Origin of the sequence: Candidatus Palauibacter australiensis (assembly GCA_026705295.1) — a bacterium.
GTDB classification, from domain to species: Bacteria; Gemmatimonadota; Gemmatimonadetes; order Palauibacterales; family Palauibacteraceae; genus Palauibacter; species Palauibacter australiensis.
Map to the genome: position 1 here is coordinate 1 of JAPPBA010000023.1, position 42,010 is coordinate 42,010.

Sequence of the window (42,010 nt, forward strand, 5' to 3'; positions counted from 1 at the left end):
AGGGACTCGAACCCCCAACCGCCGGTTTTGGAGACCGGTGCTCTACCAATTGAGCTACGCCCCTCTGCCGCTTCCCGCGAACCGGCCGTCGGCGGCCCGTGGCAAATGGCTGGGGGCGGAGTCGAACCGCCGACACCGGCGTTTTCAGCGCCGTGCTCTACCGCCTGAGCTACCCAGCCCTTTGGCAGCCCGTGGCAAAGGCCCGGCTGCACTCCGGGGGTGGGATTCGAACCCACGACCTAGTGGTTAACAGCCACCCGCTCTGGCCACTGAGCTACCCCGGATCGTACCCCGATCCCGCAAAAAAGGGATCGGAGAGCAAAACGCCTCGCCCCGCAGCTTTGCGAGGCGAGGCGAGAGATAGCGGGGGCAGGATTCGAACCTGCGACCTTCGGGTTATGAGCCCGACGAGCTACCAGACTGCTCCACCCCGCAGCGCGACCCGCAGGATACAAACGCATCGGAAAAGTGTCAACCTGCCGTGGCCGATCCGCCGCCCCACCCGCGCGGGTCCGGTCCGCCCGACAGTCGCCCCGTATCCGGGTCGATTCCGACCGCGTGGAGTTGCGCGACGAAGGCGTCGTTCGCGACCTCCAGACCGCGTCCCTCCAGCTCCTCTTTCAAGTGATGGTACAGCTGCGGCTCCAGCTCGAGCAGGTGGTCCTCCCAGTGCCAGCGCGGGACGGAGACGGCTTCGAGCGCCGACATGCGGAAGTCGACCGTGTTGCTGATCGTGTGCTGGACGGCGCCCAGGATCCGCGTGCCACCGGCCGCGCCCGTCACCAGGATGGGCTGACCATCCCGGAGCACGATGGCGGGCGAGATCCCCGTGATGCGCGCCTTTCCGGGTGCGATGCTGTTGGGCCGTCCGGCCACCGGGTTGAACTGGAACATGCAGTTGTTCCACGTGAAGCCGAGGCCTTCGGTCACGACCCCCGAGGCGGATCCCAGCGTGTGCGTGAGCGCGACGCAGTTCCCGGCCCGGTCCGCGGTCGAGAGGTGCGTCGTGTCGGGCCCCTCCGGCGGCTCCTCCACGACATCGGGCGGGAGTTCGCGCCGGTCGATGAAGTCCCTCAGTTCGGCGGCGCGGTCTTTCGACACGAGGATGTCCGTCGGGTCGTCGATGAACTTCGGGTCGCCGTGGTACCGGCGCCGGTCGATGAAGGAGAGGATCTGGGCGCGGCCCAGGAGTTCGACGTGCTCCGCCTTCCCGTGTTCGAGACCCGGCACGTCGTATCCCTCGAGGAGGTTCAGGATCTCGATGACCTGGGCGCCGCTGCCCGGCAGGGCGTTCGAGAACACGTCGTGTCCGCGGTACGTGCCATGGACGGGATCGTAGACATCGGGCGTGTACGCCTCGAGGTCGGCCATCGTGAGGAGGCCCCCGTTGCGCTCGAAGTCCGCCGCGATGCGCTCGGCGATCTCGCCACGGTAGACCACGTCGGCACCGCCCTCGGCGATGAGTTCGAGCGTGCGGCCGTAGTCCCGCTGCACGAGCCGTTCCCCGGCCCGCCACGGCACGCCGCCGTTGAGGAAGATGCGCGCGGAGGCATCGGTGGTCCGAACCTTGGTGAAGAACGGAACGACGCCCGAAGACGATTCCGTCCGCGTCGTGAAGCCGCGCGCCAGGGCGCCGGGGATCTCGAACCCGTCGTACGCGAGCCGGATCGCCGGCTCGACCAGTTCCGCCCACGGTCGGGTCCCGAAGCGGCTCCACGCCTCCCACAAGCCGGCGATCGTGCCCGGGGTGACGACCGACTTGTAGCCGATCTGGTTGATGTCGCCGCGCACCTTCCAGCGGTCCGCGTGTCCGTAGATCCGCCCCTCGAGCGCGCTGCGGTAGATGTCAGGCGTGGCCCGACGCCCCGCGCGCCCGTGGAAGTCGATGGACGTGGCGCGCCGCGTGCTCGCCTCGTACACGACCATGCAGCCGAAGCCGCCCACGCCCGCCGAGAACGGCGTCGTGATGAACTGCGCGAACGCCGTCGCAACGGCCGCGTCGATCGCGTTGCCGCCGCGCCTCAGGGCTCCGACCCCGGCCTCGACGGCGATCGGCCCGCGCGCGACGACGATCCCGCCACCGGCGTCCCGCGCCCCGTCCGATGCGCTCGCGGTCCTCTCCTCACCACCCGGACTACACGCACCGAGCGAACCTGCCGCGACCGCGCCCACGCCAGCCGCCGCCGTCGCGATGAAGGCCCTTCGTGACTGCCCGTCTGCAGGCCGGACATCGTTTCGGTCGGTCTTCACGTCACGGCTCCTTGTTGGCGGCGCCCCGTGGCGGCGCCAGGTGGCGGCGTTTCGCCGCGGGCTGTTAAGGTTCGCCCATCAGCGTGGCGCAGGACGCGCGGCACGCGGCCAAACCCGATGATGGCCGATCCCGATTGAAGATATACACGAAAGGTGGGGACGGAGGGGAGACCGGTCTCCTCGGCGGCGCACGCGTCCCCAAGGACGACGCGCGGGTCGCGGCATACGGCACGGTCGACGAACTCAACGCCGCGGTCGGGGTGGCGCTCGCCCTCGACCCGCAGGGCGCGACGCTCGGCGAATCCGGGCCGGCGCTCAGGGCCGTTCAGGAGGACCTGTTCACGATCGGGGCCCGCCTCGCCGCCGCCAACCCCGACCGGTTGCTGCGGAAGGGCACGATTTCCGCGCTCGCCGCCGACCGGATCGACGCGCTCGAGGCCTGGATCGACGCGCTGGACGCCGAGCTTCCCGCGCTCGACGCCTTCGTTCTGCCCGGCGGGTCGCCCCTCGCCGCCCAGTTGCACATCGCGCGCACCGTCTGTCGGCGGGCGGAGCGGGGCGTCACCGCTCTCCTCGATGAGCACCCGGACCTCGCCGAAGTCGTCGTCCCCTACATCAACCGTCTCTCCGACCTGCTGTTCACCCTCGCCCGGGCCGCGAACCGGCGCGCCGGTCGCGAGGACGCCATGTGGCTGCCGCAGCGGCAGCGGGATGAAGCGGGATGACGGCTGGCGCAGAAGACGCGATGGAGACCGTGACGCGCACCCCGTTTCGACTCACGCCGCCGGGCGCGGAACTCCGCGGCGACTACTGGTCGACCGCTGCTCCCGCCAACGACGCCTCTCCCGCGGAAGACGTTTCCCCCTCGAGCGACGCGGCGATCGTCGTCTGCCACGGCTTCAAGGGGTTCAAGGACTGGGGGTTCTTCCCCCATCTCTGCGCACGACTCGCGGAGCGGACCGGGATCCCCGTCGTCTCCTTCAACTTCGACGGCTCCGGCGTGCGCGACTCGGACTTCGATGACCTGGAGGCCTTCAGCCACAACACCTTCTCCCGCGAACTGTGGGACCTGGAGGTCATCCTCGATGGGCTCGCGGCCGGCCGCCTTGGAGACATCGAGGTCGCCCACGCCACGCGCTTCGGCCTGCTCGGACACAGCCGGGGCGGCGCCACCTGCATCCTGAAGGCGGGTCTGCGGTCCCAGGTCCGGGCCCTCGTCACGTGGGCCTCGATCTCCTCGGTCACGCGCTACGAGAGCTTCGCCGACCGATGGGACGCCGGGGAAACCGTGATCATCCCCAACGCGCGCACGAAGCAGGACATGCCGCTCGAGCGGAACGTGCTCGACGACATGCGCGCGAACCGGGAGCGCCTCGACGTGCTCGCCAGCGCCGCGAGCCTGCGGATTCCGGTCACCGTGGTACACGGGGCGGCCGACGAGTCCGTGCCCTTCAGCGACGCCTGGCGGATCGCCGACGCGGTGGGAGACCTTGCGCGGCTCGTCGGGGTAGAAGGGGGTACGCATACGTTCCAGGCCGGACACCCGTTCGCGGGCACGACGCCGGAGCTTGAAGAGGCGATCGACGCCTCGGTCGAACTGTTCACGCGCGCACTGAAACGAGACGAATGACTCAAAGTCTGTGGATCGAGGGGCGAAGATCGAGACTCGCGGCGGCGACGGCGGCCGTCCTGGCCGCCGGACTCGTGGCCGGGGGCTGCCGCTTCGAGCGGCTGGACAGTAACGGCGCTCCGGTGGCGGACGAGGGGCCCGACCTCGCCGAGCAGGTCGCCTCCCTGCTCGACCGGCAGGCGGCAGCCTGGAACGCAGGCGATCTCGAGGATTTCATGAGCGCCTACTCCCCATCTCCGACGACGACCTACATCGGATCGACGGGGCTCATCGAGGGCTTCGACGGGATCCGGGAGCGATACGCCCCGGGGTTCGCGCAGGGCGCGGCGCGCGACAGCCTCCGCTTCGAGGGCCTGCGGGTCCGGGAAGTGGATGAGCGGGTCGGCGTCGCGACGGCGCGCTACGTCCTCGAACGCGAGGGGACGGTCACGTCGACGGGGCCGTTCACACTCGTCCTGCTGAACGTGGAAGGGGCCTGGCTCATCGTCCACGACCAGTCGGCCGAAGACGGCGGAGGCTGACGCCGGATGCGAACCTTCGACTACGTCATCGTGGGGGGCGGCCTCGCGGCGGTCTCGGCCGTGGACGGGATCCGCGACATCGACCGCAAGGGCTCGATCGCCATGTTCGCGGAGGAGCCGGACCCTCCCTATCACCGGCCTCCCCTGTCCAAGGAGTTCCTGCAGGCGGAAGGGGCGCCGCGTGATCTGCTGCACGTGAAGCCCGCACGCTGGTTCGAGGAGCGGGCGGACGGACTCACGCTGTTCACGGACGCGCCGGTGAAGCGTCTGCACGCTCGCGCCATGACTGTCCATACGGCCGAGGGTGACGCGATTCGAGGCGGCCGCATTCTGATCGCCACGGGAGGGCGGGCGAAGCGGCTCGAGGTTCCGGGAAGCCACCTTGCGGGTGTGGCAACCCTCCGCACCGCGTCCGACTCCGAGCAACTGCGCGAGATGGCCCGCGGCGCCTCGCGCGTCGTGCTCGTCGGCGCCGGCTTCATCGGGATGGAACTGGCCTCATCGCTGTCGAAGTTCGACGTCGATGCAATCGTCGTCGAGGTGGAGCCGCGGGTCTGGACTCGGGTCTTCCCCGAGGCGATCGCGGGGTTCCTCCGCCGCTACTTCGAGGAGCGGGGCGTGCGCTTCATGATGGGGTCGAGCGTGGCCGCCTTCGAAGGTGAGGGACGCCTTGCGCGGGTCGTGCTCGACAGCGGCGAGGAAATCCCCGCCGACCTTGCGATCGTGGGCGTGGGGATGTCGCCGAACGATGAACTCGGTGCCGAGGCCGGCCTCGCGGTCCAGGACGGGATCGTCGTGGACGGGTTCGCGGAGACGACGGCCGCCCACATCTACGCGGCGGGCGACGTGGCCCGCTTCCCGGACCCCCTGGTGGGCGGACTCTCGCGCCTCGAACACTGGGACCACGCCCGCGCCCACGGGCGCCACGCGGGCCGCAACATGGCCGGCGCCAGGGAGGCCTTCGACCACCTTTCCTATTTCTTCACGCACGTGTTCGATCTCAGTATCAACGTGTTCGGAGAGACGGCCGAAGTGGACCGCACGATCGTCTCCGGCGAACTCGGCTCCGGCCGCTCGATCGTGTACTGCGTGACGGACAACCGGCTCACCGGCACCATCCTCATCAACGCAACCGGCGCGATGGAGGACTGCCGGGCGCTGGTGCGCGCGCGTCCGACGGTGGAGGATCTGTTGAAGGAATTCGAGAAGCCGGGCGTGCGGCCGGGCGAGTTGGTCGGTTAGGCGAGTTGGTCGGATAGGGGCTGGGGCGAGGAAAACCGTCGAAAGGTGACGAAACAGATGGAATCGAAGGATACGAGGGACCCGATGGACGGCATGGGCTCGGCCGACGACGTGACGCCCGAGATCGAGGAGAAGGTGCGAACCGCGCTTCGCGCCGTGACGGATCCCGAACTCGGCATCAACATCGTGGATCTCGGGCTCGTGTACGATGTCGAGGTCGAGGGGAGCGAGGCGAAGGTCACGATGACGCTGACGAGCCCCGGCTGCCCCGCGGGCGGTCAGATTCTCGGGGGCGCGAAGGACGCGGCGGAGACGGTGGACGGGGTGGATGAGGCGGTCGTAAGCCTCGTGTGGAAGCCGTTCTGGACCCCGGAGAGGATCGACCCGGCCGTGCGGGCGATGATGGGCTTCTGACGGTGTCCGGATTCTGATGATGTTCGGGTTCTGATGATGTTCGGGTTCTGACCGTGCTTCTGCGGCTGTTCCTGCTGTTCACGATCGTTCCGGTCGTCGAACTCGCGCTCCTCATTCAAGTCGGAGGTCTGCTCGGACTCGGCCCCACGCTTCTCCTCGTCATGGGGACGGGGTTCGCCGGCGCCTGGCTTGCGCGGCGCGAAGGTCTGCGGGGCTGGCTGGCCGTCCGCGACGAACTCCAGGGCGGCCAGCTTCCGGGCGAATCGCTCGTCCATGCGCTCCTGATCCTCGTCGCGGGCATCGTGCTTATCACTCCAGGTGTTATCACGGACATCGCCGGGATCCTGCTGCTCGTCCCGCCGGTGAGGCGGAGCCTCATCGCCCGGGTCCGGGACCGGCTGAGCGCCCAGATCGAGCGTGGCACGATCCAGGTGATGAGCGGATCCGGCGGCGGGTTCAGCGGCCTGTACGGCAACTTCGGCACGCGCCCCGGGACCGGCGGATCGGGTCGCGGCGGGAGGCCGCGGTCTTCGCGGCGGGAGATCATCATCGAGGAGGGCGAGCCGGACGGCGACTGACGCCCGGGACGGGACCCAAAGACTCTGGAGGTGCGGCAATGGAGCACGAGGACATCGAACGGGGTCGGGTGCTGACGCGGCGCGAAGCTCTCGCCGCCCTCGGTGTCGGCGGCGGGGCGCTGGCGGCGGGCCCGTGGATCCTCGGGACGGGCACCGACGTGGCCCTCGCCGCCCAGGCGAACGGGGTCGCGCGCGCCCTGCCGGCTTGTGTGGCGAAGCCCGAACAGACCGAAGGGCCGTTCTTCGTCGACGCGCGGCTCGAACGCGCGGACATCCGATCCGATCCGTCGACCGGAACAGTGAGCGAAGGCGTACCGCTGACGCTCCGGTTCAACCTCTCGCGAATCTCCCGGGGCGACTGCTCGGCGCTGCCGGGCGCGCTGATCGACGTGTGGCAGTGCGACGCCGACGGCGTGTACTCCGGCGTGGAGGACGAGGGAGCCCCCGAATCGGCCAGGGAACGGCACTTCCTCCGGGGCTATCAGCAGACGGACGATAGCGGCGTGGCCCGATTCACGACGATCTATCCGGGCTGGTACCGCGGGCGCGCCGTCCACGTGCACTTCAAGGTGCGCACCGACATCTCCGGGCAGCCGTACGAGTTCACCTCGCAGCTCTACTTCGACGAGGCACTCACGGACAGCGTGCACGCACAGGCGCCGTACGCGGCGCGCGGACAGCGCCCCGTGACCAACGCGGACGACGGCATCTTTCGCCGTGACGGCGGCGAGAGCCTGATGGCGCAGGTGAGCGAGACGGACCACGGATACGCCGCCACCTTCGACCTGGGCCTCGATCTCACCGATGCCGAGACCGGTCAGCCCGACGGCCCTGGTGGCAGACGCGGGAGAGCCGGGCGGCCCGGGTCGGACTGATGGTCGATCGCCCTGCGCGCGCGCCCGCCCGCCGGTGCTTGCAAGGCGGGGCGCCGGAATCGACCTTTCGAGCATGAAGAGCATGAAACAGCCCGTCGGCACGGTCGGCGCTGCCGTCGGCTTCGTGATCGCCCTCGGCGCGCTCGTGTCGGGCGAGGCACGGGCCGCCGGGCTGAGCGACGTCCCGGCTCCGGTGGGGGCGGCGCCGTGGGTCGGCGCGATACCCCGGGTCGGCGCCTGCCTCGTCACACCCGAAGTGGTTCCGCTTTCGGGCACGCAGAGCGCGCCCGGGAGCCGCGGGTCGATGACGCTCACGCAGCCCGGCTCACCGTTCGAGATCACCGTGGACGACGGCGGCTTCCAGACCTTCGACCTCGAGATCCAGGTCGACCGGCTGCGCCGCCGCGGCGGGGCGGTCTACGTCGCGTGGGCCGCGAAGCCCGAACTCGACGAGTGGGTGCAGCTCGGCACGCTCAGCGAGGAGAACCGGCTCACGGCGCGCGTCGCGTGGAACCAGTTCCTCGTGTTCGTGAGCGAGGAGGCGTCGGCCGACGTCGAGCGCTGGCAGGGGCCGATCGTGCTCACCGGCCTCTCCCCCTCAGGCCGGCTGCACACCATGGCCGGCCACGGCCCGTTCGAGGCCATGAACTGCCAACTCTACTTCTGAGTCGGCGATAGCGAGCCGGCCGGGACCGTGATGCCGCGCGGTACGAAGAGCAGACCGGGCGGGCGGGCGGCCCGTCGCCTTGCCGCCGGAGCGGCCATCCAGGCGCTGGTGTGGCTGCCCGGCGCACCGGCATCGGGGCAGGAGCACGCGGGCCACATGATGGCGACCGACAGCATGGGGGCCGTGTGGCGCATGCCGCCGCAGCCGATCCCGATGCCGATGATGCTTCCGGGCCTGATGGGCGCCGTCCCCGGGGTGACCCCGTACCTGCCCGACCCCGGGCACGATCCCGCGATGCTCCCGGAGGCGGTCTTCCGCGAGGTCGTAGAGGTGGCCGACGGCGACACGCTCCGCCTCGAGGCCGGGTTCGTCCGGCGCACGATCGGGATGCGGACCTTCACGATGTACGGCTTCAACGGGCAGTACCCCGGGCCCCTCATCCGCGTCCCGCAGGGCGCGGAGATCATCGTCCTGTTCACGAATCACATCGACCTGCCGACGGCCGTCCACTGGCACGGCCTGCGACTCGAGAACGAGTTCGATGGCGTGCCCGGCGTCACCCAGGACCCGGTCGAACCGGGCGAATCGTTCATGTACCGGGTCTATTTCCCCGACGCCGGCCTCTACTGGTATCACCCCCACCACCGCGAGGACATCCAGCAGGACCTCGGCCTGTACGGGAACATGCTCGTCGACGCGCCCGCCGCGGACTACTACGGCCCGGCGAACGGCGAGGACTTCCTCATGCTCGACGACCTGCTCATCGACGACGGAGGACTCTTCCCCTGGGGGCGCGAAGCTGCCGTGCAGACGCTGATGGGCCGCTTCGGGAACCAGTTGCTCGTGAACGGCGAGCCGCGCTGGGAGGCGACGGTCCGCCGCGGCGAGGTCCGCCGGCTCTACCTCACGAACGTCGCCAACACGCGCACCTTCAACCTCGTCCTCGAGGGCGCGGAGATGAAGCTGGTGGGCGCCGACGTGAGCAAGTTCGAGCGCGAGAGCTTCGTCTCGAACGTCGTCCTCGCCCCCGCCCAGCGGTACATCGTCGATGCGCGTTTCGACGAGCCCGGCACGTACGCGCTCCTCAATCCGATCCAGGCCATCGACCACTTCAACGGCCGCTTCTATCCGCAGACGGACACGCTCGGGATCGTCACCGTCCTCGACGAGCCGGTGGCGGAGGACCACGGGGATGCGTTCTCCGCCCTGCGGGAACACGCGGACGTCATCGAGGACATCGACCGTTACCGCGCCGAGTTCGACCGGCCCGTCGACCACGAACTCGAACTCACGGCTCGCGTGGGGGACCTGCCCAGCGACATCGTCGCCGTGATGGCGATCGACACGCTGTACTTCCCGCCCGTCGAATGGACGGACGCGATGCCGATGATGAACTACCTTTCGACGTCGGAGAACCTGACGTGGATCATGCGCGACACGCGCACGGGGAAGGAGAACGGGGACATCGACTGGCGCTTCACGGAGGGGGACATCCTCAAGATCCGTATCCACAACCAGCGCCGCTCGTTCCACCCCATGCAGCACCCGATCCACATCCACGGGCAGCGCTTCCTGATTCTCTCGAGGGACGGAGTGCCGTCGGACAATCTCGCCTGGAAGGACACGGTCGTGATCCCGGTCGGATCGACGTTCGACATCCTGCTCGAGGCCTCCAACTCTGGCCGATGGATGGCGCACTGCCATATTGCGGAGCACTTGGAGGCCGGCATGTCCATGCTGTTCACGGTGGACCCCGGCTAGCCGCTCGAAACGGAGGAAAGAATGAAGGTTGGAAATCGGACCCTGACACTCTCCGCGATCGCCGTGCTCGGCGCGGCGTTCGTCGCCCCGGCGGCGCTCGGCGCCCAGGCGATCGACGTCGTGGAGCGCGGAAGCCGGAATATGGAAGTGCTCGGACACGTCCCGCTCGGCCCGCGGCTCAGCATCGCGGACATGGACATCGAGCAGGAGATGCACCGGCCGTACGCGTACGTGGCGCGCATGCAGTACGGACCGGTCGGTCCGAAAGGGCTGGACATCGTCTCGATCGAGGATCCGGAGAACCCCGAGGTGCTGTACGAGTGGCGGATCGAGGACCAGGATCTCCACCAGCGCACCGGCGGGATGGACGTGAAGCACTTCAAGTGGGGCGACCGCTACTACGTCGTGCAGTCGCTCCAATTCGGCCAGGGCGGCCCGGACTCCGACATGGGGGCCGTCGTCCTCGACGTGACGGGACTGCCGGACGCCTCGACGGTGCGTGAGGTGGCCCGCATCAGGGAACCCGATCTCCCCGGCGGCTTCCACAACATCTTCATCTACAAGCACTCGAACATGAACGTGTATCTCGTCGCCACGGTGTCGGGACCGTACGCGGCCGTCTACGACCTCGGCGCCCTCGTCGACGGGGGCGGCGACGCGATGGTGGCGCAGATCCCAGTCCCGGATCAGGGGATGCAGGGGAACCGCCGGCGGGGATACCACGACTTCTATCTCGGCTATCACCCGGAAACGGGGACGGACCGCTTCTACGGCGGCGGCACCGGCGGCTACTACATCTACGACGTGACGAATCTCGACAACCCGGAGCTGCTGACGCAGATCGTCGGGGTCTCCGGCATTCGCAGCGGACACACCTTCACGCCTACGCCGGATGGCAACTTCGCGATCGCGGAGACGGAGTATCAGTACGCGCCGCTCAGGATCTTCGACCTCAGGCCCGGACTGAACGGCGAGGTGCCGGCGATCAACCGCCCGATCGCGGCGTGGACGGCGAACTGGAAGAACCTCGTGCACAACCACGAGGTGCGTTGGCCGCTCGTGTTCGTGTCCGGCTACCTGGACGGCCTCGTCGTGTTCAACATGATGGACCCGGAGAACCCGATCACGGTGGGCCACTACGACACGTACCTCGGGCCGCCGAACGTCGATCGGACGCCCGTGTTCAACGGAACGTTCGGGGTCGACATTCGGAACGAGGACGGGCTCATCGTGGTGAGCGACATGACGACGGGTCTGTGGACCTTCCGGATGGAGGGCTTCCAGGGGTGGAACGGCGACGACTGGGGCGTGCCGAACGTCTCCAGCGCCCAGGACTGGGACAACGGGCCCGCCGGAGCGGCCGGGCGCATCACGACGGACCAGCAGCAGGGCGACTGACGCCCGCGGCATGAGCACCCGGCCACGGCTCCTCGTGGTCGGGAGCCCCTCTCTGGACCTCCTGCACTACGGCGGCCGCTCCGTGCGGTCCGCCGGAGGCGCGGGACTCTACACGGCGCTCGCGGCGCAACGGGTCGGGGCCGAAGTCACGGTCGTCGCGCCGCGGCCGGATCCCATGCCGGCGGAACTCGAAGCGGCGGACCGCCTCCTCGACTGGCGCGGGCCGCCCGTCCCGCCCTCCGCGCTCCCCCACTTCGAGATCGAATACTTCCCCGACGGCCGGACCGTCTATCGCCAAGCGGTGCGCGGTTCCGAGGGGGACATCCGCTACGGCGACATCCCGGACGCCGGGCCGGGGGCCTTCGCCTACGTCGTACCGCTCCTCGACCCGGAACTGCAGCTGGGGTTCGCTCGGCGGCTGGCCAAGGCGGGCGTGCGGGTCGGGTGCGGGACGTACGCGCCGGGGATCCGGGCGCACCAGGAGGTCGTCGCGCGGGTGGTGGAGGCGTCCCACTACTTCTTCTGCAACGAGGAGGAAGCCGGTCTCCTCTTCGGGTCGCTCGATGACGTGGCGGTGCCGCCGGGGCGCGTGGTCTTCATCACCCGGGGACCGCGCGGGGCTCGTGTCGTCCTGGGCGACCACGCGATTGACGTTCCGGCCCCCGAGGTCGAGGAGGTGGATCCGACGGGGGCCGGCGACACCTTCTGCGGGACGGCGCTGGCCCGGCTCGCGGCCGGAGACCATCCCGCCATCGCGGCGCGCGTGGCGGCGGCCTGTGCCGCGCAGACGGTGACGGGCATCGGTCCGGCGCCCCTCCTCTCGGACGACCCCCCGGCGGCGGCGGCGCGGGATGTCCGGATCCGCCTCGACCGGGACCGTATTCGGCGCGTGGCCGGGGTCATTGCGACCGCCCCGGAGGCCGTAGCCTTCGACTTCACCGGCCCGGGTTTCCCCGAACCCGGCGATCCGGCCGCGCTCGATCTCTTTTTCGCCGGGACCGTCCAGCAGTTCGGTTTCTGGCACGAGCGGGCGGGCCGCTACGGGGAACCCATGATCGCCTCTCTGGGGGGGCGGCCCCTCAAGGGCAGCGACTACCTGTGGGCCGCCTACCTGCGCTGGGCCCGCGAGGCGCCGCACGAACTCACCCCGGCGGGCCAGGCCGTCCTCGGCGACGCGGACTTCGACCATCGCCTCCGAGACGACGGCGGACACAACCCACTCCCGGCCGGCGCCCTCCATCCGGCGTGCGCGCGGGCGTACGGCCGCGACATGCTCGGTCTCGGCCTGACGCCGGCGTCGCTCCTGGCCGAAGCCAACGCCGCGGAGCGGCCCCTCGCCCGCTTTCTCACGCGCCTCGATGCGGTCGGCGGCTACAAGGAAGATCCGTGGCGGAAGAAGTCCGCCCTCCTCGCCGCGATCCTCGGCCAGCGGCCGGAACGCTTCCTGCGGCTCAGGGAGGGGGAGGACGTGCCGCCGATCGTCGACTACCACTGCCAGCGCAGTTGCCTCCGGCTCGGTGTCGTCTCCGTGACCGACGAGACGCTGGCCGCGAGGCTCGCGAAGCGGGAGGTTGTGGGCGCGGAAGAGGAGGGGGCCGTGCGCGCCGCCTGCCACGAGGCAGTGGGTGAGATCCGGCGCCTGAGCGGGCGCTCCATGGGGGCCGTGGACTGGTTCTTCTTTCAGAACCGGACGCGTTGCCCGGAGATGACGGAACCGGACTGTGCGGCGTGCCCCGCGGACCCGGTCTGCGCGCACCGCACCCGACTCTTTCAGCCCGTGTTTCGCACGACCGCGTATTGAGGCCGGGAAAGTCCATGACGACCGACCACAGGAATCGGGAGAATCTCATGAGAAAGTTCGGAGCGACGTTGCTTCTCGCCGCGGCGATCCTCGTCACGCCCGCGTACGCCGCCGCACAGGATGACGCCGAAGCGGGGGCGGTCGCTGCCGTGCAGGCGTTGTTCGACGCCATGGCCGCCCGCGACGGCGATGCGATCCGCGGTCTGCTGACCGAAGGCGCCACCTTCGTGGCTGCGGCGGAGACTCCCGACGGGGTGCAGGTGCGGGAGAGCACTGGCGCCGAGTTCGCCGCCTCCATCGGCCAGCCGGGCCCCGCCCTGCTGGAACGGATGTGGGACCCGCACGTGATGATCGAGGGTCCGATCGCCGTCGTGTGGACGCCCTACGACTTCCACGTGGACGGCCAGTTCAGCCACTGCGGCATCGACGCGGTCAGCCTCGTGCAGACGGGAGACGGCTGGAAGATCTCGAGCATCGCCTACACCCGCGAAACCGAAGGCTGCGACCCGAGCCCGCTCGGCCCCCCGCCGGGCGACTGACGGCTCGCCGTCCGGCGGGCCCTCACGCCTGAGAACCGGGTAGCACCGGTGCGCCCGCCATGCGCCGGAGCTGCGAGCGGCGCCAGAGCAGGTAGATGGCGGGGATGACGAGCAAGGTGAGTACCGTCGCGGACATCATTCCGCCGACCATGGGCGACGCGATCCGCTTCATCACGTCCGCGCCGGTGCCGGAACTCCACAGGATCGGCATCAGACCCGCAGTGATCGCCATCACCGTCATCACGACCGGGCGCAGCCGCTCCAGCGCCCCCTCGCGAACGGCCTCCGCCACGTCCGCGGCGGTCCGGATCCGGCCCTCGCGGCGGCGACGCGCGAACGCCTCGTCCAGGTAGATCAGCATCACCACGCCGGTCTCCGCCGCCACGCCGGCCAGCGCGATGAACCCGACCCAGACCGCAACGCTCGTGTTGTAGCCCAGGAGCCACAGGAACCAGATCCCGCCCACGAGCGAGAACGGGAGGGCCAGCATGACGATCAGCGACTCGGCCACGCCGCGGAAGTTGAGATAGAGGAGCAGGAAGATGATCCCCAGCGTGACGGGAATCACGACGCGCAGGCGCTCCTGCACCCGCTGCATGAACTCGTACTGCCCGCTCCACACGAGGGAATACCCGCTCGGGAGTTCGAGTTGGGCGGCGACGACGCGCCGGGCCACCTCCACGTAGCTCCCGACATCGACGCCCTCGATGTCGACGAAGATCGTGGTAACGGGAAAGGCGTCCTCGGTCTTCACGGCCATGGGCCCCTGGACGGCCGCCACGCGCGCCACCTGGCCGAGCGGGATCTGCGTGCCATCGGGGACGGGCACCAGCACCTCGCGCAGGTTCTGCAGATCGTCGCGCAACTCGCGCGGATAGCGGACGTTCACCGCGTAGCGCTCCCGCCCCTCCACCGTGACCGTCGCGTTCATCCCGCCGACGCTCGCCATGATCGCGTTGTGCACATCCCCGACGTTGAGGCCGTAGCGCGCCGCCTCCGGCCGGTCGACGTCGATGTCGACGTAGTAGCCGGAGACCCCGCGCTCCGCGAACGCGCTCCGCGTCCCGGGGATCTCGCGCACGATACGCTCCGCCTCCTCCCCGAGCGCCTGCAGCGTGTCGAGATTCGGGCCGAAGATCTTGATCCCCACCGGAGTGCGGACGCCGGTGGCGAGCATGTCGATGCGTCCCTTGATCGGCATCGTCCACGCGTTCGTCACGCCGGGGAGAGCCACCGCCTCGTCCATCTGCGACAGCAGCCCGGCGTAGGTGACCCCGGGCCGCCATTCCTCCCGCGGCCGCAGGGTGATCGTCGTCTCGAACATGTCGAGGGGGGCGGGATCCGTGGCGGTTTCCGCGCGCCCGGCCTTCCCCAGCACTGTCTCCACTTCGGGGAAGGACGCGAGGACGCTGTCCTGGTATCGCATGATCTCCCGAGCCTGGGCGATCGACGCCCCGGGGACGGTCGTCGGCATGAAGAGGATCGACCCTTCCTGGAGCGGCGGCATGAACTCGCTGCCGAGCCGTTGCCACGGCAGGATCGTCGCGCCCAGCACCCCCACGGCGGCCGCGACGACGAGCCACGGGCGGCGGAGCGCGAAGCCGAGGAAGGGTCGGTAGAGCCAGCGCAGGGCGCGATTCACCGGGTTCGCCCGCTCCGGACGGATCCGTCCGCGCACGAGATACCCCATGAGCACCGGAACCAGGGTGATCGCGAGGAACGCGGACCCCGCCATGGCGAACGTCTTGGTGAACGCGAGAGGTTTGAACAGCCGGCCCTCCTGCTGTTCGAGCGCGAACACCGGGAGGAAGCTGAACGTGATGATGAGGAGGGAGAAGAAGAGGGGCGGACCCACCTGCTTCGCGCTCTCGAGGACCACGTCCCAGCGCGAGGCGCCGGGGGCGGCGCGCTCAAGATGTTTGTGCATGTTCTCGACCATGACGATGGCCGCGTCCACCATGGCTCCGATCGCGATCGCGATCCCGCCGAGGCTCATGATGTTGGCGTTCACGCCGATCCAGCGCATGACGATGAACGAGATGAGGATGCCGAGGGGCAGCGTCACGACCGCAACGAGCGCCGAACGGAGATGGAGCAGGAAGATCAGCGCCACGGCGGCGACGATGAGCGATTCCTCCACGAGCTTCTCGCGGAGCGTGTCGATGGCCCGGTGAATGAGGTCGCTGCGGTCGTAGGCCGGCCGCAGCCGGGTGCCGGCCGGGAGTCCCGCGTTGATCTCTTCCAGCCGCTCCTTCACCCGCTCGATCGTCTCGAGCGCGTCCGAGCCGAAGCGCATGACGACGATCCCGGCCACGACCTCGCCGCGGCCGTCCAGATCCGCGACGCCGCGCCGGGGGGCCGGGCCCTCCTGCACCGTCGCCACATCGGCCACCCGGATCGGCGTGCCGTTCGGCGTCGACCCGACAGCCACGTTCTCGATGTCCAGCGTGCCCCGCAGGTAGCCGAGGCCGCGGATCATGTATTCGCGTCCCCCCATCTCCAGGACGCGCGCCCCGATGTCGATATTGTGATCCCCGATCGCCCGGGACACCCGCGTCACGGGGATGTCGAACGCGCGCAGCCGCTCCGGGTTCACCTCCACCTGATACTGCTTCACGAACCCGCCCAGGCTCGCGACTTCGGCCACGCCCGGCACGGCCGTCAGTTGGTAGCGGAGGTACCAGTCCTGGAGCGTGCGCAGTTCCGCAAGGTCGAGGCTGTCCGACTCGAGGGTGTACTCGTAGACCCAGCCCACGCCCGTCGCGTCCGGGCCGAGCACGGGTACGACGTTCTCCGGCAACTGCCGCCGGATTCCGCTCAGGTATTCGAGGACGCGCGAGCGGGCCCAGTAGATGTCCGTCCCGTCTTCGAAGATCACGTACACGAGACTGAGCCCGAAGAAGGAGAAGGCGCGCACGACGCGCGCGCCCGGCACCTTCAGCATCTCCGACGCAATCGGGTACGTGACCTGGTCCTCGACGATCTGAGGCGCCTGTTCCGCGAAATCGGTCTGGACGATGACCTGCACGTCCGACAGGTCGGGGATGGCGTCGAGCGGCGTCGTGCGCACGGCCCACAGGCCGGCGCCGACGATGGCGGCCGAGCCGAGAAGGACGAGGGATCGGTTCCGGATCGACCAGGCGATGACGCGGCCGATCATCGGCCCTCCTCGCTGTGGCCACCGTGCTGCATGCCGGGCATGCTCCCGCCCGTCGCACCGAGGCGGGATTCGGCGTCGATGAGGAAGTTCGCGGAGGCGACGATCGTCTCCCCTTCCGCGAGGCCGCTCAGGATCTGCACCCGGTCTCCGGCCCGTGCTCCCAGCACGACCTCGTGCGGCATCAGCACCCCCGCCTCATCGCGCACGAAGACGAGGTTGCGCTCCCCCGTGACGACGACGGCCTCCAGCGGCACCGCGATGTCGTCCCGGATCGCGGCGACCTCGAAGAAGACGGTGGCGAACATCCCGGGCTTGAAGCGAAGGCCGGGGTTCGGGACCGAGACCCGGACGCGGTTCGTGCGGCTTGCGATCTCGATGGTGGGATAGACGAAGCTCACCGCCCCCATCATGTGTTCGCCCGGATAGGCGGTAACCTCGATATGGGCCTGCGAGCCCACCTCGACGAACTGCAGGTCCCGCTCGAACACCTCCCCCTCCACCCACACGGTCGAGAGGTCGGCGATCCGGTACAGCCGCGTGCCGGACGTGACCCGTTGTCCCTCGACGACATCCTTCTCGAGCACGATCCCGCTCACCGGAGCGACGAGGCGCAGCGTCTTCGTCACTTCCCCGGTCCGCTCGAGCCGCTCGATCTGCTCGTCGGTGATATCCCACCAGGCGAGGCGGCGGCGACTCGCCTCGAGCATGGACTGCGCGCTCGACCACGCCTCGGTGGCGGCCGGGTCGACCTGTGCGGCGAGCCGGCGAGCCGTCAACAGTTCTTCCTGGGCCGCGACGAGCGCGGGGCTGTAGATCGTGAGCAGCGGCTGGCCGCGGCGAACGGCTTCTCCCGTGGTCGCGACCAGGAGTTCCTCGACGAAGCCGTCGGTCTTTGGCGTAATCTCGGCGATGTTGCCCTCGGGGGCATCGATGCGGCCCACGGTTCGGATCTCGCGTACCGCGGAGATCCTCTCCACGGTGGCATAGGTGACGCCGAGCGCCTGCTCCTGTTCCGACGTGAGCTGCACGAGACCGCGCCCGAGCGCTGGCGCCGTGTCGGTTTCCGCGGGCGCGACCATGGCGGGCATGTGCGCCGCGTGATCGCCTTCCATGCCGGGCATCTCCGCCATCTCGGAGCCGCCGCCGCAGGCCCAGAGCGCGGCCGCGACCGGAACGAGTCGGAGCCGGGCGCGCGCGAACGGGAAGAGGTTGCATCGTCTCATCGGATTACCTCCGTTTCGCCCCCCAGCAGGGCTTCGATCTCCGCGACGGCCGTGTGATACGCGGCGGTGAGCCGCACGCGTTCGATCTCGTAGCGGTTCACCGTGAGCTCGCTCTGCACGAGCGTCATGAAGTCCACCTGCCCGACGCGGTAGGCGGAGAGGGACGATTCCACCGCGGCGCGCGCCTGCGGGAGGATCGACGTGGCATAGAGGTCGTGGAGCCGCAGGGCGCGGTCGGACTCGGCCCGCGCCTCCGCGATCCGGGCGTAGGTCTCGTTCAGGAGTTCGAGTTCGGCGGCCTCCTCGGCGGCCTGCCGGGCGAACGCTTCGTCGCGCATGGCGAACTGGCGGGAACCCGCCCACAACGGGATGCTGACGCCCACGCTGAAGCTCAGCATGTCCGCGAACCGCGGCCGGTGCGCGTAATCCGCCCCTAACCACAGGTCCGGGTAGAGGGCGCGGCGGGCACCCTCGTAGGCCGACTCCGCCGCCCGGATCCGCTCGCGGGCGGCGCGCAGCGCGGGTCTTCTCTCGGCAGCCAGCGCCATGAGGTTCGCCACGCCGGGAAGGGGCTCGCCGGCGCCGGGCAGTTCGAGCGCCCCCACGTTTCGTTCGGGCCCGCGCCCCAGGAGCGCATTCAGCCGGGCCGCCATGGCGAGCCTGGTCTGTTCCGCCGCCGCGATGTCTTCGGTCATCGTGGCGACGGCCACCTGCGCCTGCAGGACGTCGTTCTGAAGGCCCGTCCCCACCGCGTAGAGTGTGTTGGAGACATCGAGGAACTCGCGCAGGAGGTCGCGCGTGTCGCGCATGATGTCCAGTGCCCGGTCCTCGAAGGCGAGTTCGAAGTACACCCCCTTCACGCGCCGGACCAGCGCGGCCTCCGCATCGAGGACCGCCAGTTCCTCGGCGCCCGCGAGGTGTGCCGCGCGCGCCTCCGCGAATCCGAGCTTCCCCGGCCAGGGCAGCGTCTGCTGCAACTGGAGCGTGTTCATCGTCATTCGCTCGCCGGCTCCGAACCCGTCGAGGGGACGGTTTCCGAGGCGAAACGAGACGACGGGGTCCGGCGGCGCGCCCATCTGCGGCACGCGGGCCCGGGCGGCGTCGGCCCGCAGGCGGGCGACCCGCAGCATCGGGTTGGCGCCGCGCGCGACGGCGACCGCATCGGACAGGTGGAGCGTATCGCGCTCCTGAGCCCGCGACGGGGACGCCATGGCCCCCCCGACCGCCACGACCCACGCGAAACACCGGATGCCCCGTCGGATCCCGCCCTTCAAGCGGGACCTGCGGACACGGGTTACGGCTGGCATTGGATGCCCCTCATCTGAACGGTAACAACTCGCCCGCGGACCGCCGTCGTCGAACGGAGACCGGGGCGCTCGTGTGGGTGAGTCCGTTCAGACGGTCTTGGGCGGAGGCGTGTCGGGAGAGGCTCTGGACCGCAGTTGGCATGCGGCGCCGGAGAGCGCGGCGTCCGAGTCGTGTGCGAAGGAGCGGAAGCCGGCCGTGCTCATCGGTAGCGAGGCGTGCAGCAAGACGGCGCAACCCATCAGCGAGTGACAGTCCGTTCCCGCGTCCGGGCCCTCCGCCGGAGGCTCGACGAGAGTCGGCAACCCCTCCATCGCGTGGTGCTCCCCGTGCTCGTGCGACCCCGCCTCGCACAGCGGGGCGCGCGCGTACGGAAGCACGAGCGTGGCAAGAAGCAGGGGAACGGTGAGCCGGTGCATGCTGCCAGTTTAGGCGGCCTCGTGCGCCGTGTCGATGCGGCGAGACGTTCCCGCGGGAACGTCTCAGTCGATGACCACCTCCACGTCGTTCTCGAAGAGGCTCTTGAGCGTCGCGATCCCCGATCCGGCCAGCACGAGGGTCAGCAAGGCGGCGATCAGGAGCAGGTTGAACTCATAGCCGCCCTGGCCCGGACCGACGACGTAGAAGCCGTTGGCCAGGTGCACGAGGAAGATCCCCGTCAGCATGTGCGCGGCGAGCAGCAGGGCGAATGGGGTCACGAACAGGCCGGCGATCAGGCTTGCGCCGCCAAGGGTCTCGGCGAGCGCGATCCCCCACGCCGCGATCCCGGAGAGCGGGATGCCGAGCGACGCGAGGAAGGCCGCGGTACCCTCGATGCCTCCGGCCAGCTTGGGACCGCCGTGCATAACGAAGATCAGTCCGATCACCACGCGGAGGATGGCCAGACCGAGGCCGGGGTTTCTTCCGCCGAGCATCGTGCCTCCTTTCGTGTGACACCACACCGGCTTACGCCGCCAGACCAGCAGCTACGCGGTCACCATGAGTGCGGTGCCGTACATGACCAGCAGGCCGAGGAGGAGGCCCGTGGCGTTGAGCGGGGTGAACAGGCCCTGCGGCCAGCTCTTCCGGATCAGCCGGGTGACTTCGACGATGACCTGCAGGATGGCTCCGGCGCCGAGGGCGAGGAAGAACGTCGCCAGCGTCGGGGAATAGGAGAATCCGCCCGCCCACGCTCCCAGGACGGTCGGGAGTCCGGCAATTCCGCCCATGAACGCGAAGTGCCGCAGCGCGGGCCGCCGATCCGCAACGGGCGCGACGATCGCCAGCCCCTCCGTCGTGTTGTGGAGCGCGAAGCCGATGACGAGGAAGCTCCCGAGCGCGATCTCGCCCAGGGAGAAGGCCGCCCCGATCGCGAGCCCCTCGCCGAGGTTGTGCAGCCCGATGCTGATGGCGATCAGGTACGCCACCGTGAGCCCGGGACTCGCCCCGCCGTCCCCCGAGCCCGCGGAGCCTCCGGCTTTCCGGCCGCGTCCGAGATTACCGAGGGCCCTGAGGCCGACGATGGCGCCGATCACGCCGACGGCGATGAGCCCGGCGGCCTGGAACCCCTCCGGCACGAGCGCCGACGCCTCGAGCGTGTCCTCGAACGCATCGACGACGAGGAAGGCCAGCAGGCCCACCGTGAGGCTGAGGTAGAAGTGGATCCACTTGCGGTCGATCCGGCGCAGGAAGGGATACCACAGCAGGCCCACGAGGACGGGGATCACGCCCGCGTAGAGGCCGAGGAGGCCGAAGGTCGTCAGGTAAAGGGCGTTGGGGCGCGGCGAGAGCGTCGCCACCGCGACCTCGCGGTCGAAGGTGAGCCCGGTGGAAGTCACCAGCCGGATGACGTGGAGTTCTCCCTCGACCCAGGGATAGTCCAGTTCGAGCGTGGCCCGGGCGAGACGCGGCAAGGTCGGATCGCCATCGATCTCGAACTGCCAGTAGGCGTCGTCGACGATTACCTGCGCGATGGTGGCCGCCTCGGGACCGCCGTTCACCACATGCACGCGCATGACGCCGTTCTCCGGGAAGCTCACACGCTCGATCGTGAGGTCCTCCACGGGCGGGAACGCGTCCCGGAAGGGGGCGGTGGGGTCGGCGCCGAAGAAGAACGCGATGAGCCCCGCCAGGAGCGCGAGCGGGAATAGACCCAGCACCCAGCGCGACGGGCCGCTCCGGCGCGGCGCGGCGTCGGGCCGCTCGTCAGACATCGCGGGGCGCGGGGCCCACGGGCACGCCCTCGCCGGTGGCGAGCCGCTCGACCGCCTCGAAGAAGCCCATCCACCCCAGTTCGGCGAACTCGCTCTGGTGCGCGTGGAACATGTGCATGCCGGGGTGCTCGAGCCGGAACTCGAGGACGTGCCGCTCGCCCTGGCACATCATGATCGTGTCCGTGAGTTCGTACTGGTCCGGCCGGGTACCGGTCCGGAACACCTTGAACATGCCCGCGTGCAGGTGGAACGAGTTGATGAGGTCGAACTCGGTCGTGTTCACGAGATAGATGCGGCACAGGTCGTTCACGCCCACGCGCACGGGATGGTGGTGGTAGTAGAACGCCGACGTGTTGACCGCGTACACCTCGTTGTCGCCGTCCAGGTTGCTGTCGAACGCGTTCATCACCATCACCATCTCCCGCGCCGGTTCCCGGCCCTCGGGCGGATCGACGATGAACGTCCCGTACAACCCCTTATGGATGTGCCGCTTTAGCGGCATCGTGTGGCAGTGGTACAGGTGGAGCCCGAACGGCTTCGCCTCGAACTCGTAGGTGAAACGCTGCCCCGGCGCCACGATGGGCTCGAAGCCGTCCATCTCCGGCGGGTGCGTGCCGTGGAAGTGGATGGTGTGGGGGTGCGAGCCCGCGTTCGTGAACTCGACCTGGAGGATGTCCCCCTGGGTGCAGCGCAGGGTCGGGCCCGGCACCTGCCCGTTGTAGGTCCACGCCGGGAAGAAGACGCCGGGCGCGATCTCGATCTCCCGGTCGAGCGCCACGACCTGCCAGCGGCGCACGATGCGCCCGTCGGCCCGGGTCGTGACCTCTCCGTAGTCGAAATCGGTGAGGAAGGCCCCCGGATCGAACGCTCCGTCGGGCCCCGGCATGCCGACGATCCCCATCGCCTCCTGGTGCGCCGCGTGCGAGCCCGCGGCGGCGCCGGCAACTCCCGGCTCGCGCGGCATGGCGCCGCTGGCCGCCAAGGCATCGCGCGCGCCGCCCCGCGAGGCCAGGTCCACCACCGTCGCGCCCGATACGCCCGCAACCCCCGCGGCACCCAGCTTCAGCCAGTCGCGCCGACTCAACGTCTCCGGCCTCACACGTCCTCCGAATTTCCCGCGAACACCCGTCCGGACCGCGGCCCGGGGCCACATTTTTAGCCTAGGCTAAAAATCATTTGTCGGAAGATGCACGGATTCCCGGGCAGCGTCAACAAGCGTCCGGTCAGTCCGCGGTGGACGGCGTCAATCCGTGGCGGGCCGGCTTTCGCGGGTCAGGCTTCCGCGGCGCGGAGGATGCGGGTGCGGGCGGCCTCCCGAGCCCGGTCGAGTTCGGCGCCGGCCTCCGCCTTCGCCCGGGCGACGCGCGCGAACTTGCCGGTTCGGACCCGGGCCAGCCGGGCCCGGGCTCTGGCGGCGGCGCGGTCGAGACGCTTGAGGGACTGCTCCTCGCGGGCGCGTTCGATGCGAAGGAGACCAGCCTCGCGGGTCCGCTGGATGCGTGAGAGCGCCCGGTCGAGGCGCCGGTTCATACTGTCCGCGGAATCGCGGTAGAACTTCGCCGCGAACTCGCGCGGGGTCGCCGTGCGCGCGTAGAGCACGTTGGCGAGTCGCAGGACGCTCAGGATCCGGATGTAGAACCAGCCGATGTCGAACTCCCACCAGTGCGCCTTGAACTTGGCCGAGCGCGGATCCGCGTGGTGGTTGTTGTGGAGTTCCTCGCCGAGAATCCAGATCCCCCAGGGATAGAGATTACGGCTGTCGTCGCGGGTGCCGAAGGTCCGGTAGCCAAGCGCGTGTCCGAGGCCGTTGATGATGTTCCCCGTGAGCGGCATCCAGAACACCATGCACGTCCAGACGATGAGCCCGGGGATGATCCCGAACAGGTACAGATTGAGGACGAGCATGATTCTGAGCCCCAGGCCACGGCGCGTCGTGTAGACGTTGCGTTCGACCCAGTCGTCCGGCGTCCCCTTCCCGTATTTCTCGAGCAGCGTCTCGTCCTTCGCGGCCTTCCGATAGAAGAAGAGCCCGCCGAAGGCGATGTTCGCGAGACCCTCGAGGGTGGGCGAATGAGGGTCGCCCTCGCGGTCCGCGTAGGCGTGGTGCTTCCGGTGGATCGCGACCCACTCCTTCGTCACGATCCCGGTCGTGAGCCAGCACCAGAAACGCATGGCGTGCTCGACGACGGGATGGAACACGACGCCCCCGTGCGTCGCCGAGCGATGCAGATAAAGGGTGTTGACCATGTTCGTGAGGTGCCCGGCGACAAGGATCCACACGAGGGCAATCCACCAGGGTTCTCCCAGGACCGCATAACCTGGCATGCGTTTTTCTCCTCGCTTCTCTGCGTTTGGTTGCGACGGTCCAACCTAACTCTGGAGCGCGTCGAGTGCCCAGCGGGCGTGTTCGCGGACGAGGGGCGATGGGTCCGCCGCGAGGCGTCGCAGGACGGGGGCTGCGGCGGGTCCGCCGGCGTTGCCGAGGCCGACGGCCAGGTTGCGGAGGAGTCCATCGCGGCCGGGACGGCTGAGCGCCGTCCCGCGGTAGCGCGCGCGGAACTCGCCGGCGTCGAGGGGGGCGAGCTCCTCCGCCCACACGATCATGTCCTCCGGAGGAATCGGCTGGCCGGGACGGGGCGCGAACGGCGCCTCCGTCGGCACGGGCGCGTCGGCATTCCAGGGACACACCTCCTGGCAGATGTCGCAGCCGAAGACCCGGGTTCCGATCGCGGGGCGCAGCGACTCGGGGATGGGGCCGTGGAGTTCGATCGTGAGATAGGAGATGCAGAGGCGCGCATCGAGGAGCCGGCCGTCGAGGATCGCGTCCGTCGGGCAGGCGTCGATGCAGCGGCGGCAGGTGCCGCAGCGGTCGGGAACGAAGGGGGGATCGGGTGCGATCTCGAGGTCCGTGAGCAGCTCTCCCAGCATGAAGTAGGAACCGAGGTCGGGGTGGAGGAGCATCGTGTTCTTGCCGATCCACCCCAGGCCCGCGCGCTGCGCGTGGTCCCGCTCGAGCACGGGGCCATAGTCCACGTAGCGCTTTGTGCGCGCGCCGGGAGAGAGGTCTTCGATGGCGGCGGAGAGCGCGTCGAGCCGCTCCTCGAACACGTCGTGGTAGTCGCGGCCCAGCGCGTAACGGGCGACGACCGGCAGCCGCCGGTGCCGAGCGGAGCCCCCGCCGGCGCGGGTCCGCCGGTCCGGTGTCGTCGTGCCGGCCGGTGCCGAGCCGTACAGGAGGCTTACGACGATGAGCGTGCGGCAGCCGGGGAGGGCCTCTCGCGGGTCGAGGCGGCGACGAACCGCGTCCTCGCGCGCCATGTAGGCCATCTCGCCATGGTAGCCGCTCGCGAGCCAGACCTCGTATGCGTCCCCATGCACCGGAGGCACCGCCGGAGCGAATCCCACCTGGTCGAACCCGGCGGCCCGCGCGGCGGCGCGGACGTTCCGCTTCAGCGCGGCGGCATCGCGGGCGACGCTCACATCACCCGAACTTCCCGGCGCTCGCGCAAAGATCGGCCACCGGGCACTCGGCGCAACGCGGCTTCCGGGCGTAGCACACGGTGCGCCCGTGCAGGATCGACCGCCACGCGAAGGGGTGCCATTCCTCCCGGGGCAGCACCCGCATCAGGTCTTTCTCCACTCGCGGCGGATCGGCCTCGTTCGTGAGCCCGAAGCGGTGCGTCACCCGCTTCACGTGCGTGTCCACGACCACGCCCTCGTGAAGCCCGAACGCGTTGGAGAGCACGACGTTCGCGGTCTTCCGGGCGACGCCCGGGAGCGTGAGCAGGTCCTCCATCGTCCGCGGGACTTCGCCGTCGTACAGGTCGACGAGACGGCGGCCCAGTCCGTTCAGGTGGCGCGCCTTGTTGTTGAAGAATCCGGTCGGGCGCACGGCCTCCTGCAGTTCCTCCAGCGGCGCGTCGGCGTATGCGCGGGCGTCGGGATAGGCCGGGAAGAGGGTGCGCGTGACGCGGTTCACGCGCTCGTCCGTGCACTGGGCCGAGAGCACCGTCGCGACGACCAACTGGAGCGGCGTGTCCCAGTCCAGCGAGACGGTGAGGTCCGGATAGAGGGCGGCAAGTCGCGGCGACAGGGCTGCGGCCAGCTCGGAACGGGCCTTCCAGGAACGAGGCCGGGGCACGGCGTCAGGCACTCCTGGCGGGCGGCGGCCCGAGGCACACGAGCCCCAGCCGCTGCAGCCGCTGCACCCGCGCGCCGACCTCCCGGGGGTCGAGCGCGCCGACGACGAACCCGTTCTCGATCACGAGCAGGTACGACACCTGGACTCGAATCCGGAACAGGGCTTCGGCGAGAGATTCGTTGGGACGGGCCGAAGGGAACGCCTCGACGGGTCGCGCGACCGCCCCTATTGGCGTTGTCGCACGAACATCTTTCGGCACCTCGGAGACCGCGCGCGCTTCGACGACGCCGACGAGGCTGCCGTCGCGCGCCACCGGATACGCTTCCTCCCGTCCGCGCAGGAAGTAGTCGGATATGGCCCGCTCCACCGGCATGGCCGCGTCGATCATGCGGGGCCGGGGGGTCATGACCGTCGCGACCGGGATCCGGCGCAGAAGCGCGCGGAGTTCGAAGTGCCGCAGGCTCGACGAGGCCGCGTTGACCACGAACCAGCCGATGAAGGCCGCCCACAGGCCGGAGATGAACTGCCCGCGACTCAGGTTGAAGAGCCCGAGGACGATGAGCGCGCCGCCGAACAGTCGTCCCCCCTGTGTCGCCCACCGGGTGGCCTTGACGAGATCTCCGGTGACCGCCCACACGATAGAGCGAAAGATCCGGCCCCCGTCGAGCGGAAAGCCGGGGATCATGTTGAAGACGGCGAGCACGAAGTTGAGGAGCGCCAGGAACCCGAGCACCGTGACCACCGGGGCCGGGGCGGCCCAGGCTTCCGCCGCCAGCGCCCCTCCGTGGAACGCGCCGGCGAGGGCCACGCTCGCGAGGGGACCCGCGGCGGTGAGGAGGAACTCGTCCAGCGGACGCTGGGCCTCGTCTCGCGCCTGCGCGATACCGCCGAAGATGAAGAGCGTGATGTGCTCCACTTCCACGCCTCGCGCCCGGCCCGCCAGAGCGTGACCCAGTTCGTGCAGGAGCACCGAGAGGAAGAAGAGCAGCGCGGCCGCCGTCCCCATCGCGAGGTACGTGGATGAGGGATAGAAGGGCAGCGCACGCGGGAATTCGCGCGTGGTGAAGGTCCAGATCACGAGCGCCGCGATCGGGAACCACGAATAGTCGATCCGGATGGGAAAGCCGAACCAGCGTCCGATCCGGAAGCTGCCGAACAGCGGCATCAGCCGTCTTCGGCGGGGAGGGGGTACGCCGGGAGGGAGACTTGCGCGGGCCTGTAGTTCTTCCCGCGCCCGAACCGCCACCATGGAGGGCGGCGGCGGATGATGACGCACAGACGGCCCCCGGCCAGGTTCGGCACTTCCACGAACGCGCGGTTCGCGTACACCGGAGCCTCCACGGCGTAGCGTCGGCCGCGCCATTCGAAGGCGGCTTCATCCGCGTTTTCCGGGATCACCGACTCGACGAACAGCTCCGACTCCAGCTTCACGACCCCGTCCGGGCCGGACGGTACAGCCCGGCAGAAGTCCGGATCGAAGGGCTCTCCCGCGAGCCGCCGCAGATTCTGTTCGTGCGCCCAATCCACCTCATCCAGACCCGCCTCCCCGGCGGCGGATTCCCGGTGGTGCAGCAGTTCGTGCAGGATCGTCTCCCACAGCTCGCCCTCCCAGTCGAAATCTGGATCCTCCTCGGCGAGGGCCCGGAAGGAGCCGTGGTAGAGGACGAGTTCCGACCGCACGTCCCCGTCCCCGCCGGCGCCGCTCGGCCACGCCTCCGTCAGGCACTCCCCCATCGTGTACACCCAGTTGAAGTCGGGGTGGCTTGCGGCCTCCGGCTCGATCGTCAGCCCGTCGACCCCCTCCCGCGCATCGGCGGGGATCTCGTGCCACATGCGGCGGGCCGCCGTCTCGAATCGGTTGAAGTTCACCGCGCGATCGAACGGTCGACGCCCCCGTCAGGCGTCTTCGGCCGAAGCCGGCGAGCCCGCGGCGTTCGCGGCCAGCCAGCGGTTGAGACCAAGGAAGGCGGCGATTGCGATCGCCCACTGGATGAGTACCGTCCCGACGTTGAACTCGGAGAAGAGCGTGAACGACGCGGCGAGGTCGTTGAAGTCGACGGACCGCCACAGCCACCACACCGTGATCACGATCGCCTGCAGCGCCACGAGTCGAATCACGACGTTCCACCACCTGCCGACCACGAGATCGCTGCCCTTGCTGTTCACGAGCCGGGTGCGGAAGCGGTCCACGCCGTGGCGCATGATCATGATCGAGAAGAAGAGGCCGCTCATCATCAGCCCGACGCCCCACACCCAGTCCTGATTGCGGAACACCTCGATCCAGATCGCCGACGGCAGTCCGAGGATGAAGCCGAGGCCGCCGATCGTCAGCACGGCCTTCCTGCGCGCGATCCCCGCGTCCGCGAGGACGCGCGTCGGCATCTCGATCATCGCGATCAGGCTGCTCCAGGCCGCGAACACGAGCGCGAGGAAGAAGAGGACCATGAACACGGAGCCGCCCGGCATGAGCCCGAAGAGCTGCGGCACCCAGATGAACGTCAGCCCCTCGTTCCCGGCCCCGACGATCTGGTCGGCCGCGTTGGGCAGGATCGCGAACACCGTGCACAGCACCATGATGCCCGCCAGCAGCGACACGGAGTTGTTCCCGAACCCGAGCATGAAGGCGTTCAGCGTCGTGTCTTCGCGCTTCTTCATGTAGACGGCGTAGGCGGTGATCAGCCCCCAGCCCGCGCCCGTGTCCCAGGCGTTCTGCGTCAGAGCTTCGAGCCAGATCGTGGGGTTACTCAACTGCGCCCAGTCGGGCGTGAAGAGGAACGCGAGACCCGCGCTCGCCCCCGGGAGCGTGACCGCCCGGATCGTCAGCGCGAGGACGAGCAGCAGGAGGCTCGGGATGAGGAAGCGCGCGGCGCGCTCGATTCCCTTCACGCCGCGCAGCACCACCAATACCGCAAGCCCGATCGCGATCGCGTGCGTGAGGATCGGCCACGGTGAGCCGATGAATGTGTCCCAGTACTCCTGCGGCCCGACGCACGCCGCGGCCCCGGCCTCGCAGGGCGCCGTCGGCACGGTGCCGGTCACCGCCCCGACGAGATACCGGATCGTCCAGCCCATCACGACCGTGTAGTAGAACATGATCGCGGTCGAGATGAAGGCGATCCAGGCGCCCATCCAGGCGGTCTTCTTCCCCCCCAGCTTCGTGAACGCTCCGATCGGTCCCGAGCGCGTCGCCTTGCCGGCGGCGAACTCCGCGAGGATCAGGGGCACGGACCAGAGGAAGAGGAAAACGACCCACGCGACGAGGAAGGAACCGCCCCCGTTGGAGGCCGCGATGCGCGGGAAGCGCCAGATGTTGCCGGTTCCGACGGCCATCCCGAGCATGGCCAGCATCATCGCGGCCCGGGAACTGAAGACGGGATTCGTCATGCGTCGCCTCTCTCGACTGACTCTTCTTCCGCTTCCTCGCGCGCCCGGAGCCGCTGGAGCCAATCGTCCAGCGTCTCGTTGAAGGCGCCGGGGCGCGAGATGTGCGAGCCGTGCCCGGTGCCGGAAATGGGGACATACTCGGCGTCGGGCAGCAACTCCGCGATCTCCAGTGCCCATTCCACCGGACAATACTCGTCGCGTGGGCCCTTCACCACGAGCGCGGGAACGGCGGTCTCCGCCAGGCCGGGCCGCAGGTCGATCTTCCTCAGGCGGGCGACGCGGGCGGTCGAGACGGAAGGGGGTACGGTGCGCGGCCCGGTGAAGAGTGTGTATTCGATCAGCGCTTCCCGGCCGGGCGAGTCGTCGAAGACCCAGACGCCGAGGCGGCTCCAGTATCGGGCAAAGCCGCGCGACACCTCCGTCGGCAGATAGCGGGTCGTGAACCTGGCGAGAAGGATGAGGGCGGCGCGATCGACGCCGACGTGCCCGTAGGAGAGGTGCGCCAGGGGGTTGCAGAGGACCATCCCGCGCAACCGTTCCGGAAAACGGCGGGCGAAGCGCATCGCAATGGCGCTGCCGAGGCTCACTCCGACGAGGACGAAACGCCCGACGCCGCGCGCGTCTACGAGTTCGGCCACATCATCGACCATGCGGTCGAAGTCGTCCCCCGCTGCGAACTGCCGGCGCAGATCCGCGCACACCACGCGCTGGCGGCGCGCGAAGCTCGGCAACTGATAGCGGAAGGTCTCCTTCGGCCCGTCCGCGCCGGGGATCCAGACGAGCGCATCGCCCGACCCCGCGTCGACGTACTCGACCCTCTCGCCGTCGGAGTACTCGATGACACCGCCGGGGAGCGCCTCGCCGGCGCCGTCCCGGATGGGCGGCCGCACCAGCGCCTGGTTGCGGCGCGTCATGGCCAGCCACCAGCCGACGCCCGCGACCCCGACCGCCGCGCCCAGCGCAAACCTGCCGGGCCCGCGCAGCCCGCTCACGGCCGTCCGCTCACTGCCAGCGCTCGACGCGCGCGAGCAGCGTCTCGGGCGTCAGCCCCTCCACGCCGAACTGCGGTGCGAGCTGCGCCGCATCCTCGCGCCGGCCGGCCGAGAGGACCTCGAGCAGGAACTTGCCCGCCGCGCCCTTGCGGTGCCAATCGGCCCCGAAGCGCTTGTTGAGCCGGTCGATAATGATGGAGCTGAGCATCCAGCCCCGCAGGCGCCGCGCGGCCTGGAACCCCCGACGATGGTCCGTGAGGTAGGTCCCCGGGTGGTGGGCGAACCCGGTCGCTTCGTTCAGCAGTTCGGCGTACCGATCCGCCTGCTCGCCGGGCCGCGGCGCCCGGGCCAGCTCCAGCTCCCAGAGGAGCCGCGCCGCATCCCGGCGCAGACGATAGAGCCTGAGGAACGCCGCGAGTTGCCGGTAGTCTTCCAGCACGGCACCGCTGAGTCCCGTCACGGATTCGATCCAGCCGCGATCCAGCGTCAGGGAGTCGAACACCAGCCCGAAGGACTCGCCGATCGAATCGTCGCCCAGCACACGCTCCTCCCACGAGAGCGCGGCGGACGCGTGCGTGTAGTGGAGCGCGTGTCCCGTTTCATGGAGCAGGCGGCGCGCATCGATCCAGCCGCCGAGCGGACAGACGACGAGCCGCACGTCCCCAGGCACCTCGATGGCCGCCGTGAAGGACCGTTCGTCCTTGAGCCTTCGCCGGTCGATGTCGACGCGCACGGAGCGATCGAGCACCCGACCCAGTCCCATCACTTCGATGGCGCGACGAAGGCCCGCGGCGAACGGCTCGATCTCGAAGTGCCGCCCGAGCCAGCGCATCCCCATCAGCCACCGCGCGTCGGCCCGTGACGGCGGCCCCTCGCGCGGTTCGAGGCGAGGCTCCGCCTCCGCCTCGAACATCCGCTGGTAGCGCGCCTCCGTACTCTCCAGGATCGCCGCCGCATCGCGCTCCACGCGCTGCAGGTCCAGGCCGGCCAGCCGCTCCCGCGCTTCCGTGTATCCCCCGAGACCGAGTTGAACCACAGCCTCGCGTCCCCGGTGCACGACATCGAGCCGGAGCGCCGCGGCCTCTTCGATGCGGCGGTGACGCGCCGCTTCCCATCCCAGCCGCTCGCCCCGGTCCTCCGCGCGCACGATCCAGTCCGGGACCCGTCTCAGCGGGATCTCCCGCTCGGCGAGCGCCACCGTCGTCCCCGTCTCCCACGACCGCAGTTCGTCTTCCAGCGGGGCGAGTTCGGCCTCGATCTGCTGGCCCGCGACCCAGTTGAACAGCGTCTTCAGGCGCCGCCGCTCATCGCCCTGCGCTTCGGAAAGGTCACGCTGGATGGCCTGAAGCACCCCGGGGCTGAGGAGAAGTCGATGTTGCCGGTACAGCGACGCGAGCGACGACCGCGCGTCCAGTCCGCTGCGAAGCCGATACCAGGCGCGCGCGAGGGCGCCCTGCAGGTGTTGGGCTCGGTCACGGATCTCCGCAACGCGAAACGGCACGCGCGGCCCGCCCGATCAGCCGCCGTCGACCGCGGCGCTGAGCCACGCCGCGACGCCCGACAGCGGCACGCGCGTCTGCTCGAGCGAATCCCGGTCGCGCACCGTGCACGTCGCATCCTCGAGTGTCTGGCCGTCGATCGTGAGACAGAATGGCGTTCCCGCCTCGTCCTGCCGCCGGTATCGCTTTCCGATCGATCCTGCGATGTCGTGGAGCACGTTGAAGGGCCCGCGCAGTTCATCAGCCAACTTCTCCGATATCTCCGGCATCCCATCCTTCTTCACGAGCGGGAAGACCGCCGCGTGGAAGGGCGCCAGGGCGGGCTTGAGCCGCAGCACGACGCGCCGCTGGCCGTCGACTTCCTCCTCGTCGTAGGCATCCGCCAGCACGACCAGGAGCGTCCGGCTGAGTCCCGCCGAGGTCTCGATCACGTACGGCACGTACTTCCGGTTCGCAGGCTGGTCGAAGTACTCCAGCTTCTTCCCCGAGTGCTCCTGGTGACGCCCGAGGTCGTAGTCCGTCCGGTTGTGGATCCCTTCGAACTCCTGCCACCCGAACGGGAACCGGTACTGGATGTCGGATGCGTCCTTGCAGTAGTGCGCGAGTTCGTCCGGCCCGTGCCGGTGGAAGCGCAGCCGCTCCGGCCGGATGCCCAGCGTCTCGACCCACGCCATTCGCCGTTCCTTCCACGTCTCAAACCACTCGTCCTCCGTCCCCGGCGCGACGAAGAACTGCATCTCCATCTGTTCGAACTCGCGCGTGCGGAAGATGAAGTTCCCGGGCGTGATCTCGTTCCGGAACGCCTTCCCCACCTGCGCGATCCCGAACGGAACCTTCTGGCGCACGGATTCCTGCACGTTTCGGAAGTTGACGAAGATCCCCTGCGCCGTCTCCGGCCGCAGGTAGACGGTCGAGGCCTCGTCCTCCACCACCCCCATGAACGTCTTGAACATGAGGTTGAACTGGCGCGGGTCCGTCCACTCGCCGATGGACCCGCACACCCCGCACTGCTGGGCTTCGGGCTCGCCCGCCTCCAGCTTCGGCAGGTCGTCGGCGCGGAAGCGGCGGTGGCAGCTCCGGCACTCGACGAGCGGGTCCGTGAAGGCGCCCACGTGTCCGCTCGCGACCCACACCTCGGGGTTCATGAGGATCCCCGCGTCGAGCCCCACGATGTTCGGGTGGCGGTACACCATCTCGCGCCACCACAGATCCTGGATGCGGTTCTTGAGTTCGATGCCGAGCGGGCCGTAGTCGTACACCGACCCGACGCCTCCGTAGATCTCGGAGGACTGGAAGATGAACCCGCGCCGCTTGGCGAGGGACACGAGCTTGTCCATCAGGCCGGCCGGATGGCCCGAGTCGGCGGCGGAATCCGTGTTCGTGTTGTCTGCCATGGATATCTTCGGCAGCCGCTCGCGCATGGCGCGGCGGCGGAATCGGCTGGACCTGCCGGAGCCTCGGGAATCGCAACTGGCTCCGGCCGCGAGCGCGGCAACGATAGCCGCCGCCGGCAAAGACGAGCAACCATTTGACGCTGGCGATCCGGTGCGTGGGAAACGAGATTCGGACCGGCGCGGGCGTGGCGCAGTTCCCTGCCCGGCGCGCATTCCCGACGAGACGAGAGGAGTAGGCAAGGCGAGATGATTGGAACCAGGATGCAGGCGGCGCTCAACGGGCAGATCACGCAGGAGCTGTACGCGAGCCAGGTCTACCTGTCCATGTGCGCGCACTTTGAAGGCGAGGGCCTTCCGGGCTTCGCGCGCTGGATGCGCGAGCAAGCCGAGGAGGAGCGGGCGCACGCGCTCCGCATCTTCGACTTCGTGCACGACCGGGAAGGACAGGTTTCGCTCGAGACGATCGATGCCCCGCCCGCGGAGTTCGGTTCGCCCCTGGAGGTGTTCCAGGCGGCGCTCGGGCACGAGCGGAAGGTGACCGGGATGATCGGCGACCTCTATCGCCTCGCGATGGACGAAGCCGACTATCCGGCCCAGGTCATGCTGCAGTGGTTCGTCAACGAGCAGGTCGAGGAGGAGAAGACGATCTCCGACATCGTCGACCGGCTGCGGCTCGCGGGCGACGACAAGTCCGCCCTGCTCATGCTCGAGACGGAACTGGGCCAGAGGACGGGCGACCCGGAGGCCGACCCCGCCACGTAGCCGTCGCTTCCCCGCGCGCTACCCGCCGGGGGTTTCGGTGAGGTGGCGGGCGGGACCCTTCAGCACCTCGCCCGGCTTTGCGCCCGTGACGGAGCCGTCGAGGATGACGGGGACGCCGTTCACGAGCACGTGGTGGATGCCGACCGAGTAGCGGTGCGGGTCCACGTAGTCGGCGCGGTCGATGATGCGGTCGGCGTCGAAGACGGTGATGTCCGCCCACATCCCGGGCGCGATCCGGCCGCGATCCGACTGGCCGATCTGGTCCGTCGACATCGACGTCATCTTCCGGATCGCCTCCTCCAGCGTGAGCACGCCCATCTCGCGCACGTAGCGGCCGAGGATGCGCGGGAAGGTGCCGTAGCTGCGCGGATGCGGGAACCCGAGCCCATAGCCGACCGGGTCGCCGTCCGTCTCGAACATTGCCTGCGGGTGCCGCATGATGCGGATGACGTCCGCCTCGTCCATGAAGTGGTAGATGGCGCTGAACCCGCCCGCCAACTGGAGTTCGATCGCGAGTTGGACGCCGGTCGCGTCGTTGTTCGGAAGCCCGCGGTCCGCGGCGAGGTCCGACATCCGCCTCCCGTTGTATTCGGGGAAGGCGCGGAGCGTGCGGAACTGGATTCGTGACAGGTCCCCGCCCGTCCAGTCACGGCGCATCCACTCCTTGATCTCCGGCTCCATCCGCGCCCGCGTCTCGGGGTCCGTGACACGGACGCGGAACGAGTCGATGCCGCCCGCCAGCACCCACTGCGGAAAGAGCACGCCGGAGCCCGTGCTTCCCGCCGTGTATGGGTAGACATCGACCTTTACGTCGATGCCCGCGGCGCGCGCGGAGTCCACGAGCGCGAGCGACTGGACCGTCTTCCCCCAGCTATCCACTCCCATGGCCTTGAAGTGGTTGATGTGGACGGGCAACCCGCCCTCGGCGCCGATGCGGATCGCCTCGCGCACGGCCGGCAGGAGGCCGCGCGCCTCGTCCCGCATGTGCGTGTAGTAGATGCCGCCGTATTCGGCCGCGACCTTCGCCAGTTCGATGACCTCCTCGATCTCGGCGTAGTTCGCCGGGACATAGAGGAGCCCGCTCGCGAGCCCGAGCGCGCCATCCTCCATCGCCTCGCGGACGAGGTCCCGCATCTCGTCGAGTTCCTCGGGCGTCGGCGCGCGGTCCTCCATTCCGAGCACCTGCCGGCGGGTCCAGGTGTGGCCCGCGAAGAAGCCGATGTTGGGCGCCACCTCGAGGTCTTCGATGTAGTCGCGCAGCGGGTACGGCTGATCGCCGCTGTGCAGCGAGGGAAGGATCGTCGTGATCCCCTGGCGGATGAAGTTCTCGACCAGCGGTCGCCGGTGGACCTGGTTCTGGACGTGGTTGTGGTGGTCGATGAACCCCGGGGAGACGATGAGCCCGGCCGCGTCGATCTCCTCGGCCCCCTGCCCCGAGAGCCCGCCGTCGCGCGCCACGTCGACCACGCGGCCGTCACGGATGCCCACGTCGGCGGTGAAGCGGTCGGCCCCCGTCCCGTCGACGACCGTTCCGCCGACGATCACGAGGTCGTACGGAGCGTCGGCCGCGCGGGATGTGGGGGCGTCGTCCGCCGACTCGGGAACCACGCCGCACGCGGCGAGGACCAGAGCGACCGCAAATGCCGGGGCTGGCCGCATAAGGGTCCGGCGCATCAGCGCCCGCTCGTGCTCGTCTGCGGCTGGTCCGTCTCCCAGACCGGCACGCCGTCGCGCTTGTAGATGATCCCGTCCTTGATCACGTCGGTCACGTAGCCGAGCACGTTGATTTCGAAAAGCGGGTTGCCGTCCACGACGATGATGTCCGCGAGCTTGCCGGGCTCGATCGTCCCCGTCTCGCTGAGCCCGAGGACCTCCGCCGAGACCTTGGTGGCCGCCGAAATCGCCTCGATCTCCGTCATCCCCATGTCGACGAAAGCCGACACCTCACGCCACGCCGACTCCGCGTGGAAGTTCAGGGGCGACCCGGTATCCGTGCCCATCGCCATGACGGCGTCCGCATCGATGAACTGGCGCCCCGCCCGCTCGCTGTTCCGGATCTGGCGCGGCGTGGTGCGGAAGTAGGATTTCCGCCAGAAGTCGTCCTTCGTGTAGGAACTCAGCACCTGCTCCCGGATCGGCTCGGGGAAGCTGTTGATGATGTCCGGATCCCAGAGGCGCTCCGGGAACTCGACCGTGGCGGGGTAGATCCAGATCCGGTGCGAAATCGTCTGTACGACCGGGATCCCCTCCATCGCGATGTGGTCGACGAGTTCCTGCGAGTAGGGGGGGACGCTGCCACCCGAGCCCGCATGCTGGAGCACGTCGCAACCGCCGCGGATCGCCCCCCACACCACCTCCTCCGCGTAGACGTGGCAGTGGATGGGGACACCCGCCGGACCCGCCACCGCCTTGATCGCCCGCATGTCCTCCTCGGTCGTGCCGATCCACGTCTTGATGACGTCGACTCCGGCGTCGATCAGCATCCGCGTCCGCTCCGCCGCTTCCTCGGGCGTGCGGTGCAGGACGCGGAGTTCGGCGGGAAGGAAGCCCCAGGCGTAGCGCGTGACCCAGGGGCCGCTCGCGAGGAGCCGGGGACCGGGGACTTCGTTGCGGTTCACCCGATCCCGGAAGGCGAGGCTGGACATCGGCGCCGCGAGGTCGACGCCCGCGGTCACACCGGCCGCGAGCAATTGCTTGGCGGACGTCTCGTACACGAGGTCGTCGTTCCCCTCGAACCACGGGAACCACCGGCTGTAGTCGCCGTGTCCGAGAATCATGATGTGCACGTGCGCGTCGACCATGCCGGGCATCATCGTCTTGCCCCGGGTGTCGATGATCTCCGCGTCCGCCGGGATCTCGATCTCGGACGCGGGCCCTACGGCGACGATCCGGTTCCCCTCGATGACGACGGCCGCATGATGGATCGGGGGCACCTCATACCCATCGAGCAATTGGCCGCCCACCAGCGCGATCGTCCCCTCCTGGGCGGCGGCGGGCGGGACCACGGGGAGCGCGGCGAAAGCCGCGAGCGCGAGAACCCCGGTTATCCGGGCGGAGCGGCGGGCGGGAACCATCATATCCTCCTCTGCCTTGGCTGCTCTGGATCGATGCGGCTGAATCAACGTGGGGCGTAAATCCGTCGGCGGGCAATGGCGGGTGGGCAGACCTCCGGACGTTCCCGCGGGAACGTCACGGGCGTGATGAGTCTCCGTTGATCGGATCCGCCATCCTGTGATCCGGTAGCACGGGCGGCGTGCGTTCGCGCGGGAGAACTCAAGGCCCCTACGTTGGGTCCGGAATCACGGAGGTATGATGAAACATCCCTGTCATCACGCTACGCGGCATCCCGGACGAGGCGGTACATCGCCGGATCCGGCGGAGGCACGCCGATGAGCGGGGAGATCATCGCCATCATCGGGGCGGCCATCGCCTTGGCCGCGGTAATCGTTCCCGGCCAGCGCGGCATGCGGAACGACATCAAGCACCTCCTGACGAAGACGAGTGGGCTGGATGGACGCCTCGACGCCATGGATGGACGCCTCGACGCCATGGATGGACGCCTCGACGCCATGGATGGGCGTCTCGGTGCCGTCGAGGGGCGTCTCGGCGCCGTCGAGCGGGAGGTCGCGACCGTGCGCACGGAGGTGGCGCAGTTGGAGACACGGCTTACGAGCTGCATCGGCAAACTCGAGGCGGAACTCAAGGAACGCCTGGCCCGGCTCGAAGGCTACTTCGAAGCCATGGGGGGCGGGGAACGCGCGATCCGAGAGCGAGCCGCCAAGTAAGCGGAGCCGTTACCGGCCGCGGTAGATGGGGGCGCGTTTCTCTGCGAAGGCCTCCAGGCCCTCGCGCCAGTCCTCGGAGGCCATGCAGGTGAAGAGCGCTTCAGCCTCCAGGCGCAGCGCCTCCCCGGGGTCGACGGACTCCGCCCGGTCGAGCAGGCGCTTGGCGAGGCGCATGGAGATCGGGGCGTTGCGGGCCAGCTGGCCGGCGAGGTCGAGCGCGGCGGGGAGAACCTTTTCGGCGGGGAGCACCTCGTTCGCCAACCCCCACGCGCCCGCTTCCTCCGGGGTAAAGTAGCGGCCCAGCAGGATCAGTTCGGCCGCGCGCGCGTGTCCCACGCGCCGGCGCAGCGTGTAGGCCGTGCCGCCGCCGATGAAGGTCCCGAGCGCAACTTCCGGCATGCGCAGCTTCGCCCCCTCCGCCACGATGACGAAATCGCACGAGAGGGCGAGTTCGCAGCCCGCCCCGATCGCGTGTCCGTTCACGGCCGCGACCACGGGCTGCGGCAGCGTCTGGAGCGCGCGGAACACGCGCTGGCTCGTCTCGATGTAGGCGTGGCGCTCCGCCCGCGACGCCTCGTGGTCGCGGTGTGCCTTGAGGTCGGCCCCGGAGCAGAATCCCCGCCCGGTCCCGGTCACGACGACGACGCGCGTCTCGAAGTCCGCTCCGATCCGGGCGAGTTCGGCTTCCAGCGCCTCGTACATGGGGAGGCTGACGGCGTTGAGACGGCGGGGACGGTTGAGGCGGAGGATCCGGACGGGACCCTCCGCCTCGACCAGGAGCGGGACTTCTGCGGCGGCGCTCAGCTTCCCGCGTCGTCCGTCGTGGTGACGGGCTTCGCAGGCTTCACGTGCATCTCAAGCCAGCGGTCTGTCTCCCACAGGACGTGCAGGACCGACTCGCGCGCCGCGTAGCCGTGGCTCTCGGCCGGCAGGAAGACGAGCCGCGCCGTCGCGCCCAGCCCCTTGAGCGCCGCGTAGAAGCGCCGTGACTGAATGGGGAAGGTGCCCGAGTTGTTGTCGTCCTCGCCGTGGATGATGAGGATGGGCTCGTTCACCTTGTCGGCGTGCATGAAGGGCGACATGTACAGGTAGAGGTCCGGGTCCTCCCAGAAGAGCCGCTGCTCCCGCTGGAAGCCGAACGGCGTCAGGGTCCGGTTGTACGCGCCGCTGCGCGCCACGCCGGCCCGGAAGATGTCCGAGTGGGCGAGCAGGTTGCCGGTCATGAAGGCGCCGTAGGAGTGTCCGCCGACGCCGACCCGGTCCGGATCCACGACCCCGCGCCGTACGCCCTCGTCCACCGCCGCCTGGGCGTTCGCCACCAACTGCTGGCGGAAGGTGTCGTTGGGCTCCGCGTCGCCCTCGCCGATCACCGGCATCGACGCGTTGTCGAGCACGGCGTAGCCCCGGGTGACGTACGGCACGGCACCGCCGTAGGGGATCCGCGTGAACTGGTAGGGCGAGTCCCGCCGCTGGCCGGCCGCCGCCGCGCTCTTGAACTCGGTCGGATACGCCCACACGAAGGTCGGGAGCGGACCATCGCGCTCCTGGTCATAGTCCGCCGGCAGGTAGAGCGTCGCCGAAAGCGGGATGCCGTCCCCGCGCTCGTACTGGATCGCCTCCTTGCGGACGCCGGCGAACTGCGGATACGGGTGCGGGAATTCGGTCACGGCGCTGATCGTCCCCCGCTCGAGGTCGCGCAGGAAGTAGTTCGGGGGCTCGTCCACCGACTCCCGCCGCGTCATCAGCCGCCCGTCGTCGAGGAGCGTGACCACGCCCTCGTAGTACGGCGCCTCCGAGCGGAACAACTCCTCTTCCGCCCCCGTTTCGAGGTTCCGCTTCCTGAGGAAGGGACGGTTGCCTTCCGGCGAAGCGCCCTGCCCCGCCAAGTAGATCGAGGACCCGCCGTCGGCGGTCATGAGGACGCCCCGGCCGCGCGCGTTCGTCGTGAACATCGGGAAGCCGGGGTTGTTGTAGCGGTCCTCCGTCTGGAGGTCGAAGATCAGCTCCATCTCGCCCGGGGCGTCCGGGTCGATTCGGTAAGTGCGCTGCTGGCGGGTGGAGAACCAGTTCTCGTTCAGGAAGGCGAATCCCTCCTCCGCCCATATCACGCCGCCGTAGCGGAGCGGGAGATCCGCGATCGCGACGGGCTCGCCGGAGAAGGGCGCCGCGTGCATGAACACCCGGTCGCGGATGTCCGCCTCGGCGAGAGCGTCGCCGCCGTCCTGCGCCTCCGTCCAATAAAGCGTCGCGTCCGCGTCGGCGCGCCACGCGATCGACCGCACGCCCGTCGGCACCGACCCGAACGACGTGGGGACGCCATCCTGGAGCGGGAGTTCCGCGACCTCGTGCACTACGTTCCCCTGCGCGTCCCACACTTCGATCGTCCTCGGGAAGCGGGAGGCCGGCACCTGGTACGAGTACGGCCGGTGGGTCGTCTGCACGAGCAGGTGCTCGCCATCCGGCGATGGCGAGGCGCCCGAGAAGATCGACGGATCGCCGACCATGGCCACCGACCCGTCGAGGCCGACGCGGGCCAGCTGCGCCGTCGAGTAGTACTGGTAGAGCGCCTCATCGTGCTGGTTCTGCAGCAGGTCCTGATACGTGCGGGCGGGGGCCGCCTCCCCCGACGTCTCCTCGATCATGGGCGCCGTCGGCACCATCGGCTCGGCGGGCGCCGGGCCGCGGCCGGGCGGCGCCGCCATGGCGTAGAGGAAATCTCCTTCCGGAGACCAGTTGAACGGGGCCCCGAAGCCGACATTCACGAGGTCGAGGTCCGACAGCCGCCGCGCCGCCGCGGAGGCGACGTCCAGTATCCAGAGCTGCACGGCCGAGTCGGTGTCGTGCGTGAACGCCACCGCGCTCCCGTTCGGCGACCAGCGCGTGTTGCGGATGCGCGGGTTCGTCGGCAGCCCGGTCACGGTACGCTCTTCGCCGTCGAACGTGCGAAGCGCCAGCCCGTTGGAGGGCCGCGCGCGGCTGGGGCCGTTCGTGCGCGGGTTGATGCGGAGCCCGGCGATCCGCAGCTCGGGCGCCGCCACCTCGGCGATCGACGGCAGGCTGGGCCGCATCGTGAGCAGCATCACCGATTCGTCGGGGCTCAGACTGATGCCCGGCGTCGCCGGGGCGTCGACGAGCGCGGCGAGTTCGGCGGCCGGCGTCTGGTATCCGTCCGCTCCCTCCTGCGCGGCGACCTCCGTCGTGGCCGCGGCGAGGAGGAACGCGAAGGAGAGGGAAAGTCGAAGGACTCGGGGACTGTGATCGTGTCGCATTGTACAGGCTCCAGCTGATGACCGAGGTCGCATGAACCGGTGATCGGGACCACCTGGTGTCGTGTCCCAGGTGTCGGGTCCCGGGTGTCGTGTCCCGGAAAAAGTCCGAACCGCCCATGGCGCACGCAAGACGCGCCGGACCTGGGGGGCACGCCGGCGCCGCCGCCCCGGGCGCGCCGGTACGGCCGCCCCGACCGTCCCTGCTGTCGCGCGGCCCCCCGGTGCGATAGCGTTGCCGGGCCGGCGAACGACGGCGGCGTTCGCGGGCGCAAACAGAAGAGAAAAAGGGAGACAGGGAGATGCGGATGATGGACGCGCGTTACGTCCGGTTGTGGACGGCGGGGGTTGCCGTGGCGGTCGGGTTGGCCGGCTGCGCACCCGAGGGAGACACCGGAGAAGCCGACGCCTCCACTGCGGCGGTGGCCGACGAGGCGGCAACCCAGGAGGCGGCGCAGGAGGCGGCTCAAGTGGCGCTCGGCCCCGTGGACGGGCACGACTTGCCGCCGGCGGACCTCGAGCGCGTACTCGCCGGCAGCCCCGCGCCCGACTTCACCGCCCTTTCAAGCACGGGCGAGCCGATCACGCTTTCGGATTACCGCGGAGAGAAGGACGTCATCCTCTTCTTCTACCGCGGCCACTGGTGACCGTACTGCGCAAAGCAGCTCGGAGAGCTGCGAGACTTCATGACGCCCGAACAGCGCGAACGGACCCAGCTCCTGGCGATCGCCCCCGACAGCCCCGAGGACATCGGGCTCATGGTCGACCGCGTTCTCGAGGACTACGACTACGCGCTCGACTTCCCGCTCCTGTCCGATGACGGCTCCGCGATCACGAACCGCTACGGCCTCCTGAACGAGGACGACGGGCGCGGGCGCCAGATCCCGCACCCCACGACCTACGTCATCGACATGGACGGCACGGTGCGCTGGAGCTTCACGGAAGTGGACTACCGAGTCCGCCCCGAACACGCCGACATCCTGGCCGCGCTCGAAGCCCTGGAGCGCTAGGAGGGCAGTTTTCCGGCGGAGCGGCTCGGGCGCAGCCGCCCGCCGTTCAGCGACCCAGCCGGCAGCGGCCCATGTTGCAGGTGAGGCCGGTCAGTTCCTGGCTCAGCTCCCTGAGGCGGGCGCGCGCTCCGGGGTCGTAGGCCTGGTCGTTCGCGCGGGTCGGACGGAGGCCGCTGAAGTACTGCCCGCTCTCGAAGTCGTCCGAGTCGACGACCTGCATC

36 protein-coding genes and 3 tRNA genes are annotated in these 42,010 nt (G+C 69.5%); 15 read left to right on the forward strand and 24 right to left on the reverse strand.

What is annotated here, in order from left to right; genetic code table 11:
* Positions 1-106: 106 nt before the first annotated feature.
* From OXN85_01655 to ggt, 4 genes are all read right to left on the reverse strand, one after another.
* Positions 107-179, reverse strand: a tRNA-Phe gene (locus tag OXN85_01655).
* Positions 180-211: 32 nt separating this feature from the next.
* Positions 212-284: transfer RNA gene (locus OXN85_01660), tRNA-Asn, on the reverse strand.
* Between the two features lie 77 nt (positions 285-361).
* Positions 362-435: transfer RNA gene (locus OXN85_01665), tRNA-Met, on the reverse strand.
* A 36-nt stretch (positions 436-471) separates the two neighbouring features.
* Positions 472-2,250, reverse strand: a complete 1,779-nt coding sequence (ggt, locus tag OXN85_01670) for a gamma-glutamyltransferase (GenBank protein MCY3598666.1) — start codon at positions 2,248-2,250, stop codon at positions 472-474.
* A gap of 134 nt (positions 2,251-2,384) precedes the next feature.
* On the opposite strand from ggt, the gene OXN85_01675 reads away from it, so the two are divergent.
* The 12 genes from OXN85_01675 to OXN85_01730 all read left to right on the forward strand — a co-directional run bounded on the left by OXN85_01675 (position 2,385) and on the right by OXN85_01730 (position 13,676).
* Positions 2,385-2,975, forward strand: coding sequence for a cob(I)yrinic acid a,c-diamide adenosyltransferase (locus OXN85_01675; GenBank protein ID MCY3598667.1), 591 nt, complete (start codon positions 2,385-2,387; stop codon positions 2,973-2,975).
* On the forward strand, positions 2,972-3,880 hold the full coding sequence (locus tag OXN85_01680; GenBank protein ID MCY3598668.1) for a prolyl oligopeptidase family serine peptidase: 909 nt from the start codon (positions 2,972-2,974) through the stop codon (positions 3,878-3,880). Before OXN85_01675 ends, OXN85_01680 begins: the two co-directional genes overlap by 4 nt.
* On the forward strand, positions 3,877-4,401 hold the full coding sequence (locus OXN85_01685) for a nuclear transport factor 2 family protein (GenBank protein ID MCY3598669.1): 525 nt from the start codon (positions 3,877-3,879) through the stop codon (positions 4,399-4,401). Before OXN85_01680 ends, OXN85_01685 begins: the two co-directional genes overlap by 4 nt.
* 6 nt (positions 4,402-4,407) lie before the next feature.
* Positions 4,408-5,643, forward strand: coding sequence for an FAD-dependent oxidoreductase (locus OXN85_01690; GenBank protein ID MCY3598670.1), 1,236 nt, complete (start codon positions 4,408-4,410; stop codon positions 5,641-5,643).
* 45 nt (positions 5,644-5,688) lie between these two features.
* On the forward strand, positions 5,689-6,057 hold the full coding sequence (locus OXN85_01695) for a metal-sulfur cluster assembly factor (protein MCY3598671.1): 369 nt from the start codon (positions 5,689-5,691) through the stop codon (positions 6,055-6,057).
* Positions 6,058-6,110: 53 nt separating this feature from the next.
* On the forward strand, positions 6,111-6,635 hold the full coding sequence (locus OXN85_01700) for an FxsA family protein (protein MCY3598672.1): 525 nt from the start codon (positions 6,111-6,113) through the stop codon (positions 6,633-6,635).
* Positions 6,636-6,673: 38 nt separating this feature from the next.
* Positions 6,674-7,510: an intradiol ring-cleavage dioxygenase gene (locus OXN85_01705; GenBank protein ID MCY3598673.1), complete on the forward strand. Its 837-nt coding sequence runs from the start codon at positions 6,674-6,676 to the stop codon at positions 7,508-7,510.
* An 82-nt stretch (positions 7,511-7,592) separates the two neighbouring features.
* Positions 7,593-8,177, forward strand: a complete 585-nt coding sequence (locus OXN85_01710) for a hypothetical protein (protein MCY3598674.1) — start codon at positions 7,593-7,595, stop codon at positions 8,175-8,177.
* Between the two features lie 30 nt (positions 8,178-8,207).
* Positions 8,208-9,938: a multicopper oxidase family protein gene (locus OXN85_01715; GenBank protein ID MCY3598675.1), complete on the forward strand. Its 1,731-nt coding sequence runs from the start codon at positions 8,208-8,210 to the stop codon at positions 9,936-9,938.
* Positions 9,939-9,959: 21 nt separating this feature from the next.
* Positions 9,960-11,336, forward strand: a complete 1,377-nt coding sequence (locus OXN85_01720; protein MCY3598676.1) for a hypothetical protein — start codon at positions 9,960-9,962, stop codon at positions 11,334-11,336.
* Between the two features lie 10 nt (positions 11,337-11,346).
* The gene (locus OXN85_01725) at positions 11,347-13,137 is read left to right on the forward strand and encodes a carbohydrate kinase family protein (protein ID MCY3598677.1); all 1,791 of its coding nucleotides are present in this window, start codon (positions 11,347-11,349) and stop codon (positions 13,135-13,137) included.
* A gap of 47 nt (positions 13,138-13,184) precedes the next feature.
* Positions 13,185-13,676, forward strand: a complete 492-nt coding sequence (locus OXN85_01730; GenBank protein MCY3598678.1) for a nuclear transport factor 2 family protein — start codon at positions 13,185-13,187, stop codon at positions 13,674-13,676.
* A 22-nt stretch (positions 13,677-13,698) separates the two neighbouring features.
* Here the strand turns inward: OXN85_01730 and OXN85_01735 are convergent, their stop codons facing one another.
* From OXN85_01735 to OXN85_01810, 16 genes are all read right to left on the reverse strand, one after another.
* Positions 13,699-16,836 carry a CusA/CzcA family heavy metal efflux RND transporter gene (locus tag OXN85_01735; GenBank protein MCY3598679.1) on the reverse strand — a complete coding sequence of 1,046 codons (3,138 nt, stop codon included), beginning with the start codon at positions 16,834-16,836 and terminating at the stop codon, positions 13,699-13,701.
* Positions 16,833-18,059: an efflux RND transporter periplasmic adaptor subunit gene (locus tag OXN85_01740; GenBank protein ID MCY3598680.1), complete on the reverse strand. Its 1,227-nt coding sequence runs from the start codon at positions 18,057-18,059 to the stop codon at positions 16,833-16,835. Before OXN85_01740 ends, OXN85_01735 begins: the two co-directional genes overlap by 4 nt.
* A complete protein-coding gene (locus OXN85_01745; GenBank protein MCY3598681.1) occupies positions 18,056-19,270 on the reverse strand; it encodes a TolC family protein in 1,215 nt (404 codons plus the stop codon). The genes OXN85_01740 and OXN85_01745 overlap by 4 nt, the downstream gene beginning before the upstream one ends.
* Before the next feature lie 183 nt (positions 19,271-19,453).
* The gene (locus OXN85_01750; protein ID MCY3598682.1) at positions 19,454-19,783 is read right to left on the reverse strand and encodes a hypothetical protein; all 330 of its coding nucleotides are present in this window, start codon (positions 19,781-19,783) and stop codon (positions 19,454-19,456) included.
* A gap of 63 nt (positions 19,784-19,846) precedes the next feature.
* Positions 19,847-20,278, reverse strand: a complete 432-nt coding sequence (locus tag OXN85_01755; GenBank protein ID MCY3598683.1) for a DoxX family protein — start codon at positions 20,276-20,278, stop codon at positions 19,847-19,849.
* Positions 20,279-20,329: 51 nt separating this feature from the next.
* Positions 20,330-21,556 (reverse strand): metal transporter, encoded by a 1,227-nt coding sequence (locus OXN85_01760; protein MCY3598684.1) that lies wholly within the window; start codon positions 21,554-21,556, stop codon positions 20,330-20,332.
* Positions 21,549-22,655 carry a multicopper oxidase domain-containing protein gene (locus OXN85_01765; protein ID MCY3598685.1) on the reverse strand — a complete coding sequence of 369 codons (1,107 nt, stop codon included), beginning with the start codon at positions 22,653-22,655 and terminating at the stop codon, positions 21,549-21,551. The genes OXN85_01760 and OXN85_01765 overlap by 8 nt, the downstream gene beginning before the upstream one ends.
* A gap of 173 nt (positions 22,656-22,828) precedes the next feature.
* Positions 22,829-23,881: a fatty acid desaturase gene (locus OXN85_01770; GenBank protein ID MCY3598686.1), complete on the reverse strand. Its 1,053-nt coding sequence runs from the start codon at positions 23,879-23,881 to the stop codon at positions 22,829-22,831.
* A 45-nt stretch (positions 23,882-23,926) separates the two neighbouring features.
* Positions 23,927-25,036 carry a tRNA epoxyqueuosine(34) reductase QueG gene (gene queG, locus OXN85_01775; protein ID MCY3598687.1) on the reverse strand — a complete coding sequence of 370 codons (1,110 nt, stop codon included), beginning with the start codon at positions 25,034-25,036 and terminating at the stop codon, positions 23,927-23,929.
* 1 nt (position 25,037) lies between these two features.
* Positions 25,038-25,697: an endonuclease III gene (gene nth, locus OXN85_01780; protein ID MCY3598688.1), complete on the reverse strand. Its 660-nt coding sequence runs from the start codon at positions 25,695-25,697 to the stop codon at positions 25,038-25,040.
* Between the two features lie 4 nt (positions 25,698-25,701).
* Positions 25,702-26,862, reverse strand: coding sequence for a site-2 protease family protein (locus tag OXN85_01785; GenBank protein ID MCY3598689.1), 1,161 nt, complete (start codon positions 26,860-26,862; stop codon positions 25,702-25,704).
* Positions 26,862-27,566, reverse strand: coding sequence for a metallopeptidase family protein (locus tag OXN85_01790; protein MCY3598690.1), 705 nt, complete (start codon positions 27,564-27,566; stop codon positions 26,862-26,864). Before OXN85_01790 ends, OXN85_01785 begins: the two co-directional genes overlap by 1 nt.
* A gap of 27 nt (positions 27,567-27,593) precedes the next feature.
* A complete protein-coding gene (locus OXN85_01795; GenBank protein ID MCY3598691.1) occupies positions 27,594-29,081 on the reverse strand; it encodes a sodium-dependent transporter in 1,488 nt (495 codons plus the stop codon).
* Entirely contained in the window at positions 29,078-30,073 is a 996-nt protein-coding gene (locus OXN85_01800) for an alpha/beta hydrolase (protein MCY3598692.1), read from the reverse strand. The genes OXN85_01795 and OXN85_01800 overlap by 4 nt, the downstream gene beginning before the upstream one ends.
* Positions 30,074-30,083: 10 nt before the next feature.
* Positions 30,084-31,574, reverse strand: coding sequence for a hypothetical protein (locus OXN85_01805; protein MCY3598693.1), 1,491 nt, complete (start codon positions 31,572-31,574; stop codon positions 30,084-30,086).
* 15 nt (positions 31,575-31,589) lie between these two features.
* The gene (locus OXN85_01810) at positions 31,590-32,966 is read right to left on the reverse strand and encodes a glycine--tRNA ligase (GenBank protein MCY3598694.1); all 1,377 of its coding nucleotides are present in this window, start codon (positions 32,964-32,966) and stop codon (positions 31,590-31,592) included.
* 246 nt (positions 32,967-33,212) lie between these two features.
* Between OXN85_01810 and OXN85_01815 the strand changes: the two genes are divergently transcribed.
* Positions 33,213-33,728 carry a ferritin gene (locus tag OXN85_01815; protein MCY3598695.1) on the forward strand — a complete coding sequence of 172 codons (516 nt, stop codon included), beginning with the start codon at positions 33,213-33,215 and terminating at the stop codon, positions 33,726-33,728.
* An 18-nt stretch (positions 33,729-33,746) separates the two neighbouring features.
* On the opposite strand, the gene OXN85_01820 is transcribed toward OXN85_01815, so the two are convergent.
* Both OXN85_01820 and OXN85_01825 read right to left on the reverse strand, forming a co-directional pair.
* A complete protein-coding gene (locus tag OXN85_01820) occupies positions 33,747-35,402 on the reverse strand; it encodes a D-aminoacylase (protein ID MCY3598696.1) in 1,656 nt (551 codons plus the stop codon).
* Complete coding sequence (locus tag OXN85_01825; GenBank protein ID MCY3598697.1) at positions 35,402-36,805, reverse strand: amidohydrolase family protein; 1,404 nt, start codon at positions 36,803-36,805, stop codon at positions 35,402-35,404. The genes OXN85_01820 and OXN85_01825 overlap by 1 nt, the downstream gene beginning before the upstream one ends.
* Before the next feature lie 312 nt (positions 36,806-37,117).
* Here OXN85_01825 and OXN85_01830 point away from each other — a divergent pair, with 312 nt between their 5' ends.
* A complete protein-coding gene (locus OXN85_01830) occupies positions 37,118-37,513 on the forward strand; it encodes a hypothetical protein (protein MCY3598698.1) in 396 nt (131 codons plus the stop codon).
* 9 nt (positions 37,514-37,522) lie between these two features.
* Here OXN85_01830 and OXN85_01835 read toward each other — a convergent pair whose 3' ends face one another.
* A complete protein-coding gene (locus OXN85_01835; GenBank protein MCY3598699.1) occupies positions 37,523-38,263 on the reverse strand; it encodes an enoyl-CoA hydratase-related protein in 741 nt (246 codons plus the stop codon).
* A gap of 50 nt (positions 38,264-38,313) precedes the next feature.
* Positions 38,314-40,782: a prolyl oligopeptidase family serine peptidase gene (locus tag OXN85_01840; GenBank protein ID MCY3598700.1), complete on the reverse strand. Its 2,469-nt coding sequence runs from the start codon at positions 40,780-40,782 to the stop codon at positions 38,314-38,316.
* A gap of 308 nt (positions 40,783-41,090) precedes the next feature.
* Here OXN85_01840 and OXN85_01845 point away from each other — a divergent pair, with 308 nt between their 5' ends.
* Positions 41,091-41,789: a redoxin domain-containing protein gene (locus tag OXN85_01845; GenBank protein ID MCY3598701.1), complete on the forward strand. Its 699-nt coding sequence runs from the start codon at positions 41,091-41,093 to the stop codon at positions 41,787-41,789.
* Positions 41,790-42,010: the final 221 nt, after the last annotated feature.

What these genes read in the sequence shown, in the direction of transcription:
- OXN85_01715 (MCY3598675.1), top strand. Translation starts at nt 8,208, where the DNA reads ATGCCGCGCGGTACGAAGAGCAGACCGGGCGGGCGGGCGGCCCGTCGC.
- OXN85_01820 (MCY3598696.1), bottom strand. Translation starts at nt 35,402, where the DNA reads ATGCGCCGGACCCTTATGCGGCCAGCCCCGGCATTTGCGGTCGCTCTG.
- OXN85_01830 (MCY3598698.1), top strand. Translation starts at nt 37,118, where the DNA reads ATGAGCGGGGAGATCATCGCCATCATCGGGGCGGCCATCGCCTTGGCC.
- OXN85_01840 (MCY3598700.1), bottom strand. Translation starts at nt 40,782, where the DNA reads ATGCGACACGATCACAGTCCCCGAGTCCTTCGACTTTCCCTCTCCTTC.
- OXN85_01825 (MCY3598697.1), bottom strand. Translation starts at nt 36,805, where the DNA reads ATGATGGTTCCCGCCCGCCGCTCCGCCCGGATAACCGGGGTTCTCGCG.
- OXN85_01705 (MCY3598673.1), top strand. Translation starts at nt 6,674, where the DNA reads ATGGAGCACGAGGACATCGAACGGGGTCGGGTGCTGACGCGGCGCGAA.
- OXN85_01745 (MCY3598681.1), bottom strand. Translation starts at nt 19,270, where the DNA reads ATGGCGTCCCCGTCGCGGGCTCAGGAGCGCGATACGCTCCACCTGTCC.
- OXN85_01815 (MCY3598695.1), top strand. Translation starts at nt 33,213, where the DNA reads ATGATTGGAACCAGGATGCAGGCGGCGCTCAACGGGCAGATCACGCAG.
- OXN85_01750 (MCY3598682.1), bottom strand. Translation starts at nt 19,783, where the DNA reads ATGCACCGGCTCACCGTTCCCCTGCTTCTTGCCACGCTCGTGCTTCCG.
- OXN85_01690 (MCY3598670.1), top strand. Translation starts at nt 4,408, where the DNA reads ATGCGAACCTTCGACTACGTCATCGTGGGGGGCGGCCTCGCGGCGGTC.
- OXN85_01710 (MCY3598674.1), top strand. Translation starts at nt 7,593, where the DNA reads ATGAAACAGCCCGTCGGCACGGTCGGCGCTGCCGTCGGCTTCGTGATC.
- OXN85_01730 (MCY3598678.1), top strand. Translation starts at nt 13,185, where the DNA reads ATGAGAAAGTTCGGAGCGACGTTGCTTCTCGCCGCGGCGATCCTCGTC.
- OXN85_01735 (MCY3598679.1), bottom strand. Translation starts at nt 16,836, where the DNA reads ATGATCGGCCGCGTCATCGCCTGGTCGATCCGGAACCGATCCCTCGTC.
- OXN85_01680 (MCY3598668.1), top strand. Translation starts at nt 2,972, where the DNA reads ATGACGGCTGGCGCAGAAGACGCGATGGAGACCGTGACGCGCACCCCG.
- OXN85_01685 (MCY3598669.1), top strand. Translation starts at nt 3,877, where the DNA reads ATGACTCAAAGTCTGTGGATCGAGGGGCGAAGATCGAGACTCGCGGCG.
- OXN85_01725 (MCY3598677.1), top strand. Translation starts at nt 11,347, where the DNA reads ATGAGCACCCGGCCACGGCTCCTCGTGGTCGGGAGCCCCTCTCTGGAC.
- OXN85_01785 (MCY3598689.1), bottom strand. Translation starts at nt 26,862, where the DNA reads ATGCCGCTGTTCGGCAGCTTCCGGATCGGACGCTGGTTCGGCTTTCCC.
- OXN85_01755 (MCY3598683.1), bottom strand. Translation starts at nt 20,278, where the DNA reads ATGCTCGGCGGAAGAAACCCCGGCCTCGGTCTGGCCATCCTCCGCGTG.
- OXN85_01720 (MCY3598676.1), top strand. Translation starts at nt 9,960, where the DNA reads ATGAAGGTTGGAAATCGGACCCTGACACTCTCCGCGATCGCCGTGCTC.
- OXN85_01740 (MCY3598680.1), bottom strand. Translation starts at nt 18,059, where the DNA reads ATGAGACGATGCAACCTCTTCCCGTTCGCGCGCGCCCGGCTCCGACTC.
- OXN85_01810 (MCY3598694.1), bottom strand. Translation starts at nt 32,966, where the DNA reads ATGGCAGACAACACGAACACGGATTCCGCCGCCGACTCGGGCCATCCG.
- OXN85_01760 (MCY3598684.1), bottom strand. Translation starts at nt 21,556, where the DNA reads ATGTCTGACGAGCGGCCCGACGCCGCGCCGCGCCGGAGCGGCCCGTCG.
- OXN85_01795 (MCY3598691.1), bottom strand. Translation starts at nt 29,081, where the DNA reads ATGACGAATCCCGTCTTCAGTTCCCGGGCCGCGATGATGCTGGCCATG.
- OXN85_01770 (MCY3598686.1), bottom strand. Translation starts at nt 23,881, where the DNA reads ATGCCAGGTTATGCGGTCCTGGGAGAACCCTGGTGGATTGCCCTCGTG.